Source organism: Salmonella sp. SAL04213, from assembly GCF_046550535.1.
Taxonomy (GTDB): Bacteria; Pseudomonadota; Gammaproteobacteria; order Enterobacterales; family Enterobacteriaceae; genus Salmonella; species Salmonella enterica.
Map to the genome: position 1 here is coordinate 114968 of NZ_JBGDXS010000008.1, position 56385 is coordinate 171352.

The 56385-nt window shown below is 52.8% G+C and carries 58 protein-coding genes, 1 other RNA gene and 1 pseudogene (2 of these 60 only partly in view); 25 read left to right on the plus strand and 35 right to left on the minus strand.

Features of this window, described 5'->3' with window-relative positions; genetic code table 11:
- From pnp to mtr, 5 genes are all read left to right on the plus strand, one after another.
- A protein-coding gene (pnp, locus tag ACLJPQ_RS18285) for a polyribonucleotide nucleotidyltransferase (protein WP_001670767.1) crosses the window boundary here: on the plus strand, window positions 1–296 show its final stretch. 1840 nt of this gene lie to the left of the window's left edge; 296 of the gene's 2136 nt are visible here — the last part of the coding sequence; its start codon lies beyond the left edge, outside the window; the stop codon is at window positions 294–296.
- 109 nt (window positions 297–405) lie between these two features.
- Complete coding sequence (nlpI, locus tag ACLJPQ_RS18290) at window positions 406–1290, plus strand: lipoprotein NlpI (protein WP_000802069.1); 885 nt, start codon at window positions 406–408, stop codon at window positions 1288–1290.
- 105 nt (window positions 1291–1395) lie between these two features.
- The gene (yrbN, locus tag ACLJPQ_RS18295; protein WP_010723222.1) at window positions 1396–1476 is read left to right on the plus strand and encodes a protein YrbN; all 81 of its coding nucleotides are present in this window, start codon (window positions 1396–1398) and stop codon (window positions 1474–1476) included.
- Window positions 1469–3358, plus strand: a complete 1890-nt coding sequence (deaD, locus tag ACLJPQ_RS18300) for an ATP-dependent RNA helicase DeaD (RefSeq protein ID WP_000807244.1) — start codon at window positions 1469–1471, stop codon at window positions 3356–3358. The genes yrbN and deaD overlap by 8 nt, the downstream gene beginning before the upstream one ends.
- Before the next feature lie 153 nt (window positions 3359–3511).
- On the plus strand, window positions 3512–4756 hold the full coding sequence (mtr, locus tag ACLJPQ_RS18305) for a tryptophan permease (RefSeq protein WP_080185125.1): 1245 nt from the start codon (window positions 3512–3514) through the stop codon (window positions 4754–4756).
- A gap of 61 nt (window positions 4757–4817) precedes the next feature.
- On the opposite strand, the pseudogene ACLJPQ_RS18310 reads toward mtr, so the two are convergent.
- A pseudogene (locus ACLJPQ_RS18310) lies at window positions 4818–5348 on the minus strand (cytoplasmic protein).
- Window positions 5349–5506: 158 nt separating this feature from the next.
- Between ACLJPQ_RS18310 and ACLJPQ_RS18315 the strand changes: the two are divergent.
- Window positions 5507–6226, plus strand: a complete 720-nt coding sequence (locus tag ACLJPQ_RS18315; RefSeq protein WP_000532745.1) for a murein L,D-transpeptidase family protein — start codon at window positions 5507–5509, stop codon at window positions 6224–6226.
- Here ACLJPQ_RS18315 and ACLJPQ_RS18320 read toward each other — a convergent pair.
- From ACLJPQ_RS18320 to ACLJPQ_RS18330, 3 genes are all read right to left on the minus strand, one after another.
- Window positions 6204–7211, minus strand: a complete 1008-nt coding sequence (locus ACLJPQ_RS18320; RefSeq protein WP_047606029.1) for a luciferase-like monooxygenase — start codon at window positions 7209–7211, stop codon at window positions 6204–6206. The two genes, ACLJPQ_RS18315 and ACLJPQ_RS18320, sit on opposite strands and share 23 nt — an antisense overlap.
- A 177-nt stretch (window positions 7212–7388) precedes the next feature.
- Window positions 7389–8285 carry a U32 family peptidase gene (locus ACLJPQ_RS18325; protein WP_014343907.1) on the minus strand — a complete coding sequence of 299 codons (897 nt, stop codon included), beginning with the start codon at window positions 8283–8285 and terminating at the stop codon, window positions 7389–7391.
- Window positions 8276–9271 (minus strand): peptidase U32 family protein, encoded by a 996-nt coding sequence (locus tag ACLJPQ_RS18330; RefSeq protein WP_000421309.1) that lies wholly within the window; start codon window positions 9269–9271, stop codon window positions 8276–8278. The genes ACLJPQ_RS18325 and ACLJPQ_RS18330 overlap by 10 nt, the downstream gene beginning before the upstream one ends.
- 216 nt (window positions 9272–9487) lie before the next feature.
- On the opposite strand from ACLJPQ_RS18330, the gene ACLJPQ_RS18335 reads away from it, so the two are divergent.
- A complete protein-coding gene (locus tag ACLJPQ_RS18335) occupies window positions 9488–10012 on the plus strand; it encodes an SCP2 domain-containing protein (RefSeq protein ID WP_079898288.1) in 525 nt (174 codons plus the stop codon).
- On the plus strand, window positions 10006–10509 hold the full coding sequence (locus tag ACLJPQ_RS18340) for a GNAT family N-acetyltransferase (RefSeq protein ID WP_000908562.1): 504 nt from the start codon (window positions 10006–10008) through the stop codon (window positions 10507–10509). The genes ACLJPQ_RS18335 and ACLJPQ_RS18340 overlap by 7 nt, the downstream gene beginning before the upstream one ends.
- On the opposite strand, the gene ACLJPQ_RS18345 is transcribed toward ACLJPQ_RS18340, so the two are convergent.
- Window positions 10496–10813, minus strand: a complete 318-nt coding sequence (locus tag ACLJPQ_RS18345) for a GIY-YIG nuclease family protein (protein ID WP_000928379.1) — start codon at window positions 10811–10813, stop codon at window positions 10496–10498. The two genes, ACLJPQ_RS18340 and ACLJPQ_RS18345, sit on opposite strands and share 14 nt — an antisense overlap.
- A 37-nt stretch (window positions 10814–10850) precedes the next feature.
- Here ACLJPQ_RS18345 and ACLJPQ_RS18350 point away from each other — a divergent pair, with 37 nt between their 5' ends.
- Window positions 10851–11294, plus strand: coding sequence for a YhbP family protein (locus ACLJPQ_RS18350; RefSeq protein ID WP_000380404.1), 444 nt, complete (start codon window positions 10851–10853; stop codon window positions 11292–11294).
- On the opposite strand, the gene yhbO is transcribed toward ACLJPQ_RS18350, so the two are convergent.
- A complete protein-coding gene (yhbO, locus tag ACLJPQ_RS18355; protein WP_000037599.1) occupies window positions 11274–11792 on the minus strand; it encodes a protein/nucleic acid deglycase in 519 nt (172 codons plus the stop codon). The two genes, ACLJPQ_RS18350 and yhbO, sit on opposite strands and share 21 nt — an antisense overlap.
- A 130-nt stretch (window positions 11793–11922) precedes the next feature.
- Between yhbO and ACLJPQ_RS18360 the strand changes: the two genes are divergently transcribed.
- The gene (locus tag ACLJPQ_RS18360) at window positions 11923–12558 is read left to right on the plus strand and encodes an NAD(P)H-binding protein (RefSeq protein ID WP_001537613.1); all 636 of its coding nucleotides are present in this window, start codon (window positions 11923–11925) and stop codon (window positions 12556–12558) included.
- Between the two features lie 66 nt (window positions 12559–12624).
- Here the strand turns inward: ACLJPQ_RS18360 and dolP are convergent, their stop codons facing one another.
- The 4 genes from dolP to ACLJPQ_RS18380 are packed head-to-tail and all read right to left on the minus strand — an operon-like array spanning window position 12625 to window position 16217.
- Window positions 12625–13200: a division/outer membrane stress-associated lipid-binding lipoprotein gene (gene dolP, locus ACLJPQ_RS18365; protein WP_000643280.1), complete on the minus strand. Its 576-nt coding sequence runs from the start codon at window positions 13198–13200 to the stop codon at window positions 12625–12627.
- A 9-nt stretch (window positions 13201–13209) separates the two neighbouring features.
- Window positions 13210–13800: a DnaA initiator-associating protein DiaA gene (gene diaA / locus ACLJPQ_RS18370; RefSeq protein WP_000893481.1), complete on the minus strand. Its 591-nt coding sequence runs from the start codon at window positions 13798–13800 to the stop codon at window positions 13210–13212.
- Between the two features lie 21 nt (window positions 13801–13821).
- Window positions 13822–14217: a YraN family protein gene (locus ACLJPQ_RS18375; RefSeq protein ID WP_000057285.1), complete on the minus strand. Its 396-nt coding sequence runs from the start codon at window positions 14215–14217 to the stop codon at window positions 13822–13824.
- Window positions 14175–16217 (minus strand): penicillin-binding protein activator, encoded by a 2043-nt coding sequence (locus ACLJPQ_RS18380; protein ID WP_080185124.1) that lies wholly within the window; start codon window positions 16215–16217, stop codon window positions 14175–14177. The genes ACLJPQ_RS18375 and ACLJPQ_RS18380 overlap by 43 nt, the downstream gene beginning before the upstream one ends.
- 63 nt (window positions 16218–16280) lie before the next feature.
- On the opposite strand from ACLJPQ_RS18380, the gene rsmI reads away from it, so the two are divergent.
- Window positions 16281–17144 (plus strand): 16S rRNA (cytidine(1402)-2'-O)-methyltransferase, encoded by an 864-nt coding sequence (rsmI, locus tag ACLJPQ_RS18385; RefSeq protein ID WP_000812295.1) that lies wholly within the window; start codon window positions 16281–16283, stop codon window positions 17142–17144.
- A 157-nt stretch (window positions 17145–17301) separates the two neighbouring features.
- Here rsmI and ACLJPQ_RS18390 read toward each other — a convergent pair whose 3' ends face one another.
- The 8 genes from ACLJPQ_RS18390 to garD all read right to left on the minus strand — a co-directional run bounded on the left by ACLJPQ_RS18390 (window position 17302) and on the right by garD (window position 25518).
- A complete protein-coding gene (locus ACLJPQ_RS18390; RefSeq protein ID WP_001083898.1) occupies window positions 17302–18075 on the minus strand; it encodes a DeoR/GlpR family DNA-binding transcription regulator in 774 nt (257 codons plus the stop codon).
- Between the two features lie 110 nt (window positions 18076–18185).
- Window positions 18186–19229, minus strand: coding sequence for a galactitol-1-phosphate 5-dehydrogenase (gene gatD / locus ACLJPQ_RS18395; RefSeq protein WP_000844174.1), 1044 nt, complete (start codon window positions 19227–19229; stop codon window positions 18186–18188).
- Window positions 19230–19272: 43 nt separating this feature from the next.
- On the minus strand, window positions 19273–20646 hold the full coding sequence (locus tag ACLJPQ_RS18400) for a galactitol-specific PTS transporter subunit IIC (RefSeq protein WP_000490604.1): 1374 nt from the start codon (window positions 20644–20646) through the stop codon (window positions 19273–19275).
- Between the two features lie 3 nt (window positions 20647–20649).
- Window positions 20650–20934: a PTS galactitol transporter subunit IIB gene (gene gatB / locus ACLJPQ_RS18405; RefSeq protein WP_000824293.1), complete on the minus strand. Its 285-nt coding sequence runs from the start codon at window positions 20932–20934 to the stop codon at window positions 20650–20652.
- Between the two features lie 30 nt (window positions 20935–20964).
- On the minus strand, window positions 20965–21429 hold the full coding sequence (gene gatA / locus ACLJPQ_RS18410) for a PTS galactitol transporter subunit IIA (protein WP_000080445.1): 465 nt from the start codon (window positions 21427–21429) through the stop codon (window positions 20965–20967).
- Window positions 21430–21443: 14 nt separating this feature from the next.
- On the minus strand, window positions 21444–22715 hold the full coding sequence (gatZ, locus tag ACLJPQ_RS18415; protein WP_001805535.1) for a tagatose-bisphosphate aldolase subunit GatZ: 1272 nt from the start codon (window positions 22713–22715) through the stop codon (window positions 21444–21446).
- Between the two features lie 119 nt (window positions 22716–22834).
- On the minus strand, window positions 22835–23689 hold the full coding sequence (locus ACLJPQ_RS18420; RefSeq protein ID WP_000469979.1) for a tagatose bisphosphate family class II aldolase: 855 nt from the start codon (window positions 23687–23689) through the stop codon (window positions 22835–22837).
- A 257-nt stretch (window positions 23690–23946) separates the two neighbouring features.
- The gene (gene garD, locus ACLJPQ_RS18425; protein ID WP_001273722.1) at window positions 23947–25518 is read right to left on the minus strand and encodes a galactarate dehydratase; all 1572 of its coding nucleotides are present in this window, start codon (window positions 25516–25518) and stop codon (window positions 23947–23949) included.
- Window positions 25519–26047: 529 nt separating this feature from the next.
- On the opposite strand from garD, the gene garL reads away from it, so the two are divergent.
- From garL to ACLJPQ_RS18485, 12 genes are all read left to right on the plus strand, one after another.
- Complete coding sequence (garL, locus tag ACLJPQ_RS18430; protein WP_001057715.1) at window positions 26048–26818, plus strand: 2-dehydro-3-deoxyglucarate aldolase; 771 nt, start codon at window positions 26048–26050, stop codon at window positions 26816–26818.
- Window positions 26819–26843: 25 nt separating this feature from the next.
- Complete coding sequence (gene garR / locus ACLJPQ_RS18435) at window positions 26844–27734, plus strand: 2-hydroxy-3-oxopropionate reductase (protein ID WP_000178106.1); 891 nt, start codon at window positions 26844–26846, stop codon at window positions 27732–27734.
- A gap of 97 nt (window positions 27735–27831) precedes the next feature.
- Window positions 27832–28977 (plus strand): glycerate 2-kinase, encoded by a 1146-nt coding sequence (gene garK / locus ACLJPQ_RS18440; RefSeq protein ID WP_000706458.1) that lies wholly within the window; start codon window positions 27832–27834, stop codon window positions 28975–28977.
- A gap of 32 nt (window positions 28978–29009) precedes the next feature.
- Window positions 29010–29384: RNase P RNA component class A (gene rnpB / locus ACLJPQ_RS18445), an RNA gene on the plus strand.
- Between the two features lie 1383 nt (window positions 29385–30767).
- The gene (gene tdcA, locus ACLJPQ_RS18450) at window positions 30768–31706 is read left to right on the plus strand and encodes a transcriptional regulator TdcA (protein ID WP_001094907.1); all 939 of its coding nucleotides are present in this window, start codon (window positions 30768–30770) and stop codon (window positions 31704–31706) included.
- A 97-nt stretch (window positions 31707–31803) separates the two neighbouring features.
- Window positions 31804–32793 (plus strand): bifunctional threonine ammonia-lyase/L-serine ammonia-lyase TdcB, encoded by a 990-nt coding sequence (tdcB, locus tag ACLJPQ_RS18455; RefSeq protein WP_080185021.1) that lies wholly within the window; start codon window positions 31804–31806, stop codon window positions 32791–32793.
- A 20-nt stretch (window positions 32794–32813) separates the two neighbouring features.
- On the plus strand, window positions 32814–34145 hold the full coding sequence (gene tdcC / locus ACLJPQ_RS18460) for a threonine/serine transporter TdcC (protein ID WP_000108129.1): 1332 nt from the start codon (window positions 32814–32816) through the stop codon (window positions 34143–34145).
- A gap of 66 nt (window positions 34146–34211) precedes the next feature.
- Entirely contained in the window at window positions 34212–35420 is a 1209-nt protein-coding gene (gene tdcD / locus ACLJPQ_RS18465) for a propionate kinase (RefSeq protein WP_001001856.1), read from the plus strand.
- A gap of 33 nt (window positions 35421–35453) precedes the next feature.
- On the plus strand, window positions 35454–37748 hold the full coding sequence (gene pflB, locus ACLJPQ_RS18470) for a formate C-acetyltransferase (RefSeq protein ID WP_080185020.1): 2295 nt from the start codon (window positions 35454–35456) through the stop codon (window positions 37746–37748).
- 69 nt (window positions 37749–37817) lie between these two features.
- Window positions 37818–39182, plus strand: coding sequence for an L-serine ammonia-lyase (gene tdcG, locus ACLJPQ_RS18475; RefSeq protein ID WP_080185019.1), 1365 nt, complete (start codon window positions 37818–37820; stop codon window positions 39180–39182).
- Between the two features lie 314 nt (window positions 39183–39496).
- Window positions 39497–40828 (plus strand): amino acid permease, encoded by a 1332-nt coding sequence (locus tag ACLJPQ_RS18480; protein WP_080185018.1) that lies wholly within the window; start codon window positions 39497–39499, stop codon window positions 40826–40828.
- A 25-nt stretch (window positions 40829–40853) separates the two neighbouring features.
- On the plus strand, window positions 40854–42164 hold the full coding sequence (locus tag ACLJPQ_RS18485; protein WP_000463071.1) for a serine dehydratase subunit alpha family protein: 1311 nt from the start codon (window positions 40854–40856) through the stop codon (window positions 42162–42164).
- Window positions 42165–42276: 112 nt separating this feature from the next.
- Here ACLJPQ_RS18485 and ACLJPQ_RS18490 read toward each other — a convergent pair whose 3' ends face one another.
- Both ACLJPQ_RS18490 and ACLJPQ_RS18495 read right to left on the minus strand, forming a co-directional pair.
- Window positions 42277–42441 (minus strand): hypothetical protein, encoded by a 165-nt coding sequence (locus tag ACLJPQ_RS18490; RefSeq protein WP_000039324.1) that lies wholly within the window; start codon window positions 42439–42441, stop codon window positions 42277–42279.
- A 23-nt stretch (window positions 42442–42464) separates the two neighbouring features.
- Window positions 42465–43166 (minus strand): pirin family protein, encoded by a 702-nt coding sequence (locus tag ACLJPQ_RS18495; RefSeq protein WP_000633554.1) that lies wholly within the window; start codon window positions 43164–43166, stop codon window positions 42465–42467.
- Window positions 43167–43270: 104 nt separating this feature from the next.
- Here ACLJPQ_RS18495 and yhaJ point away from each other — a divergent pair, with 104 nt between their 5' ends.
- Window positions 43271–44167: a DNA-binding transcriptional regulator YhaJ gene (gene yhaJ, locus ACLJPQ_RS18500; RefSeq protein ID WP_001041026.1), complete on the plus strand. Its 897-nt coding sequence runs from the start codon at window positions 43271–43273 to the stop codon at window positions 44165–44167.
- 38 nt (window positions 44168–44205) lie between these two features.
- Here yhaJ and ACLJPQ_RS18505 read toward each other — a convergent pair whose 3' ends face one another.
- The 14 genes from ACLJPQ_RS18505 to ACLJPQ_RS18570 form a co-directional block, all read right to left on the minus strand.
- Complete coding sequence (locus ACLJPQ_RS18505; RefSeq protein WP_000384139.1) at window positions 44206–44571, minus strand: DUF805 domain-containing protein; 366 nt, start codon at window positions 44569–44571, stop codon at window positions 44206–44208.
- A gap of 123 nt (window positions 44572–44694) precedes the next feature.
- Window positions 44695–45681 (minus strand): glutathione S-transferase family protein, encoded by a 987-nt coding sequence (locus ACLJPQ_RS18510; protein ID WP_000531162.1) that lies wholly within the window; start codon window positions 45679–45681, stop codon window positions 44695–44697.
- Window positions 45682–45748: 67 nt separating this feature from the next.
- Complete coding sequence (locus ACLJPQ_RS18515; protein ID WP_001592732.1) at window positions 45749–46141, minus strand: DoxX family protein; 393 nt, start codon at window positions 46139–46141, stop codon at window positions 45749–45751.
- Window positions 46142–46388: 247 nt separating this feature from the next.
- Window positions 46389–46688 (minus strand): YqjK-like family protein, encoded by a 300-nt coding sequence (locus tag ACLJPQ_RS18520; protein ID WP_000095496.1) that lies wholly within the window; start codon window positions 46686–46688, stop codon window positions 46389–46391.
- Window positions 46685–47083: a phage holin family protein gene (locus ACLJPQ_RS18525; protein ID WP_000785626.1), complete on the minus strand. Its 399-nt coding sequence runs from the start codon at window positions 47081–47083 to the stop codon at window positions 46685–46687. The genes ACLJPQ_RS18520 and ACLJPQ_RS18525 overlap by 4 nt, the downstream gene beginning before the upstream one ends.
- Before the next feature lie 2 nt (window positions 47084–47085).
- Window positions 47086–47391, minus strand: coding sequence for a YqjD family protein (locus tag ACLJPQ_RS18530; RefSeq protein WP_000031219.1), 306 nt, complete (start codon window positions 47389–47391; stop codon window positions 47086–47088).
- Between the two features lie 41 nt (window positions 47392–47432).
- A complete protein-coding gene (locus ACLJPQ_RS18535) occupies window positions 47433–47801 on the minus strand; it encodes a DUF1090 domain-containing protein (protein ID WP_000877300.1) in 369 nt (122 codons plus the stop codon).
- A 144-nt stretch (window positions 47802–47945) separates the two neighbouring features.
- Window positions 47946–48329 carry an EnvZ/OmpR regulon moderator MzrA gene (gene mzrA, locus ACLJPQ_RS18540; RefSeq protein ID WP_000917516.1) on the minus strand — a complete coding sequence of 128 codons (384 nt, stop codon included), beginning with the start codon at window positions 48327–48329 and terminating at the stop codon, window positions 47946–47948.
- 3 nt (window positions 48330–48332) lie between these two features.
- Window positions 48333–48995, minus strand: a complete 663-nt coding sequence (yqjA, locus tag ACLJPQ_RS18545) for a DedA family general envelope maintenance protein YqjA (protein ID WP_000422143.1) — start codon at window positions 48993–48995, stop codon at window positions 48333–48335.
- 449 nt (window positions 48996–49444) lie between these two features.
- Window positions 49445–50689 (minus strand): serine/threonine transporter SstT, encoded by a 1245-nt coding sequence (gene sstT / locus ACLJPQ_RS18550; protein WP_000235363.1) that lies wholly within the window; start codon window positions 50687–50689, stop codon window positions 49445–49447.
- 254 nt (window positions 50690–50943) lie between these two features.
- Window positions 50944–51912, minus strand: coding sequence for a TerC family protein (locus ACLJPQ_RS18555; RefSeq protein ID WP_001098833.1), 969 nt, complete (start codon window positions 51910–51912; stop codon window positions 50944–50946).
- 268 nt (window positions 51913–52180) lie between these two features.
- Entirely contained in the window at window positions 52181–53179 is a 999-nt protein-coding gene (locus tag ACLJPQ_RS18560; RefSeq protein WP_000617687.1) for a Gfo/Idh/MocA family protein, read from the minus strand.
- An 88-nt stretch (window positions 53180–53267) separates the two neighbouring features.
- Complete coding sequence (locus tag ACLJPQ_RS18565; protein WP_000937454.1) at window positions 53268–53960, minus strand: vancomycin high temperature exclusion protein; 693 nt, start codon at window positions 53958–53960, stop codon at window positions 53268–53270.
- Between the two features lie 151 nt (window positions 53961–54111).
- Window positions 54112–54609, minus strand: coding sequence for a M48 family metallopeptidase (locus tag ACLJPQ_RS18570; RefSeq protein WP_000202969.1), 498 nt, complete (start codon window positions 54607–54609; stop codon window positions 54112–54114).
- A gap of 85 nt (window positions 54610–54694) precedes the next feature.
- Here ACLJPQ_RS18570 and rlmG point away from each other — a divergent pair, with 85 nt between their 5' ends.
- Entirely contained in the window at window positions 54695–55831 is a 1137-nt protein-coding gene (gene rlmG / locus ACLJPQ_RS18575) for a 23S rRNA (guanine(1835)-N(2))-methyltransferase RlmG (RefSeq protein WP_000019989.1), read from the plus strand.
- A gap of 80 nt (window positions 55832–55911) precedes the next feature.
- Here the strand turns inward: rlmG and ACLJPQ_RS18580 are convergent, their stop codons facing one another.
- Window positions 55912–56385, minus strand: partial view of an NADPH-dependent 2,4-dienoyl-CoA reductase gene (locus ACLJPQ_RS18580; protein WP_000121525.1) — the final stretch only. 1545 nt of this gene lie beyond the right edge of the window; 474 of the gene's 2019 nt are visible here — the last part of the coding sequence; the start codon falls outside the window, past its right edge; the stop codon is at window positions 55912–55914.

Genomic DNA, 56385 nt, shown 5'->3' on the forward strand with positions numbered 1-56385 from the left:
AGATCACCGCAGAGATCGAAGTCGGCCGTATCTACAATGGTAAAGTGACCCGTATCGTTGACTTTGGCGCGTTTGTTGCCATCGGCGGCGGTAAAGAAGGTCTGGTTCACATCTCTCAAATCGCGGATAAGCGTGTAGAGAAAGTGACCGATTATCTGCAGATGGGTCAGGAAGTCCCGGTTAAGGTTCTGGAAGTTGACCGCCAGGGCCGTGTACGTCTGAGCATTAAAGAAGCAACCGAGCAGTCTCAACCTGCGGCTGCGCCGGAAGCTCCGGCGAGCGAACAGGCCGAGTAAGGTAGCCTTTTGCCCTCCGCAGTGCGGAGGGCTTTAGACCTGGCTGGACGCCTTGTTGAGCCACCGGGGAACAGGACGTTCATTCAATCGTTGTCTTCGGGAGTGGGAAATGAAGCCTTTTTTGCGCTGGTGTTTCGTTGCGACAGCACTTACGCTTGCAGGATGCAGTAATTCCGCCTGGCGTAAAAGTGAAGTCCTCGCAGTACCATTGCAACCGACTTTACAGCAGGAAGTGATTCTGGCGCGTATGGAACAGATTCTTGCCAGTCGGGCTTTAACCGATGACGAACGCGCACAGCTTTTATATGAGCGCGGAGTGTTGTATGATAGTCTTGGTTTGAGGGCATTAGCGCGAAATGATTTTTCACAAGCACTGGCAATCAGACCGGATATGCCTGAAGTATTCAATTACTTAGGCATTTATTTAACGCAGGCAGGCAATTTTGATGCTGCCTATGAAGCGTTTGATTCTGTACTAGAGCTTGATCCAACTTACAACTACGCGCACTTAAACCGCGGTATCGCATTGTATTACGGCGGCCGTGATAAGTTAGCGCAAGATGATCTGCTGGCGTTTTATCAAGACGATCCCAATGATCCTTACCGCAGCCTGTGGCTGTATCTTGTTGAGCAGAAGCTTAATGAGAAGCAGGCGAAAGAAGCGTTAAAAGCACGCTTCGAAAAATCGGATAAAGAGCAATGGGGATGGAACATTGTCGAGTTCTACCTGGGCGACATTAGCGAAGCAACGCTGATGGAAAGGCTCAAGGCGGACGCAACGGATAACACCTCGCTCGCTGAGCATCTCAGTGAAACCAACTTCTATTTAGGTAAGTATTACCTAAGTCTGGGGGATTTGGACAGCGCCACGGCTCTGTTCAAACTGGCGGTGGCCAACAACGTTCATAACTTTGTTGAGCACCGATACGCATTGTTGGAATTATCGCTCCTGGGCCAGGACCAAGATGACCTGGCAGAATCGGACCAGCAATAGCTGACGAACATATCAGCCCGTAATCTTTTTGATTGCCATCACCTTCGCGGGTGAGGGCGTTGTTGTTCGTTAATACACCTACTTTGAGCCGGTTCACACTTTTCAATGAAAATTGCAGATCAATTTCATGATGAGTTATGTAGACTGGCCGCCATTAATTTTGAGGCACACGTACTACATGGCTGAATTCGAAACCACTTTTGCAGATCTGGGGCTGAAGGCTCCTATCCTTGAAGCCCTTACCGATCTGGGTTACGAAAAACCATCTCCAATCCAGGCAGAGTGCATTCCGCATCTGCTGGGCGGTCGCGACGTGCTGGGCATGGCCCAGACGGGGAGCGGCAAAACCGCAGCGTTCTCTTTACCGCTGCTCAACAATCTTGATCCTGAGCTGAAGGCTCCTCAGATTCTGGTGCTGGCGCCAACCCGCGAACTGGCGGTACAGGTTGCCGAAGCCATGACGGATTTCTCTAAACACATGCGCGGCGTAAACGTGGTTGCCCTGTACGGCGGTCAGCGTTATGACGTGCAGTTACGCGCCCTGCGTCAGGGGCCGCAGATCGTTGTCGGTACGCCGGGACGTCTGCTTGATCACTTAAAACGCGGCACCCTCGACCTCTCTAAACTGAGTGGTTTGGTACTGGATGAAGCCGACGAAATGCTGCGTATGGGCTTCATCGAAGACGTTGAAACTATTATGGCGCAGATCCCGGAAGGTCATCAGACCGCTCTGTTCTCCGCCACCATGCCAGAAGCGATTCGTCGCATTACCCGCCGCTTTATGAAAGAGCCGCAGGAAGTGCGCATTCAGTCCAGCGTGACTACCCGTCCTGACATCAGCCAGAGCTACTGGACTGTCTGGGGTATGCGTAAAAACGAAGCGCTGGTGCGTTTCCTGGAAGCGGAAGACTTTGATGCGGCGATTATCTTCGTGCGTACCAAAAACGCGACCCTGGAAGTAGCAGAAGCTCTGGAACGTAGCGGCTACAACAGCGCCGCGTTGAATGGCGATATGAACCAGGCGCTGCGTGAGCAGACTCTGGAACGCCTGAAAGATGGTCGTCTGGACATCCTGATCGCTACCGACGTTGCGGCACGTGGTCTGGACGTTGAACGTATCAGCCTGGTGGTGAACTACGATATTCCGATGGACTCCGAGTCCTACGTTCACCGTATCGGTCGTACCGGCCGTGCGGGTCGCGCCGGTCGCGCGCTGCTGTTCGTTGAGAACCGCGAGCGTCGTCTGCTGCGCAACATCGAACGCACCATGAAGCTGACCATTCCGGAAGTGGAACTGCCGAACGCAGAGCTGCTGGGTAAACGCCGTCTGGAAAAATTCGCCGCGAAAGTTCAGCAGCAACTGGAAAGCAGCGATCTGGATCAGTACCGTGCGCTGCTGGCGAAAATCCAGCCGTCTGCCGAAGGTGAAGAGCTGGATCTCGAAACGCTGGCCGCCGCACTGCTGAAAATGGCGCAGGGCGAGCGTCCGCTGATTCTGCCGCCGGATGCGCCGATGCGTCCTAAGCGTGAATTCCGTGACCGTGACGACCGTGGTCCGCGCGATCGTAATGACCGTGGCCCGCGTGGCGACCGTGAAGATCGTCCGCGTCGTGAACGTCGTGACGTTGGCGATATGCAGTTATACCGCATTGAAGTGGGCCGTGATGACGGCGTTGAAGTTCGTCATATCGTGGGCGCTATCGCTAACGAAGGCGACATCAGCAGCCGTTACATTGGTAACATTAAGCTGTTCGCGTCTCACTCCACCATCGAGCTGCCGAAAGGTATGCCGGGCGAAGTGCTCCAGCACTTCACGCGTACCCGCATTCTGAACAAGCCGATGAATATGCAGCTGTTGGGTGATGCTGTTCCGCACGCGGGCGGCGAACGTCGCGGCGGTGGTCGTAGCTTCAGTGGCGAACGTCGTGAAGGCGGTCGTAATTTCAGCGGCGAACGTCGTGAAGGTGGTCGTGGCGATGGTCGTCGCTTCAGCGGCGAGCGTCGTGAAAGCCGTGGTCCGCGTCGTGATGACTCTACCGGTCGCCGTCGTTTCGGCGGTGATGCGTAACTCTCGCTGACCTGCGCATTCACAGCGTAAAGTAAAATATACAGCCCCGATCGTCACAATCGGGGCTTTTTTTATTTCTTTTGTACTCGTGTACTGGTACAGTGCAGCGTATTGAGAGATAGTCACATTATAAATGACTGGAGAGAGAGCTGAATGGCAACACTTACCACCACCCAAACGTCACCTTCGCTGCTTGGCGGCGTGGTGATTATCGGCGGCACCATCATTGGCGCGGGGATGTTCTCTCTGCCGGTGGTCATGTCCGGGGCGTGGTTCTTCTGGTCGATGGCGGCGCTGGTCTTTACCTGGTTTTGTATGCTGCACTCCGGGCTGATGATCCTCGAAGCCAACCTTAACTACCGCATTGGTTCGAGTTTCGACACCATCACCAAAGATCTGTTGGGGAAAGGCTGGAACATTGTCAACGGCATTTCTATTGCCTTTGTGCTCTACATCCTGACTTATGCCTATATCTCGGCGAGCGGCTCAATTCTGCATCATACCTTTGCTGAGATGTCGCTGAACGTTCCGGCGCGAGCGGCAGGTTTTGCCTTTGCGCTGCTGGTGGCGTTTGTCGTGTGGCTGAGTACGAAGGCGGTCAGCCGGATGACGGCGATTGTACTGGGCGCGAAAGTGATTACTTTCTTCCTGACCTTCGGCAGCCTGTTGGGGCACGTTCAGCCTGCCACGTTGTTTAACGTGACTGAAAGCCACGCGTCATATACGCCGTACCTGCTGATGACGCTGCCATTTTGTCTGGCCTCTTTTGGTTATCACGGTAACGTACCGAGCCTGATGAAATATTACGGCAAAGATCCGCGCACCATCGTCAAATGCCTGATTTATGGGACGTTACTGGCGCTGGCGCTCTATTCCGTCTGGCTGCTGGGGACGATGGGCAACATCCCGCGTCCGGAATTTATCGGCATTGCGCAGAAAGGCGGCAATATTGATGTGCTGGTACAGGCGTTGAGCGGCGTGCTGAACAGCCGCAGCCTGGATCTGCTGCTGGTGGTGTTCTCTAACTTTGCTGTCGCCAGTTCCTTCCTTGGCGTGACGCTGGGGCTGTTTGACTATCTGGCGGATCTGTTTGGTTTTGACGACTCGGCAATGGGGCGTTTTAAAACGGCGCTGCTGACGTTTGTGCCGCCGATTGTCGGTGGCCTGCTGTGGCCGAACGGTTTTCTGTACGCCATTGGCTATGCAGGTTTAGCTGCAACTATCTGGGCGGCCATTGTGCCTGCGCTGTTGGCGCGCAAATCTCGCGAACGTTTCGGCAGCCCAAAATTTCGCGTCTGGGGCGGCACGCCGATGATTGTACTGATTCTGCTATTTGGCGTTGGGAACGCACTGGTGCATATTTTATCGAGCTTTAATTTGCTGCCGGTGTACCAGTAACGTTATTGTGCCGGATGAGCTGTTTTCATCCGGCAATATTTCACAAGTCCGCGAAATGGTATCAAATAAATCCCTGTTTATTATAAAGTTCTTCGGCGAGTGCTTCCCCGTGTTCATCGAAAAAAGCATCGGCGATAGTTAAATTTTCTGCCTTAGGATTTGCCGTTATTCTGCTACCATTGGCGTCAAATTCGAGTGCGATGGCGATCTCCGAACCCCACCAGTAATAATAAATTAGCGCAAAATTATTTTCCCCTGGCGTAATAAATTTCTCGATTCCCCGCACACAGGCCATGAGTGGCATGAACATTTCATAGCTCTCTGAGAGAAATATGTGATCCATCGTGACTATCTGTGTTTCTTTATTAAAGTTGATATGTTCAGCATAAATATTCTTTTCACTTTCACCAGAATTACATGCGGCAAGATTGTTAAGCATTTTTGCAGGCTCGCCGTACAACCTTTACTCCTCAGTAAACCATGGCAACCAGTCGTCATAGTCTTTAATATTTGTTGCCGGTGAATGGAAAAATTTCTTGAGGTTGCTCTCGGTAATATGTGCATGAAGAAAAAAGGAAGCAGGTTCACTCATGATGATTTTCTCTGGTAATAAGTCGATTTATTCATATCCCTGTTCGGTTATGATAAAACGATTACTATTTTATAAAAGTACAGAACTGGACCTTTCCTCTATTCCCTGTCATAGGAAAATATATACTTGAACTGGTTCAGAATAAGCGGAATACGAAAATGGGGCGTAAAGGACTACTCGCTATTGTATTATTGAGCCTGTTTATCGCTTTTATTTTAAAATTTTTCTGGCTCACTCCGTACGATGAAGACGTTTACCTGCCAGTGGAAAAACCTGTCGCATCGTCTTTAAAAATCATTCACCCCGGCGACCAGTTATTTATCCGCATTCTGAAAGCGGAAGATAAGCTGGAACTGTGGGCAAGCGCCAATAACAAGCCTTACAAACTCTACAAAACCTGGACTATATGCGCATGGTCTGGTGGCTTAGGGCCAAAACATAAACAGGGAGACGGTAAAAGCCCGGAAGGCTTTTATGCCACCAACAAAGGGTTGCTTAACCCAAACAGCCGCTATCATCTGGCATTTAATATTGGCTACCCGAATGCTTACGATCGGGCAAATGGCTACACCGGTGATTTCATTATGGTTCACGGGAACTGCGTTTCGGCCGGTTGCTATGCCATGACCGATGCCGGTATTGAAGAGATTTATCAACTGGTGGCGCAGGCGCTAAACAGCGGGCAGAAGAGCGTGCCTGTCCATATCTTCCCATTTACGATGAATGACGAAAATATGCGCCAGGCGCAAGCATGGCCGGAATATAATTTCTGGCGTATGTTGAAGCCCGGCTATGATTACTTCGAAAAAAATCGCCGATTGCCAACCATCACCGTTGAAAATCGGCGTTATAAAATCAGCCCAACAACTCTTCCTTAACATCCATCGCTAAATCAAACGAATGCAGGCGTGCCTGGTGGTCGAAAATCTGCCCGTTTACCATAATTTCATCCGCCTGGGTCTCCCGCAGGATGGATTCCAGCCCGTGGCGGACTTTCGCTTTATCACCGACCAGCGACATACTCAGCGCCTGCTGCACGCCATACTGCTCGGATGGCGACCAGAAGGTCTCCATATTCTCAATCGGCGGCGGCAGTTGGCCGGTTTCCCCACGACGTAGCTTCACAAAAGCCTGCTGCATGGAGGTAAACAGGAATTCGGCGTCGCGGTTGCTGTCGGCGGCGATAATATTGATACACACCATCGCGTACGGTTTTTCCAGCCGCGCTGAAGGTTTGAACTGGGTACGGTACAGATGCAGCGCCTGGAACAACATATCCGGCGCGAAATGCGAAGCAAAGGCGAACGGCAGGCCAAGCTGGGCCGCCAGTTGTGCGCTATACAGGCTGGAGCCCAACAGCCAGACCGGGATCTTCTCGCCGTAGCCGGGCACCGGGCGCACATGCGGATTAGGATCGCGAGCGTCGAACCAGTCCACCAGCTCTGCGACATCGCGTGGAAAGTTATCGATATCGCCGCTCATATGGCGACGCAGCGCGCGCATCGTCGGCTGATCGCTACCCGGCGCGCGTCCCAATCCTAAGTCGATACGTCCCGGGTAGAGCGTATTCAGCGTGCCGAACTGCTCGGCAATCACCAGCGGTGAATGGTTAGGCAGCATCACGCCGCCGGAGCCAAGATGTAATGTTGTGGTATTGGCCGCCAGATAACCAATCAATACCGAGGTCGCCGCGCTGGCGATACCGGTCATGTTGTGATGTTCTGCCAGCCAGTAGCGGTGATAACCGCGCTTTTCAGCCAGCCGTGCGAGATCAAGCGAGTGAGTAAAGGCTTCTTTTGCCGAAGATCCTTCAGGGATCGGCGCCAGATCCAGCACCGAGAACGGAATAGTTTTGTCAGTCATAACGGCTCACTTTGTTACCGGTTAATCTTTTAATACTGCATTAAAGATTAGCGAATGTTGTTAACAAAGTGAGCTTTATGAGACTGACGGCAAAAACAATACCCGATGGCGCTGCGCTTATCGGGCCTACGGGAGCGCTATTTGTAGGCCGGATAAGGTATTTATGCCGCCATCCGGCTAGGCCTGTAGCTCCAGCCCGGCCAGCCGCTTCCAGTAGCCGTTACAGTCGCTATGGGCGGCAAGCGGTAATGGTGCGCCGCCGTTTTCGTTAGCGCGAAAGGCATCAAGCATGGCAAATGTCTCCGTCCCCAACGGCGACAGGCGCACGATATCGACCAATCCCTGCATTGACGTCAGTTCGTTGCCAAGGTTATAGACATAGCCGCTCATGGTCTGAATACCGTTAAGCACAAACACCTGCTGATTCTCTTGCGAGAGCACGTCACGACCGTTTGGATACTTGATACAGCAGGTTTCGCACTCATCTTTCGGACGGTCTTCCGAACGGGCGGTAAAGCAGCGAGCGGAGTAGGCCAGCGGCAGATGGCCGTAGCTCAACACTTCCACTTCAAACTGATTGCGGATGCCCAGTTCATCGCACTGATTAAGCAAATTCACCAGCCAGTCGCGGGACAGCTCCACTGGCATACACCAGCGTACCATGCCTTCTTTCAGCAACCGGCGCAGCGTGACCGCGTTGTAGCAATTCAGCGCATGGCCGGCGACAAACGGCAGTTTGCGCTCGGCGCACAGATTCACCACGCCAAGATCGCTGGCTTCCAGCAGAAAATCGCCGTTGTCCACATAGCGTTTCAGCTCGCTTAATTCAGATGACGCCTGTACCAGCGCCAGGGTGGAGAGCACCACCTGCTTACCGCTGGCGGCGAGGGATTTCGCCATTTCCAGCCAGTCGCCGACTTTAGTCGCGCGACGCTTGCTGCACACCGCTTCGCCCAGATAAATGACGTCAGCGCTGCTTTTTGCGGCCTGCTGATAAAAATCTTCCAGCGTCTCTTTCGGCCAGTAATAAAGCACCGGTCCTAAGGAATATTTCATAGCTCCTCTCACTGCCATTTACGGTGATATGCGCCAAGCGTGGTTTGAGTGCCTTCGGACATCGCGCCGAGCGTCTCCATCCAGTCGCGCTGTGGAACGAAGTTTTGCGGGGCGGCTTTGCAGCGATCGATCGCCTGGCGCCACACTTTCGCCACCTGGCTGACGTAGGCCGGGCTGCGCTGGCGGCCTTCGATCTTCACCGAAGCGATGTTCGCCGCCATGAGCTCCGGCAGCAGTTCCAGCGTGTTCAGGCTGGTTGGCTCCTCCAGCGCGTGATAGCGCTCGCCGTCCACTAAATAGCGGCCTTTACACAGCGTTGGGTAGCCTGCGTTTTCGCCATCCTGGTAACGGTCAATCAGGACATCATTCAGGCGCGATTCCAGCCCCTGCGGCGTTTGCTGCCAACGGACAAAGCGGGCGGGAGAGCAGGCGCCGACGGTATTGGGCGACTCCCCCGTCAGGTAGGAAGAAAGATAGCAGCGACCTTCCGCCATAATGCACAGGCTGCCAAACGCGAATACCTCCAGCGGCACCGGCGTGACGCGGGCCAGTTGTTTTACCTGGTGAATCGACAGTACACGCGGCAGTACTACACGGTGGACATCAAAGTTGCGGTGATAAAAGCGAATCGCCTCTTCGTTGGTTGCCGAGGCCTGAACGGAAACATGGCGCTCAATATGCGGGTAACGCTCTGCGGCATATTCCAGCATAGCGAGGTCGGCAAGAATCAGCGCGTCAGCGCCAAGCTGCGCCGCCATATCCACGGCGCGCTGCCAGCGGGCATAGCCGTCCGGATGCGCAAAAGTATTAATGGCGATGTGTAATTTGCGGCGATGCTGGTGAACAAAACTCACCGCTTCCTGCAATTTTTTTTCGGTAAAGTTAAGGCCGGCAAAATGACGGGCATTGGTATCGTCTTTTAACCCGATATAAACGGCGTCAGCGCCGTTTTCGATGGCCGCCTTCAGCGCCGGGAGATTTCCGGCAGGGCAGAGCAGCTCCATAATTTATCCTGAGGGTTACGTCTGAGACGCAAAATTGTTAACGAACAGGGATTTTAGTTAACCTTGCTGCGACAATTTTTGATTTAAGGCAGTTAAAGGCGTATTGGTAACACCAATAATGGGGTAGAAAATCAGACCCAATTGTTGATTTACGCCGCCATGTGATTTATTGGATATGGCAAAATAACAGGACTATTGAAACAGGGAGTAAAGCTCGTGTTAGATAAACTGCGTTCACGCTTAGTCCATGCTGGCCCGTCTCTGATGAGTGTACCGGTTAAACTGACGCCCTTTGCGCTAAAGCGCCAGGTTCTGGAACAGGTTCTGAGCTGGCAGTTTCGTCAGGCGCTGGCCGATGGAGAGCTGGAATTCCTCGAAGGTCGTTGGTTAAGCATTCATGTTCGTGACATCAACTTAAAATGGTATACCACGGTTGAAAATGAAAAGCTGATCGTTAGCCAGCAGGCGGATGCTGACGTCAGTTTTAGCGCCGACGCCAGCGATCTGCTAATGATCGCCGCCCGTAAACAGGATCCGGATACGCTCTTTTTCCAGCGTCGACTGGTCATTGAAGGCGATACTGAGTTAGGGTTGTATGTGAAGAATCTGATGGACGCCATCGAACTGGAGCAGATGCCGAAAGCGTTACGCGTTATGCTGCTGCAACTGGCGGATTTTGTTGAGGCGGGAATGAAAAACTCGCCGGAAACCAAACAGACCTCGGTAGGTGAACCATGCTAATTCGAGTAGAAATTCCCATTGATGCGCCTGGTATTGATGCGCTGTTACGCCGTTCATTCGAAAGCGATGCGGAAGCGAAGCTGGTTCACGATTTGCGTGAAGATGGTTTTCTGACGCTCGGACTGGTGGCCACGGATGATGAAGGTCAGGTGGTGGGCTATGTCGCCTTTAGCCCGGTTGATGTGCAGGGCGAAGATTTACAGTGGGTCGGCATGGCGCCGCTGGCGGTCGATGAAAAGTATCGCGGGCAAGGGCTGGCGCGCCAGTTAGTGTATGAAGGGCTGGATTCGCTCAACGAGTTCGGCTACGCGGCGGTCGTGACGCTGGGCGATCCGGCGTTATATAGCCGCTTCGGTTTTGAACTGGCCGCGCATTACGATCTTCACTGCCGTTGGCCCGGTACGGAAAGCGCTTTCCAGGTACACCGTTTGGCTGAGGATGCGCTGGAGGGCGTGACGGGGCTGGTGGAGTATCACGACCACTTCAATCGTTTTTAAGCACCGGCGTTTGCAGGCTGGACAGCAGCGCCTCAAACGCTTCGCGTTCCGTCACAAGGCGCTCCTTCTGGCGCTTTGTGAGCTGTTTGATGCGATACTCTATGCGCAGGGCCAGCGAGCGATCGCCGACCTGCGCCGCAAACGCCAGCGTTAACTCGCCTTTTCCCCGTAATGCTTTTGCGCCTTTTCCCGTTTGATGCTGCCTGTAACGACGCGCCACATCGGTGGTTATTCCGGTGTAAAGCGCATTGTCTGCGGTACGAATCAGATACAGATACCAGGGTGTCATTGTCGCCATCAGCATGATAATTTTCAGGTTCCCAGTATAAGCGAGAATAAAGATGGACACACTTACCGCTATTGGCCGTTGGCTGGCGAAACAACACGTGGTGACCTGGTGCGTACACCATGAGGGAGAGCTGTGGTGCGCCAATGCGTTTTATTTGTTCGATGCGCAAAACGTCGCGCTGTATCTGTTAACGGATGATAAAACCCGCCATGCGCAAATGTCCGGCGCGTGCGCGCCAGTTGCGGGAACGGTCAATGGTCAGCCGAAAACGGTGGCGCGCATTCGCGGCGTGCAGTTTAAAGGGGAAATTCGCCGTCTGGAGGGGCAGGAGAGCGACGCCGCGCGTAAAGCTTACCTTCGTCGCTTCCCGGTCGCCAGGGTGCTGCCAGCGCCGGTATGGGAAATCCGGCTGGATGAAATTAAATTCACCGACAACACGCTGGGGTTTGGTAAAAAACTGCACTGGTTACGTGACTCACGCGCCCAGCAGGCGTAGCGCCTCGCGGTTAAATGCCGGCAGGTCGTCAGGCGTGCGGCTGGTCACCAGCTGATCTTTATCGACGACGACTTCCTGATCGTAAAATTCCGCGCCCGCATTCTTCACATCGATAATAATCGGTTTCACCGCCGTGAGTTTGCGGCCACGAATGACATCGGCGCTGATCAACAACTGTGGGCCGTGGCAAATGGCAAAAACCGGTTTACCGCTGTTAACGAAATCGCGGGTAAAATCCACGAAACGGCTGTCGCCGCGCAGGTAGTCCGGCGAATGACCTCCCGGCAATAGCAAGGCGTCGAACTCGTCGGGACGAACGTCATCAATAGCCTTATCAATGGTGACGCTGGCCTCGCCTTTTTTTCCTTTCACCGTTTTACCCGCCTCTTTTTCGATGGTGATGACCTCATGGCCGGCCTGACGGAATTCTGCTGCCGGCGAGGTAAATTCTGAATCTTCAAATTCATCGGTAATCAAAACGGCAATTTTCTTACTCATGCGTTTCCTCCGCAGTGGTGGCGTCGGGTAAGGCAAATTTTCCACAATGATGGATACTTACCTCGTAGACTATTAAGCCTGGTCGATAGGGCCGAGAGTGCAAGGTGGACAAATCTGTAAAGGAGCGAGGATGAGTCAGGTACTGATTACCGGCGCGACCGGACTGGTCGGCGGACATCTGCTGAGAATGTTAATCAACACGCCGCAGGTGAGCGCTATCGCCGCGCCGACGCGTCGCCCGCTGACGGATATTGTCGGCGTTTATAACCCTCACGATCCGCAGCTTACCGACGCGTTAGCTCAGGTGACCGACCCGGTGGATATTGTTTTTTGCTGCCTGGGCACGACCCGGCGTGAAGCGGGAAGTAAAGCGGCGTTTATTCATGCGGATTATACGCTGGTGGTTGATACCGCGCTGACCGGGCGTCGACTGGGCGCGCAGCACATGTTGGTGGTTAGCGCAATGGGAGCAAACGCGCACTCTCCGTTTTTCTACAATCGGGTGAAAGGAGAAATGGAGGAGGCGTTAATCGCGCAAAAATGGCCTCGTTTGACGATTGCCCGGCCTTCTATGCTGCTCGGCGACAGAACAACGCGGCGGGTGAATGAAACGCTTTTCGCTCCGCTATTTCGGCTGTTGCCAGGAAACTGGAAATCGATTGATGCGCGGGATGTGGCGCGGGCCATGCTGGCGGAAGCGCTGGCGCCAGCACAAGAAGGCGTGACGATTCTGACCTCATCGCAACTGCGGGAAAAAGCGGGGTAGCGAAGCCGGATGATTTACCGGATGGCGACGCGGTTTACACATTTTTATCGCCACCCGGCACACCGGTTACTTAATATACGTAAAGGCGGTGGTCACGCGTTTCACGCCGCTCACCCGGCTGGCGATGTCCGCTGCCGCTTTACCTTCACGTTCAGTCACCAGGCCCAGCAGGAACACTTCGCCATTTTCGGTGGTGACTTTCACGTTTGACGATTTTACCTGATCGCTGGTCAGTAGCTGTGAGCGAACTTTCGTGGTGATCCAGGTATCGTTAGAGGCGGTCCCCAGGCCGATAGGCTGACCCTGGCGAATCTCGTTATAGACCTCGGTGGTGCCTTCAACGCCCATCGCTATCTGTTTCGCGCGTGCGGAGAGTTCGCTGTTTGGCGACTGCCCCACTAACAAAACTTTGCCCTGATAAGCCGTGACATTGATGCGCGTCTCTTTTTTGATTTGCTCATCTTTCGACAGCGCGCTGCTGACACGCAGTTCCAGCGTTCCGTCATCCACCTGGGTGCCCACGCTACGCGGGTCGGTTGCGGCTTTGGTGCCGACGGCTGCCGTACCCACTACCGCGGCGGCGACGCAACCTTGCAATAGCAACGCAGAAATAAGGACTGCGAGCGGCGAAAATGCCTTCATGTGTACTCCTTAATCATCCTGGTGAGGAAAAAGCGTGTTATCGATCAAATCGCACAGGCAGTTTACCGTCAGCATATGCATTTCCTGAATGCGCGCGCTGTGGTGTGAAGGGATACGAATTTCGACATCCTGCGGCCCTAATAGTCCGGCCAGCTCACCCCCGTCATACCCGGTTAGCGCCACAATGGTCATGTCACGTGTGACGGCTGCTTCAACGGCTTTTACGATATCGCGACTATTACCACGCGTAGAGATCGCCAATAAAACATCGCCTGCATGTCCCAGCGCCCGGACTTGTTTTGCATAAACTTCATCGTGCAGGCGATCGTTAGCGATCGCAGTTAAGACCACATTATCGGTATTTAGTGCAATGGCGGGTAAACTGGGTCGCTCCGTTTCAAAGCGGTTAATCATGCTGGCAGCAAAATGCTGTGCGTTGGCCGCGGACGTCCCGTTTCCACAACAGAGGATTTTGTTGCCGTTAAGCAGGGAATGAACCAGCGTCATGGCGGCGCGGGAAATGGCATCCGGAAGCGCTTCCGCCGCAGCAATTTGAGTTTGAATGCTTTCTGTAAAGCAAACTTTGATTCTTTCGAGCACGCTAATCCTTAAAATCTTCAATTATGAGTGGTCGTTAAACGCATCCCGAAACCACTCAATCTCATTTCCGGTGAAGGCTAACACATCGAACCGACAATCCACAGTATCAAAACTCCCATTCTGGCGGGCGAGCCACAAGCGGGCAGTATGTAATAATTTGTGTTGCTTGCTGCGGGTCACACTGGCCGCCGCGCCGCCATAAAGCCCGGAGCGCCGATAGCGGACCTCAACAAAAACCGTCGTTTTTCCGTCGCGCATGATCAGATCGATTTCGCCGCCGCGCTCGCGCACGTTGGCGGCGATAAACCGCAGTCCTTTGCTTTCCAGCCAGCGACGCGCGGCAGCTTCCCACGCGTCGCCAGCCTGTTTACGCGTTAGCTGGCGGGAACAATCTCCCCTTGCTGGTATTTGAGCCATGATAACTTCCTGTTAATCACACAATCCGGGCTGGCGGTTAATGCGCCGGTATTGCCATTGATCTCAAATCCCTGCACCTGACGCATCTGCGAAAAGTGGTTCGCCAGCGTCCAGGCATCCACGCCCATGGCGTACATCCGCGCCAGAGAATAGTCGTTATGTACAGCGCTCAGCGCCTGCTGCATCAACGGCATATTGCCGCCTGCCAGCATAGGAATTTCACTGTATTGTAAACCTTCCATCTCCAGACGGAAGTCGGGGCCGGAGGTGCCTTGCGCGCTGCGGGAGCTGGCATACAGCGTCGCGCCGCTCTGGGTGCCGTTACGCATGGCGATCATCGGTTTGATAAAGCCAATCTCTTCCGGCGTAGCCAGAATATAGACCGCGTCTACGCGTCCGCCGCCGGTGATTTGCGCGTCGGTCGGCGGCGCAGGGATGGTCAGACCGCCAATGGTGACGCCAGGCTGCGCAGGCACGCTGGCGGCGACCGGGCTGCCCGTCAACGCGATACCCGCGCCGCCGTTCACGCCCATTTTCAGCTCGGCTACGGAGCCGAATTTTTGCTGTAACACGATGCCGCCGCCCAGTTTTTGCCACTCCTGGGTGAAGGCGTTCGCCACGCGATCGCCAAGCGTGCTGCGTGGGATCAACAGCAGCGGCGACTGCTTGCCCTGGTCATAAATATGATGCGCCGCATCACGGGCTTCATCTTCTGGAGAGAGCGCGAAATAGCAGATATTAGGGAAGCTACGTACCGTTTCCGGCTGGTTGAGCGCCAGCACGTTGAGCGGCGTGTTGCTTTTCATCAGCGCTTCCACATTGTTTTTCAACAGCGGCCCGACCACGATACTGGCGCCGTCTTGCTGAACCTGAGCAAGCACCTGATCCAACGGCTGGGAAGAGGTATCGTAGATTTTTAATTCAGCGGAGGGATCCGCCGGCGCGCTTGCTGTAGCAGGGGGAGTTTGTGGCGCGCTGACTGGCGTAGCGTACTGGGCTGGAGCGTCATCAGTCAGATCGCTCACCGAGGCCTGCGACGGACTGGCGACGCCGTTGGTCATTTGTGGCTGCGTCTCCTCCACGCCAGGTTCTACTGGCGCATCAGGCGCGGCGGCAGGCTGCATTTCTACCGCCTGGGTGCCGAGGTTTTTCGCGGCTTCGAAACCTTGCTGGATGGTACGGCCAAACACGGCAGCCTGACCGTTCAGCGGCAGCAGCAGAGCGATTTTGCTGGTGGAAGCTGGTTTAAAACGTTGTACATTGACGAGCTGCGTCGGCAGCATTTTCGCCCCCGGATTTTGCGGGTAGCGTTTTTGCCAGTCGGCGATCCCGGCTTTCAGCATGTCTGGATCGTTGCGGTTGTCAAACCAGACGCGTTGCAGATCCAGCCAGCCCTGAAGCACATTTTCATCAGCGTTGATAACTAACGTCCTGGCCTGATCCGGCGTCATGGCGGAGAGCGCCTGCCAGGTGGCGTCGATATTTTTTTGTTTATCTTTCGCCGCCAGTAGCGGTTCCTGGGCGATTAACGCCCGCAACAGGGTAAGCGACGGGCGTCCCTGGCTGGCAACGATCTGCGCCTGCCAGTAACGCGCTTGCTGATGTGGCGCAAAGTCGGCGGGTTTTAGTTTATCCAGCAAGGCCTGCGCGCCTGCGACATCTTTTTGCGCCAGTTTGATTTCTACCGCTAATAAAGACTGTTCGCGACGCTGGGTATCGTTCAGATTTTGCGGGAGTTGATTGAACAACTCGACGGCCTGCTGGCTTTTTCCTTCTTTCAGCAGTGCATGAATGGCGAGTAATTGCCAGTTGGTCTTGCTATCATCTGCGCTTTGCTGCATCTGATGCAGGTAAAAGGCGGAGTCAGCTTGCGCTGAACCCTGCATATAGGCTGCGCTTTGATCTGGCGCCTGGGTGCCGCACCCGGCGAAAAGTAGCGCAGCCAGGACGACAGGCAGCGCGCGTGCGGCGTTCAAACGAGAAAATGTTGAGGGTACCATACTGTATCCAGTGATATTTTTTTACGCAATGCTCAATATTAAATCGGCAATACGGACGACACAATGAAACAAAACGAATCGGCGGATAATTCTCAGGGCCAACTCTTTATTGTACCTACTCCTATCGGTAATCTGGCGGATATTACCCAGCGTGCGTTGGAGGTGTTACAGGCTGTAGATCTGATTGCCGCCGAGGATACTCGTCACACCGGTTTATTGCTGCAACATTTTGGGATTAATGCCCGATTGTTCGCGCTGCACGACCATAACGAACAACAAAAAGCGGAAACGCTGGTCGCGAAGCTAAAAGAAGGGCAGAACATTGCGCTGGTTTCCGACGCCGGTACGCCGCTGATTAACGATCCGGGCTACCACCTGGTGCGTACCTGCCGTGAAGCGGGGATTCGCGTGGTGCCGCTACCGGGGCCGTGTGCGGCGATTACCGCCCTGAGCGCCGCTGGCCTGCCATCCGACCGTTTCTGCTATGAAGGCTTTTTACCGGCGAAATCCAAAGGCCGCCGTGATGCGCTAAAAGCCATTGAAACGGAACCGCGAACGCTGATTTTTTATGAGTCAACCCACCGCCTGTTAGATAGCCTGGAAGATATCGTCGCGGTATTGGGAGAATCCCGTTATGTGGTGCTGGCGCGTGAGCTGACCAAAACCTGGGAAACCATTCACGGCGCGCCGGTCGGCGAGCTGCTGGCGTGGGTCAAAGAAGATGAAAACCGTCGCAAAGGCGAAATGGTGCTGATTGTCGAAGGGCATAAAGCGCAAGAAGACGACCTGCCCGCCGACGCGCTGCGCACGCTGGCGCTGCTACAGGCAGAACTGCCGCTGAAAAAAGCGGCGGCGCTGGCAGCAGAAATTCACGGCGTGAAGAAAAATGCGCTGTATAAGTATGCGCTGGAGCAGCAGGAAGAATAAAAGCGAGCGCCCGGGAACCGCCTTTTATCGCCATCGCGTTAATACTCAATCAGGTGATTGATGTGGGTAAAGTGATGGGGGCATTGGGCGGTGATAGCGGGCCGGACCTTTCCTTCGGGCTTACTCTCGCGATCAGCAACGCATAACCGACTCCTTTTTAGACGATCATTAATTCCACGCCTGTTTTCGCTAATGCCGCTTTATCCTGTTTGCTGATACTGTCATCGGTTATCACACAGTCGATCTTGTCCATCGGCAATACCTGGTTAAAGCCGCGACGGTTAAATTTGGTCGCGTCCAGTACCGCGATAACTTTGTGTGCCGCCGCCGCCATGACGCCGCTAATGGAATAACCTTCGTTAAACGTGGTAATACCGTTTGTCGCATCAATGCCATCCGCCCCGACAAACATGACATCGGCGCTGATGCCGTGTAGCGATCGTTCCGCAATCGTGCCGTGCATTGAGTGGGTTTTATGCCGTACCGTACCGCCGCAGACCACCAGCGTGAGATCTTTATTTTCTGATAGCGTAAAAGCGGCAGGCAAGCTGTTAGTGATCACCGTAATATTGCTTTTTCGCGCGAGCGCTTCCGCAATCAGTAATGTTGTGCTCCCGCTATCCAGAATGATGGTCATTCCTTCTTCAACCATTGCCGCAGCCGCCTGGGCAATCCGCTTTTTCGGATCGCTGGCGAGTTGATACCGATCTTCCAGAATGACTTCCTGATTGTCGCCTTCCGCCAGATGACTTCCCGGTTTTGCCGCGCCGCCATGAAAACGGGTGACAAGGCCTTTCTCTTCCAGCAGACGCAGGTCAGCACGGATAGTCACTTCAGAAATACCAAAGGTATTTGAAAGATCCATCACCAGCACGCTGCCTTGCGTATTAATCAGGTCGACAATTTTATTTCTTCGCTCAAATGAGTTCATATTGATTTGCCTGATAATTAACTGTAACTAGTTTAAACGAAGGATTGCGAAAGGTGAACGCTAAATTTCGAAAGGAAATGTGAGCCAGCGCAGGTTGCTGGCTCGTACCATCAGGAAAGTTGAAGTAAGATTTTGCCCTGCATGGGCGCGCCATTAAGCGCTTTGACTGCTTCTGCAAAGCTTTCCGCATCGCCGCGATGGGCAATGAGAGGGGTCAGTTGAAGACGTTTTTCAGCCAACAGGCGCGCTGCGGTTTCCCATTCTTCTCCTGGCCATGGCGCGGAGTAGTTCATCCAACTGCCGAGGAGCGTGAGCTCTTTACGCAAAATTAACCCGAATGTGCGCGTTGTCAGGGTGAGATCGTGATGTAACGTCCCCACCAGCGCCAGTTGCGCGCGCGGCCCGGCGATATCGATAGCCAGCGAGACGGTCTGGGGAGTTCCTGCCGTTTCGAGAACCAGTTGATCAAACTGAATGTCGGACAACGCTGTCTGGATGTCGTCGGCGGTCATTTCCCGGCTATTACACGTATGCGTTGCGCCGAGCGCTTTCGCCAGTTCCAGTTTCTGCGGATTGATATCAATCGCCGTTACGCTTCGCGCGCCCAGTTCCCGCGCGCACTGTAAGGCCAGCAGGCCAATTGTCCCGGCCCCGACGATAATTACGTTTTTCCCCTCGCAGCCCTGCGCCAGATGAAAGGCGTGTAAGCCCACGGTAATCGGTTCGATAAACGCGCCATCTTCAATTGGCATATCAGACGGCAAGCGGAAAAGATTGGCCCGTTTGACCACCACATATTCCGCATTACCGCCTTCGCTGCGCGATCCTACAAACTGATACTGTTTGCATAAAGAAAAGTAACCGCGTTCGCATTGCGGGCAGTGAAAGCAGGGAAGAAGCGGGACACAAGCGACGGCATCGCCGGGCTGCATATCCGTTACGCCTGTGCCGTAGGATTCAACGTAGCCGCTGAATTCATGACCTAACGTAATAGGATAATAATGGGCGCCCTGCGCGAAAATACGCGGGATATCCGACCCGCAAAGCCCTGAGCTAACGACTTTGACCAACACATCGTCCTCGGCTTGCAGTTGTGGTAAGGGACGTTCTTCAACGCGCACGTCTCCCTCAGCGTGAATAACCACTGATTTCATAACATTCTCCAGGAAGGTGAGGGGAGCGATTGCTCCCCTAAAATTAAGAGGCGATTTGACTTTGCTGTAGCGCCGTGGCTTTCTCAGCCGCGACAAATTGTCGGGCGCGACGCCAGGTCAGCAGTACGCCGGCCAGATAGATAATGGCAATGACGGCGAAGCCGACGATATTCTGCCAGGTAAAAAGTTGAATCAGCAGCCAGGTGATGGGGGAACCGCCCTGATCCAGCGAGGCGACTTGTCCGCCAGCTTTTAGCGCTCCGGCATTGGCAGCCAGTTGGGTATGCAGGCCAATCGTCTGGGTGGCTATCCACAGGGTGATACCCATAATAATGACACCTGAAATCAGCGTGCGGAACAGGTTGCCCTGGTGTACCGCAACCGCCATCGCAATAAAGAAACCGATGGTGGCGAGGTCGCCGAACGGCAGCACCTGGTTCCCCGGTACTAAGACGGCAATCAGGATGGTCAGCGGAATGAATATCAGGCTCGCGGAGACAACAGAGGTATGACCGAGCAGTAGCGCTGGATCAAGGCCTATCAGGAACTCCTGCCCGCCAAATTTGGCCTGTAGACGTTTACGCGCATGTTTGGCGATAGGCGTTAGGCCATCCATAATAGGTTTAATGACGCGTGGCATAAGCAGCATCACCGCTGCGGTTTTGACCGCCAGTTGCAGAACGGCTTTGGTGTCGTAGCCTGCCAGTACACCAATCACCAGCCCCATCACGAAGCCGACAGTCACCGGCTCGCCAAACGGTCCGAAGCGTTTCTGGACATCGTCTGCGCTAAAGTGAATACGATTGAGACCCGGAATTTTTTCGATAATGGTATCAACGAGCACCGCCACGGGGCCCAGGTACGCGGATGAGCCGTGTGGGATTGCAATCCCCTCGAGGCCAAAATAGTCGCGGGTATCTTTGGCAAACCAGTCCCCCAGTTTGTAGACAAAGGCGGCATGAACCACAACGCCCAGAATCCCCAGCCAGTATGAACCGGTCGCCAGATGCAGCATGGCGCCCGTGAAGGTCATGTGCCAGATATTCCAGATATCGACATTCACCACGCGGGTCATGCGGGTCACCAGCATCAGGACGTTAACCCCGATGGCGACAGGGATCGCGACCAGCGCGATTTGTGACGCCCAGGTCATGGGCGATGAACCCGGCCAGCCGACGTCAATAACGTGGAGATTGATTTGGAAATGTTCCGCCATGGCTTTCGCCGCGGGGCCGATAGAATCCAGCATCAGGCCGATGACCAGACCAATACCCACGAAGCCGATACCAATATGCAAACCCGATTTAAAACAATCCCCAAGCTTCATTCCCAGCAGTTTAGAGAACACGATGATCACCAGAGGCAGCATCACCGTTGGGCCTAAGTCGAGGATATAACGCATTATTTCGCTAAACATACGTTACCCCATGAGAATGGACAGAATTTTTTGCTGTAATGCTTCAATACCCACGCCGGAAACAAAAGGCATACCGTGAACGACGGGAATATCGCCAAAGGCGCGATCGACCCTGGCAGTGGTACAGATAAGATCGGCGCCGTCCATATAGGTTTCGATTTCGGTGACCCGGCATTGCACTAAGTCGAGCTCAATATGGTTGGCATCACATAGCTCTTTAATTTCTTCCGCAGCCATCGTTGAGGTTGCAACCGCACCGCCACAGGCCACAATTACTTTACGTTTCATAGGGTATTCCTCATTATTATCAATTTATTATCAAACCTGGACGCACTGCTCAGGCTCAAGGATGGTTTCCTGAAAGCGTATCGCCAGTTCGGCATCCGGCGCGCTTAACAGGGCATCGAGGGTGCTCGGGTTCTGTAGCTCACTAAACAGGCGGCGCAGAAGTTTTAGCTGTGCCGCCGGGTTTTCAACGATTAAGGCGATGATTAACGAAACGGCAATCTCTTCGTCATCATCCGCCTGTTGAAACATGACCGGCTTATCTGGACGAATCAGATAGATAGCGGGTGATTTCGCATGAACCGCCTCGCAATGAGGGATAGCGACGGCGTGACGCTCCAGCGCAATGCCGGTAGGAAAAGACGCTTCACGTTCCACCAGCGCCTGCGGATAACTATCATGTACCACGCCTTTCGCCAGCATCTCTTTGCCAATGTGCGCCAGCGCCTGTTGGCTCGAGTCGAATGTGATTCCGGTTCGGACAAATAGTTGGCTCATAAATTCTCCATTATTCAGGCGACATCCGGCGTGCAACCGAAGCGATAAGCGCGCAGAACATCCTGAATTTTGTCAATAATCAGGTTATGCGGCGTGGGGGTGAGCACGCCCTCAGACAGGCGTTCAAACTGTACGGGCATAAACTGGCTAATTAATCCCAGCGGCAATGTGACGTTGTTCAGATTGGCGATTAACTTTTCTACGCTTTGACGAATACGCGGGTGCGGCCAGTAATAGCGAATACGGTCAGACAAACTAAAGTGGATGTCGACCATCGCCTGGCTCCAGGTGGGACGGTAGTATTTTTTCCAGTAGCCCGGTTCGTTTAGCATAACTTCATCAATGACCTCCAGTACCCGACTACGTTGTTCCGGGGAGATCAGCTCGTTTTCCATTTGCGCAAGTGCGAAAATGGCTTCGCGCAGCGCGAAAGTGAGCGCCGGGCCGACCTTCAGAATGGCGTAATGATCGCGTACCAGCGCACGGTAGGCCTGTCGCGTCTGATAATCAGTCGAATGCGCTTCATAGACCATCGGCGTTTCTTTTATCCAGTCGGAAAGCGCTTTAGCGGCCTGCGGTTGATAGTGGATAATCTGGGTATGGTCGAATTCTACGCCCGGCTGTACGACAATCGCGATAACCCGGTTCAATGCCTCCTCCAGCCCCAGGGCGCGAAAAGCAGCCTGATGCGTTTGCAGCGTGCGGGCCGCATCCTGTTCGCGGGTAACATGCACGGCGTTAATGGCGCTGGCTTCCCCGCCAGGAACCGGAACTTCAGTGCCGATAACATAGGTTAAATGGCGTTTTTGTTCGTCGGTCGCCGTCGTTTCCGCTGCCTGGCAAAGCAGGGCGGCGCGTTTAGCGACAACCATTGGGTCCAGCGGCGTCGGGTCGTCAGCGCAGGACATAGAGGCATCAAGATGGATTTTGCTAAACCCGGCAGCGACGTAAGCCTTAATGAGTTCGACGGATTTTTCCATCGCCGTATCTGCAGGTTCGTTTTGCCAGCAGTTAGGTCCCAGGTGATCGCCGCCTAAAATAAGCCGTTCTCGTGGAAAACCCACTTCCTGGGCGATGCCATAGACAAAATCACGAAAGTCAGCCGGTTTCATGCCGGTATAACCGCCAAACTGATTAACCTGGTTAGAGGTCGCTTCGATCAGAACTTTGTTCCCGCTATTCAGATCAAAACGTAATGCGGATTCAATCACCAGCGGGTGTGCTGAACATACGGAACAGATCCCTATCTGTTCTCCTGCTTTGTGACGAGAAATTATTTCTTTCACTTCTGGCTCCGATATCTTTTGTTTATCTTCATAATATTTTTGGTTTGAAGGCAAAGGATAATAATGGCTTTCGTGATCCAGCTATGAAAACGCCCTTTGCCGTGCTAAATCCGGGGGCTTTAGAGCTTCCCTTCACAACCGCAGTCGGCAATCACTTTACGTACAACCTCTTTCATGGCCGCTTTCGCCGGGATCATGTAATGGCGGGGATCGCTGGCCTCTGCGTGTTGCGTTAAATAGTTTTTAAGCGCGCCGGAAAAGGCGATTTTAAGCTCGGTCGCGACGTTAACTTTGCAGATGCCCAGCGAAATAGCGCGGGTAATATCGCGGGTCGGCAGGCCAGAGGCGCCGTGAAGGACTAAGGGGACATCAACCCGCTGACGAATTTCCGTCAGTCGTTCAAAATCAAGTTTTGGTTCAGCGGTGTAGAGGCCGTGAGCGGTGCCGATAGCAATGGCTAACGAGTCAATACCCGTTTTTTCTACAAATTCCCGGGCCTGTTCCGGATGGGTATAAAGCGCATCTTTGCCGTCAACGATAAGATCGTCTTCCTGCCCGCCGAGACGCCCAAGTTCAGCTTCAACGCTGACATCGTAGCGATGACAGTAATCAACCACGCTTTTCACCAGCGCAATATTGTCGGCAAAGGGGAAATGCGACCCGTCGATCATGACCGAGCGTACCCCGGCGGCGACTTTCATTTTGATGTCGGCCAGTTTTTCATGATGATCGAGATGTACCGCGAGAGGATGGTTCCAGCTTTTCGCCAGTTCTGCGGCGATGGCCACGATATTACCGACGCCTGCGTAGCTAAAGGTGCCTGGCGTACCGGCGACAATCAGCGGAGAGCGCAATTCTGCGGCGGTTTCCACCACCACTTGCAATGTCTCCAGGTTGTGGATGTTAAACGCCGGCACAGCATAACCTTCCTGCTGCGCCTTCTTTAGCATTGTTCTGCCTGAAATGATAAACATCCTTCCTCCGAAATCTTTCGTTTGTTTTCTTTGAAAGAATTTATAGGCTTTCGGAATGTTTTTTTGTGATTTTGATCTGATAAATGAAAGTTTCGAAATAAAATGGAAGTTATCGAAAGTCAGGCATAAAAAAAGCATGTCGGGCAGACATACTTCAGGCTACAGACTAAGGGCGAAAAAATACCGGGTAGCGCTGGCGCTTACCCGGTCTACAGATTATGCGGTTATACCCTGGTCGGAGAAGGGTACTGACTGGATCAGGTCACTGGCGCCGGGTTAAATATCGCCAGTTGGTTATGTAGGCCCCACTGGTCCGAGAAAGTCTTTTTCCGGCCGCTGGCGACATCGAGAATAAAGTGAAACAGCTTCCAGCCCACATCTTCGATTGTCTCTTCACCCGTGGCGATGGTGCCTGCATTGATATCCATTAAGTCATACCAGCGGTTCGCCAGCTCGGTACGCGTCGCCATTTTAATGACCGGCACCGCCATCAGCCCGTACGGCGTGCCGCGTCCGGTGGTAAAGACCTGTACGGTAATGCCGGAAGCGACCTGCTGCGTGCCGCAGACGAAATCGCTGGCGGGCGTCGCGGCGTAAATCAGGCCGCGTTTGGTGGGGCGCTGGCCCGGTGACAATACTTCGACAATGGCGCTCTTACCCGATTTAGCGATAGAGCCCAACGCTTTTTCCACGACGTTCGCCAGTCCGCCTTTTTTGTTGCCAGGGGAGGGGTTAGCGCTGCGATCGGTTTTCCCCATATCAAGGTAGTTATCGTACCAGGCCATTTCATCCAGCAGGCGTTTACCCACGGCTTCGTTGATGGCGCGCGGCGTCAGAAGATGAATGGCATCGCGCACTTCGGTGACCTCCGAGAACATGACGGTCGCGCCGCAGCGTACCAGCAGATCGGAAGCATAACCCACCGCCGGGTTTGCCGTGACGCCGGAAAACGCATCGCTGCCGCCACACTGCATCCCGACGACCAGCTCGGAGGCCGGGCAGGTTTCGCGCTGGCGTTGGTTCAGTTTCGTCAGATGGCGTTCGGCGACCCGTAAAATATCGTCGACCATTGATTTAAAGCCGACATGCTGCTCGTCCTGTAAACGCACAATACTGGCGCTTTCAACGGCGATGGCGGGAACATCCTCGGTGCCTTCCAGCAGTCGTTCCGGCTGCAGTTTTTCGCAACCGAGGCCAATCACCATCACTTCGCCGCCAAAATTGGGGTTGAGCGCGATATTATGAATTGTGCGAATCGGCACGACCGCCGCCGGCGCGTTGATTGCCACGCCGCAGCCGTACAGATGGTTTAGCCCTACAACGCCATCGACATTCGGGTATTTGGGCAGGAGATCGCGCTCAATCACTTTCACCACATAATCGACCACGCCCGCCACACAGTGCACGCTGGTGGTAATGCCAAGCAGATTTTTGGTGCCGACGCTGCCATCGGCGTTACGATAGCCCTCAAACGTATAGCCTTCCAGCGGCGGCAGCGGTTCCGGTACTTTGGTCGCCAGCGGTAGCGTATTCAGCGGCGGCGCTTTTGGCAGTTCAACCAGCGACTCGTCGATCCAGCTTCCGCGCGGGATGTCGCGTACCGCATAACCGATGACTTCGCCATAACGGATGATTTCGCCGTGAGCGGGGATATCCGTCAGAGCGACTTTATGGCCTTGCGGAATATGTTCAGTTAGTTCCAGGCCATCCGGAAAACGTGTTCCGGCTTTAAGACCGTGATCATTAACAATAATTGCGACATTATCGGTTTCATGTACTTTTATATAAAACGCCGATGGCGATTCCTGGCGAATTTCGATATTGGCCATTGTTCAACATTCTCCAGCCTGGATGATAGAAATAGGATTATCTATTTTGGTTATGGTTAAATCGTTAAATCTCAATATAAGAAATAAAGTTCATGCATAATGAAATAAGAATGACAGGAGTATAAATATAAGAATGTGATCCAGATCACCGCAAATTATGAAATTTTTTATGTAGGCCGGGTAAAGCGTAAATGTGTGCATTAGCGCCCAGTATCATGGGCGTATGCTCAAAAATAAGCGTTAAATAATCCCTTTTTAATGAGCGTTTGCACAATGATTATCCGACATAGGCTGTTTATACTGAATGGCGAATTCAGTGTATCTGACGAGTTATTTGAAAATACCATGATAATAATAAAAGACGATAAAGATATCAGAACGGTATATTGTGCTACAGGATGTGTACCACATTAGAAATAGAATGCGGAGACCCATTCTGATTTCAGATAAGCATTTTATTGTCGTTGCTATAAGTTATGGTGGCGGCATCACATGTAGAGAATTAAAGAAATAAGCGAAGGTATAAGCGATGAATAACGCTATTTTCCCGAATAAGTTTAAAGCGGCGCTGGCGGCGCAACAGGTGCAGATTGGCTGCTGGTCTGCACTGGCAAGCCCAATCACCACCGAAGTTCTCGGTCTGGCGGGATTTGACTGGCTGGTGCTGGATGGCGAACATGCGCCGAACGATGTGACCACCTTAATTCCGCAGTTAATGGCATTGAAAGGCAGCGCCAGCGCGCCTGTGGTACGTGTGCCAACCAATGAACCGGTCATTATCAAACGGATGCTGGATATTGGGTTTTATAACTTCCTGATCCCCTTTGTTGAAACGCAAGAGGAAGCGGCTCGCGCCGTCGCCTCGACGCGTTACCCGCCGGAAGGCATTCGCGGCGTCTCCGTTTCTCACCGCGCGAATATGTTCGGTACGGTGCCTGATTACTTTGCGCAGTCGAACAAAAACATCACCATTATTGTTCAAATCGAAAGCCAGTTGGGTGTCGACAATGTTGATGCCATCGCCGCAACGGAAGGCGTTGATGGCATTTTTGTCGGCCCAAGCGATCTGGCCGCCGCGCTGGGTCATCTCGGCAATGCTTCTCACCCTGACGTGCAGCAGACGATTCAACATATTTTCGCCCGCGCTAAAGCGCACGGTAAACCGTGCGGCATTCTGGCGCCGGTAGAGGCGGATGCCCGCCGTTATCTGGAATGGGGCGCGACCTTTGTCGCCGTTGGCAGCGATTTAGGCGCCTTCCGCGCCAGCACGCAGAAGCTTGCCGACACCTTTAAAAAATAATCCTGGTATGGAAAGAGAGAACGCTATGACGATGAAAGTTGGCTTTATTGGCTTAGGCATCATGGGTAAGCCCATGAGCAAAAACTTACTGAAAGCAGGGTATTCGCTGGTGGTGTCCGATCGTAATCCTGAAGCGATTGCCGACGTCATTGCCGCAGGCGCGGAAACGGCCTCTACGGCGAAGGCGATCGCTGAACAGTGTGACGTCATCATCACGATGCTGCCTAACTCTCCGCATGTGAAAGAGGTTGCGCTGGGCGAGAACGGTATCATCGAAGGCGCGAAGCCGGGAACCGTATTGATTGATATGAGTTCTATCGCGCCGCTGGCAAGCCGTGAAATCAGCGATGCGCTGAAGGCGAAGGGCGTTGAGATGTTGGATGCGCCGGTCAGCGGCGGCGAGCCGAAGGCGATTGATGGCACGCTGTCGGTGATGGTGGGGGGCGATAAAGCCATTTTCGACAAGTACTACGACCTGATGAAAGCGATGGCGGGTTCCGTGGTGCATACCGGCGATATCGGCGCAGGCAACGTCACAAAACTGGCTAACCAGGTGATCGTGGCGTTGAATATCGCCGCCATGTCTGAAGCGCTGACGCTGGCGACTAAAGCGGGCGTCAACCCGGATCTGGTCTATCAGGCGATTCGCGGCGGTCTGGCTGGCAGCACGGTACTGGATGCGAAAGCGCCGATGGTCATGGACCGAAACTTTAAACCAGGTTTCCGTATCGATCTGCACATTAAAGATCTGGCGAATGCGCTGGATACCTCCCACGGCGTTGGCGCGCAGCTCCCGCTGACCGCCGCCGTTATGGAAATGATGCAGGCGTTACGCGCGGATGGACACGGTAATGACGACCATAGCGCGCTGGCGTGCTACTACGAAAAACTGGCGAAAGTGGAAGTCACTCGCTAACGACGTTGTGCCCGGATGGCGTGTAGCGATCCGGGCCTGAATTTCAGGCTGGATAAGTGAAACGCCATCCGGCGTTGTGCAGTAACAGGCTACCACTATGAAAATCGTAATTGCCCCCGACTCCTACAAAGAAAGCCTTTCTGCCGCCGAGGTAGCGCAGGCGATAGAAAAAGGATTTCGGGAAATTTTCCCCGATGCGCAATATGTCTCTGTTCCGGTTGCCGATGGCGGCGAAGGAACGGTCGAAGCTATGATTGCCGCGACGCAGGGCGTTGAACGCGCCGCATGGGTGACCGGGCCGTTGGGTGAAAAAGTGAAAGCCTGCTGGGGAATGTCCGGGGATGGTAAAACCGCGTTTATTGAAATGGCGGCGGCCAGCGGACTGGCGCTGGTTCCGCCAGAAAAACGCAACCCTTTGATTACAACCTCGCGGGGAACGGGGGAGCTGATATTGCAGGCGCTGGAAAGCGGCGCAAGCAATATCATTATCGGCATTGGCGGCAGCGCGACAAATGACGGCGGCGCAGGGATGATGCAGGCGTTAGGCGCAAAACTGCGCGATGCAAACGGCGCGGATATCGGTTACGGTGGCGGAAGCCTTCATTGTCTAAGCGACATTGATATTTCAGAGCTCGATCCCCGTTTAAAACTCTGCGCGATTCGTGTCGCTTGCGATGTCTCTAATCCTCTGATCGGCGACAACGGCGCATCACGAATTTTTGGGCCGCAGAAAGGCGCGACCGAAGAGAACATTGTTGAGCTGGACAGAAATCTTGCTCACTATGCCGACATCATAAAAAAATCGCTGAATGTCGACGTAAAGGCTGCGCCCGGCGCAGGCGCGGCAGGCGGTATGGGGGCGGCGTTAATGGCTTTTCTCGGTGCGGAATTACGCAGCGGGATCGAAATTGTCACGGCGGCACTGAACCTGGAGGAGCATATCCACGACTGTACGCTGGTGGTGACGGGAGAAGGGCGGATTGATAGCCAAAGTATTCGCGGTAAAGTGCCGATTGGCGTCGCGAATGTGGCGAAAAAATATCATAAGCCAGTGATTGGCATTGCCGGCAGCCTGACGCACGATGTAGGGATAGTGCATCATTATGGCATCGACGCTGTCTTTAGCGTACTCACGCGCATCGTGACGCTGGAGGAGGCTTTTCGGGGCGCTTTTGACAATATTTATCGGGCATCCAGAAATGTTGCTGCCGCTCTGGCGATAGGAATGCGCAGCGCAGGGTGACAAAGTCGCGCGAACCCTCTATACTGCGCGCCGAAGCTGACCAGACAGTCGCCGCTTCGTCGTCGTCCTTTCGGGGAGACGGGCGGAGGGGAGGAAAGTCCGGGCTCCATAGGGCAGGGTGCCAGGTAACGCCTGGGGGGGAAACCCACGACCAGTGCAACAGAGAGCAAACCGCCGATGGCCCACGCAAGTGGGATCAGGTAAGGGTGAAAGGGTGCGGTAAGAGCGCACCGCGCGGCTGGTAACAGTCCGTGGCACGGTAAACTCCACCCGGAGCAAGGCCAAATAGGGGTTCATAAGGTACGGCCCGTACTGAACCCGGGTAGGCTGCTTGAGCCAGTGAGCGATTGCTGGCCTAGATGAATGACTGTCCACGACAGAACCCGGCTTATCGGTCAGTTTCACTTCTTCATAAAACCCGCTTCGGCGGGTTTTTGCTTTTACAGGGCGACAGGATGAATGACTGTCCACGACGCTATACCCAAAAGAAAGCGGCTTATCGGTCAGTTTCACCTCTTCATAAAAACCGTCAGTGTAAGCTGGCGGGTTTATGCTTTTACCGGGCGGCAGGATGAATGGCTGTCCACGACGCTATACCCGAAAGAAAGCGGCTTATCGGTCAGTTTCACCTCTTCATAAAAACCGTCATTGTAAGCTGGCGGGTTTATGCTTTTACCGGGCGGCAGGATGAATGGCTGTCCACGACGCTATACCCGAAAGAAAGCAGCTTATCGGTCAGTTTCACTTCTTCATAAAACCCGCTTCGGCGGGTTTTTGCTTTTACAGGGCGACAGGATGAATGACTGTCCACGACACTATACCCAAAAGAAAGCGGCTTATCGGTCAGTTTCACCTCTTCATAAAACCCGCTTCGGCGGGTTTATGCTTTTACCGGGCGGCAGGATGAATGGCTGTCCACGACGCTATGTCCAAAAGAAAGCGGCTTATCGGTCAGTTTCACCTCTTCATAAAACCCGTCAGTGTAAGCTGGCGGGGTTTTGCTTTTACAGGGCGGCAGGATGAATGACTGTCCACGACGCTATACCCAAAAGAAAGCGGCTTATCGGTCAGTTTCATCTCTTCATAAAACCCGCTTCGGCGGGTTTTTGCTTATCAGGCCGGTGAAGGGTATAGAGGTTGCAGAAGACGCCAGCGTCACTATCCGGCAATTAATTGACAGCCGTGGTGACATAATATTATTCGTTTTTGTGATGAGAAACACAAAACGCTATGGATTGCGCTCTTTTTAGTTGAAGTGAAAAGCAATCGATTTCTTTCGCAAAATTACATTCTGAAAAACAGCAAGAAAGCGGTGTAAATTATTTGTTGTAAATGAAAATTAAATGTATGAAATATTTTGGTTAAAATTTTATTAAATGTTTCTTTACAAACAAATAAGGTAAAAAAATGTGACGCGTAACGGTTTTTAAGCGCATTTACCTTCGGTTTATACTTAAATTTGAGAAATTACGCTTTAAATTTAACGCTGGAATTGCCGATAAAATGTCCCGTAATTGATTGAAATATCGTCTTCATGGGATGTCGAAAATAGGAGATAAAATAGGCTGGTTATCGCCATAATATATCGTTATCCCGACCCTATTTTTTGATTGAAATCAGGCTAAGTTGCTGTTTTGTTTTTGTAACTCATTGAATTAATTGGTTTTCTTTATTTAATAAAGACCATGTAAAAATTGTGGTAAGTTAATTTGTGAGTGGTCGCACATAACCTTTAAGATTTAATTTGCTACACTTCCTGCCGTTCACAATGTTATTTCAGAGCGGTAGATATGAATACTCTTGTTCTCCCTAAAACACAGCATTTGGTGGTCTTTCAGGAAGTCATTAGAAGTGGTTCTATCGGTTCTGCCGCAAAATCGTTAGGGTTAACCCAACCCGCCGTCAGTAAAATCATTAGCGATGTTGAGGCCTATTTTGGCGTTGAGCTAATTGTACGCAAAAATACCGGCGTTACGTTGACCGAAGCGGGACAGGTACTGCTTTCCTGGTCTGAATCTATCACCCGCGAAATGAAAAACATGATCAACGAGATGAACAGTATGACGTGCAATACCGTTGTCGACGTCTCGTTTGGCTTTCCTTCGCTGATTGGCTTTACCTTCATGTCCGATATGATTCATAAGTTCAAAGAGGTCTTTCCAAAAGCGCAGGTATCCATGTACGAAGCCCAGCTCTCTTCATTCCTGCCGGCCCTGCGCGACGGGCGGCTGGACTTTGCTATCGGTACGCTCAGTAATGAAATGCAACTACAGGATCTGCATGTCGAGCCGCTGTTTGAATCAGAGTTTGTCCTGGTAGCCAGCAAGTCCCGAACATGCACCGGCACCATCACACTGGAATCGTTAAAAGACGAACAGTGGGTGTTGCCGCAAACGAATATGGGCTACTACAGCGAATTACTCACCACTCTACAACGAAATGGCATCAGCATCGAAAACATTGTTAAAACAGATTCCGTTGTCACAATATATAATCTTGTTCTCAATGCTGATTTCTTAACTGTTATTCCCTGCGATATGACCACGCCTTTTGGCTCTAATCAATTTATCACGATACCAATCAAAGACACATTACCCGTCGCACGTTATGCGGCGGTATGGTCTAAAAATTATCGTATCAAAAAAGCCGCTTCAGTATTAGTAGAATTGGCTAAACAATATTCATCATATAATGGATGCAGACGCAGGCAGTTAATAGAAATTGAATGATATGGAATAAACATATTTAGCGAAATTGACGTCACCTGTTTCTTTTGAACAGTGGGCAACGGTAACTTATTTTTAATACCCAGGTTAAGAGGTTATAATGCATATTATATACGATCTCCCGGTTGCAATTGAAGATATCCTCGAAGCGAAAAAAAGACTGGCGGGGAAGATATATAAAACGGGAATGCCTCGCTCTAACTATTTTAGTGAACGTTGCAAAGGCGAAATATTTCTCAAGTTTGAAAATATGCAGCGTACGGGTTCATTTAAAATTCGTGGCGCTTTTAACAAACTTAGCTCGTTAACGGAGGCGGAAAAACGTAAAGGCGTCGTGGCCTGTTCCGCAGGTAATCATGCACAGGGCGTTTCTCTTTCTTGCGCAATGCTGGGTATTGACGGCAAAGTCGTGATGCCGAAGGGCGCGCCAAAGTCAAAAGTGGCGGCCACCTGTGATTATTCGGCGGAAGTGGTGCTCCACGGTGACAACTTCAATGACACCATTGCTAAGGTGAGTGAAATTGTCGAAATCGAAGGCCGCATTTTTATTCCGCCTTACGACGATCCAAAAGTTATTGCCGGACAGGGTACTATTGGTCTGGAAATTATGGAAGATCTGTACGATGTCGATAATGTCATCGTGCCTATTGGCGGCGGCGGTTTAATTGCAGGTATTGCCATTGCGATTAAATCGATTAACCCGACTATTAAAGTTATCGGCGTACAGGCCGAAAATGTTCACGGTATGGCGGCGTCTTATTACGCTGGCGAAATAACCACGCACCGAACGACCGGCACCCTGGCGGATGGTTGTGATGTCTCCCGCCCGGGTAATTTAACCTATGAAATTGTTCGTGAATTAGTCGATGACATTGTTCTGGTTAGCGAAGATGAAATTCGTAACAGCATGATCGCTTTAATTCAGCGCAATAAGGTTATTACTGAAGGCGCTGGCGCTCTGGCCTGCGCCGCACTATTAAGCGGGAAATTAGATAGCCATATTCAGAACAGAAAAACGGTCAGTATTATTTCTGGCGGCAATATCGATCTTTCTCGTGTATCACAAATTACGGGTTTAGTTGACGCTTAATCTTTTCGTGAGGATAGGATATGAGTACTACTGATAGCATTGTATCCAGCCAGGCAAAACAGTCGTCATGGCGTAAATCGGACACGACGTGGACGCTGGGTTTATTTGGTACCGCCATCGGCGCCGGGGTGCTGTTTTTCCCTATCCGCGCCGGGTTTGGCGGGCTTATCCCCATTCTGCTGATGCTGGTTTTAGCTTATCCCATTGCGTTCTATTGTCACCGGGCGCTGGCGCGTCTGTGTTTATCCGGGTCTAATCCGTCCGGCAATATTACGGAAACGGTCGAAGAGCACTTTGGTAAAACGGGCGGGGTAGTTATCACGTTCCTTTACTTCTTTGCGATTTGTCCGCTGCTGTGGATTTATGGCGTCACCATCACTAACACGTTCATGACGTTTTGGGAAAACCAGTTGCAGATGCCAGCGTTGAATCGCGGTTTCGTGGCGCTGTTCTTGCTGCTGCTGATGGCCTTTGTGATCTGGTTTGGTAAAGATCTGATGGTTAAGGTGATGAGTTACCTGGTATGGCCATTTATCGCCAGCCTGGTGCTAATCTCATTATCACTGATTCCTTACTGGAACTCGGCGGTTATCGATCAGGTTGATCTCAGTAATATCGCGCTGACCGGGCACGATGGCATACTGGTTACGGTGTGGCTGGGCATCTCTATCATGGTGTTCTCCTTTAACTTTTCGCCCATCGTCTCTTCCTTCGTGGTGTCTAAGCGTGAAGAGTATGAGAAAGAGTTTGGCCGCGAATTTACCGAGCGTAAATGTTCACAGATCATCTCGCGCGCCAGTATGCTGATGGTCGCCGTGGTGATGTTCTTCGCCTTTAGCTGCCTGTTTACGCTCTCCCCGCAGAACATGGCGGATGCGAAAGCGCAGAATATTCCGGTACTTTCCTACCTGGCCAACCATTTCGCCTCTTTGTCGGGGACAAAATCCACTTTTGCAACGGTGCTGGAGTATGGCGCGTCTATCATCGCGCTGGTTGCTATTTTCAAATCTTTCTTCGGCCACTACCTGGGGACGCTGGAAGGGCTGAACGGCCTGGTGCTGAAATTTGGTTATAAAGGCGATAAAACCAAAGTCTCTATGGGCAAGCTTAATACCATCAGCATGATCTTCATTATGGGGTCTACCTGGGTCGTAGCTTACGCAAACCCCAACATTCTGGACCTGATTGAAGCGATGGGCGCGCCGATTATCGCCTCGCTGTTATGCCTGCTGCCGATGTACGCCATTCGTAAAGCGCCGTCGCTGGCGAAGTACCGTGGTCGTCTGGATAACGTGTTCGTCACCCTGATTGGTCTGCTGACCATCCTGAATATTGTCTACAAATTGTTCTAATCCTCACGTTTAGCCTGCGTTCCGCCCCAGGGCGTGGACGCAGGCTGACATCGACGGAGGCACTACATGAATGAATTTCCGGTCGTTCTGGTCATTAATTGCGGATCATCTTCTATCAAATTCTCTGTACTGGATGTCGCTACCTGTGATGTTTTAATGGCGGGAATAGCAGATGGAATGAATACTGAAAACGCCTTTTTATCTATTAATGGCGATAAGCCGATAAACCTCGCGCACTCTAATTATGAGGACGCGTTAAAAGCCATTGCCTTTGAGCTGGAAAAACGTGATTTAACGGATAGCGTGGCATTAATTGGTCACCGTATCGCGCACGGTGGAGAGCTATTTACGCAGTCCGTCATTATTACCGATGAGATTATCGATAATATTCGTCGGGTATCACCTTTAGCGCCGCTGCATAATTACGCTAATTTAAGCGGCATTGACGCGGCGCGGCACCTTTTCCCGGCCGTGCGTCAGGTGGCGGTATTTGATACCAGTTTCCACCAGACGCTGGCGCCGGAAGCCTATTTGTACGGATTGCCGTGGGAGTATTTTTCCAGTCTGGGTGTGCGTCGCTACGGCTTTCACGGTACGTCGCATCGCTATGTTTCGCGGCGCGCGTATGAACTACTCGATCTTGATGAAAAAAACTCGGGTCTGATTGTCGCGCATCTGGGCAATGGGGCGTCTATCTGCGCGGTACGCAATGGTCAGAGCGTGGATACCTCAATGGGGATGACGCCGCTTGAGGGGCTGATGATGGGTACTCGCAGCGGCGACGTTGATTTCGGCGCGATGGCGTGGATAGCCAAAGAAACCGGGCAGACGTTGAGCGATCTGGAGCGAGTGGTGAATAAAGAGTCCGGTTTGCTCGGCATCTCCGGGTTGTCATCCGACCTTAGAGTCCTGGAAAAAGCCTGGCACGAAGGACATGAGCGCGCCCGGTTAGCGATAAAAACATTTGTCCACCGTATCGCCCGTCATATTGCCGGACACGCGGCATCGTTACATCGGCTGGATGGCATTCTTTTTACCGGCGGTATTGGTGAAAATTCAGTATTAATTCGCCAGTTGGTAATTGAACATTTGGGCGTACTGGGGCTTACGTTAGACGTTGAAATGAATAAGCAGCCGAATTCTCACGGCGAGCGCATTATTTCTGCTAACCCTTCTCAGGTTATTTGCGCTGTTATTCCCACGAATGAAGAGAAAATGATTGCCCTTGATGCCATTCATTTAGGCAACGTGAAAGCACCAGTGGAATTTGCATAACTTAACGGCTGTTCTGTAGAGAGATTATTTTTCATGAAGGTACATATCGATACCAGCGATATGCTGTATGCCGAAGCATGGCGTGATTTTAAAGGTACGGACTGGAAAGAAGAAATTAATGTCCGTGATTTTATTCAGCATAACTATACGCCCTATGAGGGGGATGAATCTTTTCTCGCCGACGCGACGCCAGCGACCACGGCGTTGTGGGAAAAGGTGATGGCGGGAATACGTATCGAGAACGCGACCCATGCGCCGGTGGATTTCGATACCAACATCGCGACGACGATTACCGCGCACGATGCGGGGTATATTGAAAAAGATCTGGAAAAAATCGTCGGTTTACAAACGGATAAGCCGCTTAAACGCGCTTTGCATCCGTTTGGCGGCGTTAACATGATTAAAAGTTCATTCCACGCTTATGGCCGCGAAATGGACGCCGATTTTGAATATACCTTTACCGACCTGCGGAAAACCCATAATCAGGGCGTATTCGATGTTTACTCGCCGGATATGCTGCGCTGCCGTAAATCCGGCGTATTAACCGGTTTGCCGGATGGTTATGGTCGCGGGCGCATTATTGGCGATTATCGCCGCGTCGCGCTGTATGGCATCCGTTATCTGGTGCGCGAACGCGAGCTGCAATTCGCCGACCTGCAGTCGAATCTGGAGCGGGGACAGAATCTTGAGGCGACGATTCGCCTGCGTGAGGAGTTGGCGGAGCACCGTCGCGCGCTGCTGCAAATGCAAGAGATGGCGGCGAAATACGGCTATGATATCTCCCGCCCGGCGCGGAACGCGCAGGAAGCGGTACAGTGGCTCTACTTCGCTTATCTGGCGGCGGTAAAATCGCAAAATGGCGGTGCAATGTCGCTGGGAAGAACCGCCTCGTTCCTTGATATCTACATTGAGCGCGATTTCAACGCGGGCCTTCTGACAGAGCAGCAGGCGCAGGAACTGATCGACCATTTCATCATGAAGATCCGCATGGTGCGCTTCCTGCGCACGCCGGAATTTGATTCGCTCTTTTCCGGCGATCCGATCTGGGCCACCGAAGTTATTGGCGGGATGGGGCTCGATGGCCGCACGCTGGTGACGAAGAACTCCTTCCGTTATCTGCATACCCTGCACACGATGGGGCCAGCGCCGGAGCCGAACCTGACCATACTGTGGTCAGAAGCGTTGCCGGTGGCATTCAAGAAATATGCTGCGCAGGTCTCCATCGTGACCTCATCTTTGCAGTATGAAAACGACGATTTAATGCGTACCGACTTTAACAGCGACGATTATGCTATCGCTTGTTGCGTCAGCCCGATGGTCATCGGTAAGCAGATGCAGTTCTTCGGCGCGCGCGCCAACCTTGCCAAAACGTTGCTGTACGCTATCAATGGCGGCGTTGATGAGAAACTGAAAATCCAGGTTGGGCCGAAAACCGCGCCGTTAACGGATGAGGTGCTGGATTACGACACGGTAATGGAGAGCCTCGACCATTTTATGGACTGGCTGGCGGTGCAGTACATTAGCGCGCTGAACATCATTCACTACATGCACGATAAGTACAGCTATGAAGCTTCGCTGATGGCGCTGCACGACCGTGATGTGTATCGGACGATGGCGTGCGGCATCGCCGGACTGTCGGTGGCGGCGGATTCCCTGTCCGCCATCAGGTACGCTCAGGTGAAGCCGATCCGCGACGAAAACGGCCTTGCCATCGACTTTGCTATTGAAGGCGAGTATCCGCAGTACGGCAACAACGATGAGCGCGTGGACAGCATCGCCTGCGACCTGGTGAAACGCTTTATGCAAAAAATTAGCGTGTTGCCGACGTATCGCAATGCGGTGCCGACGCAGTCCATTTTGACCATCACCTCGAACGTCGTGTACGGGCAGAAGACCGGCAATACGCCGGATGGACGCCGCGCCGGAACGCCGTTCGCGCCGGGGGCGAACCCGATGCACGGTCGTGACCGCAAAGGAGCGGTAGCCTCGCTGACGTCGGTGGCGAAACTGCCGTTTACCTACGCCAAAGACGGTATTTCGTACACCTTCTCGATTGTGCCTGCGGCGCTCGGGAAAGAAGATGCGGTGCGGAAAACCAATCTTGTCGGCCTGCTGGACGGCTATTTCCATCATGAAGCACAAGTAGAAGGCGGGCAGCATCTGAACGTCAATGTCATGAACCGTGAAATGTTGCTGGATGCGATTGAACATCCGGAAAACTACCCGAACCTGACGATCCGCGTTTCCGGCTATGCCGTGCGCTTCAATGCGCTGACTCGTGAGCAGCAACAGGACGTTATTTCGCGCACCTTTACTCAGGCGATGTAACGTGAACGGGGCGATCGTGTGGATCGCCCAGCGACGGATCTTCACTGAACGGTAATCTTAGGGGGAGATATGATTAGCGCATTTGATATTTTTAAGATTGGCATTGGACCTTCAAGCTCCCATACCGTAGGGCCAATGAATGCAGGAAAATGTTTTATCGATCGGCTGATCGGCAGCGGCGACCTGCCGCGAACGACGCGCATCACGGTTGATCTTTACGGATCGCTATCGCTGACGGGCAAAGGCCACGCGACCGATACCGCCATCATTATGGGCCTGGCAGGCAATACGCCGCAGGATGTCAATATTGATAGCATTCCGGCGTTTATCCAGGACGTTGCCCGCAGCAGCCGTTTATCGGTGGCGGGTGGCGCGCATGTGGTGGATTTTCCCGTCGCCGACAGTATTCTCTTTCACGCTGAAACCCTGGCGCGCCATGAAAACGGTATGCGAATTACCGCCTGGCACGGGCAAACGCCGCTTTTACACAAAACGTATTACTCTATTGGCGGCGGCTTTATTGTCGAAGAGGAGCGTTTTGGTCAGTCGCACGACGTAGAAAAGTCGGTGCCGTATGATTTTCATTCCGCCAGCGAACTGTTGACGCTGTGTGAAAGACAGGGGCTCTCGGTTTCCGGCCTGATGATGCAAAATGAACTGGCGTTGCGGAGCAAAGAGCAGATTGACGCTGGCTTTGCCCGCATTTGGCAGGTGATGGCGACCGGAATTGAACGTGGCATGAATACTGAGGGCGTGCTGCCGGGGCCGCTGAACGTCCCACGCCGCGCGGTAGCGTTACGGCGTCTGCTGGTCTCCAGCGATAATCTCTCCCGCGATCCGATGAACGTCATCGACTGGATTAACATGTTCGCCCTGGCCGTGAGCGAAGAGAACGCGGCGGGCGGGCGAGTGGTCACCGCGCCGACCAACGGCGCGTGCGGCATTATTCCTGCGGTGCTGGCCTATTACGACAAATTCCGTCGTCCGGTCAATGCCAACTCTATCGCCCGTTATCTGTTGTCGGCAGGGGCGATTGGCATGCTGTACAAGATGAACGCCTCGATATCCGGCGCGGAAGTAGGGTGTCAGGGCGAGGTTGGCGTCGCGTGTTCGATGGCGGCGGCGGGGCTGACAGAACTGCTGGGCGGCAGCCCGGCGCAGGTCTGTATTGCGGCGGAAATTGCGATGGAGCATAACCTTGGCCTCACCTGTGACCCGGTGGCGGGTCAGGTACAAATCCCTTGTATTGAACGTAATGCGATTAACGCCGTTAAAGCGGTAAATGCGGCGCGAATGGCGCTACGCCGTACCTCTGAACCGCGGGTTTCGCTCGATAAAGTGATCGAAACCATGTACGAAACGGGTAAAGACATGAACGACAAATATCGCGAGACGTCGCGCGGCGGTCTGGCGATTAAAGTCGTTTGTGGATAGGCCCGACAGGCGCAGAGTGAGCAGGCTATGGGATAACGCAGAAGACAGAAGCTGAGAAAAGGGCGCACCAAAGTGCGCCCTTTTTTGTTGTGATACGCGTCAAATAGAGAAAATAACAATATTAAATAAATAGTAAATAGAAAATAATTCTTAACCCACAAGAAATGCAGGCGTTTTATTGGTAAGTTTTTCTCTTATCGTGCGCGTATGATTTTCTTATTACAAGAAAGTACCTGCACCTCACGTTCTGCATATCGCCTTGCTGCGGCACGAAAAATAAAAAAACCTCTACCTACACATTGAGCGAGAATTTTATGGAATCGGCAAGTAATACCAGCGTAATCCTCAACGCATCAGCCCCGGCGCGTCGGGCAGGGATGACAGAAAGCGAATGGCGTGAAGCCATCAAATTTGATAGTACCGACACCGGTTGGGTCATTATGAGTATCGGGATGGCGATTGGCGCAGGGATCGTTTTTCTTCCTGTCCAGGTTGGCCTGATGGGACTTTGGGTCTTTTTACTCTCTTCTATTATTGGCTATCCGGCCATGTACCTGTTCCAGCGGCTGTTTATTAATACGCTGGCGGAATCCCCGGAATGTAAAGACTACCCCAGCGTGATCAGCGGCTATCTGGGCAAAAACTGGGGTATTTTATTAGGCGCGCTGTACTTTGTGATGCTCGTCATCTGGATGTTCGTCTATTCTACGGCGATTACTAACGACAGCGCCTCTTATCTGCATACTTTCGGCGTAACGGAAGGATTACTTTCCGATAGTCCGTTTTATGGTCTGGTGCTGATCTGCATCCTGGTGGCGATTTCCTCACGCGGTGAAAAATTACTGTTCAAAATCTCCACCGGCATGGTGCTGACCAAGCTACTGGTAGTGGCGGCGCTGGGCGTCTCTATGGTGGGTATGTGGCATCTGTATAACATTGGCGCGCTGCCGCCGATGGCCCTGCTGATTAAAAACGCCATTATTACCCTGCCATTTACGCTGACCTCGATTTTATTTATCCAGACGTTAAGCCCAATGGTGATCTCTTACCGTTCACGCGAAAAATCTATTGAGGTCGCACGCCATAAAGCGCTGCGTGCCATGAATATCGCGTTTGGCATCCTGTTCGTTACCGTATTTTTCTATGCGGTTTCCTTCACCCTGGCGATGGGGCATGACGAAGCGGTGAAAGCCTATGAGCAGAATATTTCCGCCCTGGCGATCGCCGCGCAATTTATTAGCGGCGATGGCGCTGGCTGGGTCAAAGTGGTTAGCGTAATTCTGAACATCTTTGCCGTCATGACCGCCTTCTTTGGCGTTTATTTAGGATTCCGCGAAGCGACGCAAGGCATTGTGATGAATATCCTGCGCCGCAAAATGCCCGCCGAGAAGATTAAGGAAAATCTGGTACAGCGCGGCATTATGATTTTCGCTATTTTGCTGGCCTGGAGCGCCATTGTGCTCAACGCGCCGGTACTGAGCTTCACCTCTATTTGTAGCCCTATCTTCGGTATGGTGGGCTGTTTAATTCCGGCATGGTTGGTCTACAAGGTTCCCGCATTGCACAAATATAAAGGCGCTTCGTTGTACCTGATTATTATTACCGGTCTGCTGCTATGCGTTTCTCCGTTCCTGGCATTCTCTTGATATACCTGAGATTAAGGTTGTTGTTATGTTTGAATCTAAAATAAATCCATTGTGGCAAAGTTTTATCCTGGCCGTACAGGAAGAAGTAAAACCGGCGCTGGGGTGTACTGAGCCAATTTCACTGGCGCTGGCGGCAGCGGCGGCGGCGGCTGAACTTGACGGCACAGTTGAACGCATTGACGCGTGGGTTTCGCCTAATCTGATGAAAAATGGTATGGGCGTTACCGTTCCAGGAACGGGAATGGTAGGGCTACCGATCGCCGCGGCGCTTGGCGCGTTGGGCGGTGATGCGAAAGCCGGGTTGGAGGTGTTAAAAGACGCTTCCGCTAAAGCCGTTGCCGATGCAAAAGCGATGCTGGCCGCCGGACATGTCGCAGTGATGTTGCAGGAGCCATGTAACGATATCCTGTTTTCACGGGCGAAAGTGTATAGCGGCGATAGCTGGGCATGTGTCACGATCGTCGGCGATCATACAAACATTGTGCGGATAGAAACCGACAAGGGCGTGGTATTTACCCAGGCCGATAATGCGCAGGAAGAAGAAAAAACCTCGCCGCTGGGAGTGCTGTCTCATACCTCGCTGGAAGAGATCCTGGCGTTTGTGAATGCGGTGCCCTTTGACGCTATTCGCTTTATTCTCGATGCGGCCAGGCTAAACGGCGCGTTGTCGCAGGAGGGACTGCGTGGTTCCTGGGGGCTGCATATCGGTTCGACGCTGGCCAAACAGTGCGATCGCGGTCTGCTGGCGAAAGATCTCTCCACGGCGATTTTGATCCGTACCAGCGCGGCGTCAGACGCCAGAATGGGCGGCGCCACGTTGCCCGCGATGAGCAACTCCGGCTCCGGCAACCAGGGGATTACCGCCACGGTGCCAGTCATGGTGGTTGCTGAACATGTCGGCGCCGATGACGAGCGTCTGGCGCGCGCGCTAATGTTATCGCATTTGAGCGCTATCTATATTCACCATCAGCTTCCGCGTTTGTCGGCTCTGTGCGCGGCAACCACGGCGGCGATGGGCGCGGCGGCGGGTATGGCGTGGCTGATAGATGGTCGTTATGACACTATCGCAATGGCTATCAGCAGTATGATCGGCGATGTCAGCGGGATGATTTGCGATGGCGCGTCGAATAGCTGCGCGATGAAAGTCTCTACCAGCGCGTCGGCGGCGTGGAAAGCCGTACTGATGGCGTTGGATGATACGGCGGTGACCGGAAACGAAGGGATTGTGGCGCACAATGTCGAACAATCTATTTCGAATTTGTGTTCGCTGGCGTGTCGCTCAATGCAGCAGACAGACAAGCAGATCATCGAGATTATGGCCAGTAAAGCGCATTAATAATAACGCCCCGGCATGTCGTCGGGGCAGCGTGTTGCCCGATGGCGCTGCGCTTATCGGGTCTACCTGTTATCAGCCGGATCGGGCGCTTGCGTCGCCATCCGGCATGATTTCAGGCTGCGGCCTCTTCTTCTGCCAGCCGGGCTTCGGCGTCCGCCACGATGGCTTCCAGTTCGGTTAGCATCTCTTCATAGCCCAGCGGCACAGCGGCGCTCATCGCCTCCTGTACGGCAGGTTTTACCACGGGCTGACGTTTCTTCGCCGATTTTTTGCTCATCTTGCGACTCCTTTTCTGGCTGGCTACACCGGTAAATCTACCAGTAATGCGCGCAGCGGCGTATCGGCAACCAGCGTAATGTTAGGTTCATCACGAATAAATGCGCCATCTCCGCAGGTTAACGCCTCGCGTTCTTCGTTGTGCGTCATCGCGTGGAACGTACCGTGAATCGATTGCAAATAGGCGCGCGGCCCGTGAAGCTGGAAATTAAGCGATTCGCCTTTCTCCAGCGTAATATGATGTACCCAGACCTGTTGGCGCAGTTGTAAGCTGTTTTGCTCACCGTCGGGCGAGGCAAGAAGCTGTTGTTGCGCCGCCAGGAGTGGGATTTTTTGTACCAGCGTGTTTTCCCGTTCAGGACAGGCGTCAAGCCACAGTTGCATTCGGGTTAACGGCTTAACTTTGCTGAGATTATGTTCGCTGTAGCTAATGCCCGGCTGCGCGGCGAGCAGTAACGCTTCGCCCGCTTTAGCCTGTACATGGTTGCCGTCGCTGTCGCGGTATTCCGCTTCGCCGTCCAGAATCAGGTTTAAAATATCCACCTTTGGATAAGTTCGAGGCTGAAAAGAGGCGCCCGGCGCCAGCACTTCCTGGTTCAGTACGCGTAACGACGCGTAGCCCAGCAGTGTAGGGTCGAAATAGTGTCCAAAGGAGAAGGTATAGCGGGCCTGTAGCCATCCGTAGTCTGCCTGTCCACATTGTTTGGCGGTTCGGGTCGTAATCATCGTTATTAACCTCTCTTTACTTCCTTTTATGTTAAGGGGCTGGACGCTGCATTGTTAGCCAGATATTCTGCCCGGTATGTTCAAATTTCCTGAATGAGAACGTTATGGCTAAAGAGAGAGCGCTGACGCTTGAAGCATTGCGTGTGATGGACGCCATTGACCGCCGGGGCAGTTTTGCCGCAGCGGCTGATGAGTTGGGGCGGGTGCCCTCCGCGCTGAGTTACACCATGCAGAAGCTGGAAGAAGAGTTGGACGTTGTACTGTTCGATCGCTCCGGCCATCGTACAAAATTCACCAACGTCGGACGTATGCTGCTGGAACGCGGGCGGGTATTGCTGGAAGCGGCAGACAAGTTAACGACGGATGCTGAAGCGTTGGCCCGCGGTTGGGAAACGCATCTGACGCTGGTCACTGAAGCTCTGGTACCGACGCCTGCTTTTTTTCCGCTGATCGACCGGCTGGCCGCTAAAGCCAATACGCAGCTTTCATTGATTACCGAAGTACTGGCTGGCGCATGGGAGCGGCTTGAGCAGGGACGGGCGGATATCGTTATCGCCCCGGATATGCATTTTCGATCGTCGTCGGAAATTAACTCCCGTAAGTTGTATACGTTAATGAATGTGTATGTCGCCGCGCCTGACCACCCTATTCATCAGGAGCCGGAGCCGCTTTCGGAAGTGACGCGGGTTAAATACCGCGGCGTAGCGGTAGCGGATACCGCGCGCGAGCGGCCGGTATTAACGGTGCAACTGCTGGATAAGCAGCCACGTCTGACGGTAAGCACGATTGAAGATAAACGTCAGGCGCTGCTGGCCGGGCTTGGCGTCGCGACCATGCCATATTCGATGGTGGAACAGGATATTGCCGAAGGGCGGCTACGCGTGGTCAGCCCGGAATCGACCAGCGAAATCGATATTATTATGGCCTGGCGGCGCGACAGTATGGGGGAGGCAAAAGCCTGGTGCCTGCGGGAAATACCTAAGCTATTCGCCGGAAAATAAATAGCGCGCGGCGCTTTAAAAGCGGCGCCGCGCCGCCATCAGGAAAAGCGTTTCGGATCGGGGCCGAAGCGGTTGTCGCCCGGCGTACCATTCTGGCAGTTGAACGCGATGATGATAAGCCAGCCGATAATGGGGATAAGTAGCAACAGTAGCCACCATGCGGAGCGGTCAGTGTCATGCAGACGACGGAACTGCACGGCCCACCACGGTAAAAAGATCAGAACGCCGTAAATGGTGGTCAGAACGCCTTCACCCCCGGCGCGTTGCCAGCCAAGCATGGCGTCCAGCAGGCCCAACACAAAGGTAAAGATGATATTGACCAGAATAAACATCCAGTACTCTTTGCGTCGCGCGCGGCCGCCAAATCCCAGATAATTTTTTAAAACCTTTAAATACCAATCCATTTTCGCCTCAATAATGGTTCAATCACTTGTTTTTAAAGTAATCAAACTAAGAATAGCCGCGAATGAAATGCTGGTAAATATTTGTGGTATTTATTAATAAGGCGTCCCGGAGGACGCCTGAAATTAGCCAAAGCGCACGTCGCGCCCGTGAGGTTCGAGCAGATCCTGCCACGGTCCGATGGAAATGATACCCGTGGGGTTAATCGTTTTATGGCTACGGAAATAGTGGTGACGAATATGGTCAAGATTAACGGTTTCAGCAATGCCCGGTATTTGATAGATATCGCGCAGGAAACCGTACAGATTCAGGTAGTCGCTGATTCGGTATTTGTCGCATTTGAAATGAGTCACGTAAACCGGATCAAAGCGTACCAGGGTCGTCCATAAGCGGATATCCGCCTCGGTCAACTGGTCGCCCGTCAGATAGCGGTGCTGTCCGAGAATCTGTTCCAGGCGCGCCAGCGCAGTAAATACCTTTTCTACCGCTTCATCATACGCTTGCTGGCTGGTGGCGAAGCCTGCTTTATAAACGCCGTTATTAACGTTGTCATAAATCCAGCCGTTTAACTCGTCAATTTTGCTTTGCAGCGCGGGGGGATAGTAATCCCCGGCTTTAGCGCCTAGCCCATCGAAGGCGGAGTTAAACATACGAATGATTTCGGCGGACTCGTTGCTGACGATAGTATGATTTTTTTTATCCCATAAGACCGGTACGGTGACGCGGCCGCTGTAGTGTGGATCGGCGTGCAGATACAACTGGTAGAGAAATTCATGCTGATAGAGGGTATCGCCGGTGGCCGCCGGAAAAGTATCATCAAACGTCCAGCCGTTTTCCAGCATCAATGGATTCACGACGGAAACCGGAATAAACGGCTCCAGACCTTTCAGTTTACGGAAAATGAGCGTGCGATGCGCCCAGGGGCAGGCAAGGGAAACGTACAGATGGTAACGATCTTTTTCTGCGGCGAATCCGCCTTCGCCGGAAGGTCCGGGCGCGCCGTCAGCGGTAAGCCAGTTGCGGAAAGCCGACGCTGAACGCTGAAATTTCCCCCCGGAAGATTTGGTGTCATACCAGGTGTCGTGCCAGACGCCATCGATCAGTTGTCCCATGTCTCTCTCCTTCAGATGACAAAAGCGAGGCGCTATTCCCTCGCTTTTTTAATTGAGTATAGATTGCTTACCACTTTTTATTCAGCAGACGGTCAAGGCTGAACGCGCCAGGCCCGGTTAACGCCAGTAATAAGAATCCGCCGGCAATGGTCAGGTTTTTCATAAACATCAGCGAGTTTACACCTTCTGCAAAATTGCTATGGAAGATCAATGCCGTCAGCAGCGTAAAACCAGCGGTAAAAAGCGCAGTGGTGCGGGTGAGGAACCCCAGCAGAATCGCCAGACCGCCGCCGAACTCAAGCAGTATGGTGAGCGGCAGCAGGAATCCTGGTACGCCCATCGCTTCCATATACTGTTGTGTGCCCGCATAGCCGCTAATTTTTCCCCATCCTGCGGTAATAAACAGAACTGGCATTAAAATACGCGCTATCAGTACACCAACATCTTCTAATTTTTTCATTTTATTCTCCAGGAGGCCGATTCGGCGGCTGCTGCTATTTTCATGAGCAATGGCGCGGTTTAGCGCGTCATTGTTATCGCTGGAGAGAATCATAAACGTGGCGTACAGGAATTGTTAGCAAGGAAAATTGCCAAATTTTTTCAAAAAATTTGAGTGATTGATAAAGAGACGATATGCATAAAAGTATCGCGCCACCAGGTGTAATCGGGCGATAACCTGATGGCGCGATGCTATAAAAGAAAAGATATTAACCGCGGAGCTGTTGTTGACGGAGGGTAGTTTTTACCAGGCGCCAGGCGCTCCAGATACCCAGGCCGCGTTTCGCCCAGCGTACCAACATATTAGGATGACGGATGGTCCAGATGGCCATTACGCTGCTACCGACCAGCGCCCAGGAGCGCAGGCTTAACACCGTATTCCAGCCGCGATCGTACGCGCCGGTGGTCTCCAGCCAGTCGCGACGGCTGGCGGACAGATCCAGCCGTTGCTGCTGGATCTGACTGAGAAGCAGCGCTTTACGTTTTTCGCGTTCGCCTTTGCTGCTCACGACTGATCGTCCTCCAGAATTTGCCGATCGTTAGCCAGTTCGTGCCGCGTATGGCGCAATAGCGTGGACTGACGCGCTTTGCGCAAAGTCCAGATGCCGCCGATTAGCGCAAGCACTAACAGCACAACAGTGGTAGCGATCATCGCGTTCAAACGGTACTGAGGATCGATAGCCCAGATGACCAGAACCATCAGGCTCATTAAGCCAAACGCCGCGAAGAGCATGGTAAGACCTACCATCAGCAAAAGCTGAAAGAGGTTCGCTTTCTCTTCTTCCAGTTCTACTACTGCCAGTCGCAGCCGGGTTTCCACCATCTCAACGATAATGGTGACAATCCGCTGCCCGATACCCAGTACGCTTTTGCCTGGTCCTTGTGCCTGTCGAGAGTCCGCCATAATTAACGACGCGTCAGCAGTACGCCCAACACCAGACCGACAGCGGCGCCAATGCCTACGCCTGTCCAGGGATTTTCGCGCACATAATCATCGGCGCGGGCGGCGGCGACGCGAGTCTGTTTGGCAATCACATCACCCGTTTCGCCCAGGCGGTAACGGCTCTCTTTCAGCGCGCGCTCGGCTTTGCTACGAATCTTACTCAACTCTTCTTTCGACTTTTCGCCCGAAGAGCTCAGCACTTCTTCAAGCGTATCGGTCAGGGATTTCAACTCAGCGCGCAGATGTTCCGTAGTGTTATCTTTCGACATAGTTTTCTCCAGGTGAGTGAGTATTTACATTCGGCGTTAATTTAGTAGTCTCTGGCCTCAAGTTTTTTTAGCTCATCCTGAGCCTCGGCCAGCTTACGTTCACGTTTGTCTATTTTATCCGCATCGCCTTTTGCTTTTGCCTCGGCTAAATCACGTTGGCGTTCGGCTACCTCTTCTTTTTGCTCAGCGACCTTTTTCTGATGCTCGGCGCGCAGCTTGCTGTCAGTACAATTGGCGCGTACTTCGCTGAGCGCCTTGTTCAGACCCTCAATACGGCGCTGATTGTTGTGCTTTTCAGCGTAGCTAATTTCCTTTTGTATATCCTGCTCTTTTTCCTGACAAAGCGAATTAGCGTAGCTACCGGCGCTAAGTGTAAAAAGCGTGATAGCCAAAGCGATGCGGTATTTCATTCCTGAACTTTCCCTTATGTTCGGACCCGTTGTCCGGGGCGGTGATCCCGATAATAACGCGGTGGGTTAAACACCGCTTTATTAATCATAGTCATTAAACAATGAAATCACCAAAGTGAGTGATATGATTCGGATTCCTGGAGGTTAGCCAAAGCGGTGTGAGCTTTCCCGTAAGCGGGACAGCCACTGTACCGTTTCGTTGTCATCGTCCTGCTGAGCGACGACATAACCGTGTGGTAACGTTTGATCCAGTACCGTTTTTGCTGCGGCGCTTTGCGCAGGGGAATCGAAGGTAATGAGCAACATGTCATTTTTAGGCGTAATGCTTTTAAAATGAATGCCGTTCGCATCCAGATGATGCAGAACTGAGAAGCCGTCTGGCATACTGGCGCCCTGGTTAACCGCGCGAATGGCCAGCGTCGACTCTTGCTGACGCAGCGTTGACCACGTCATCATGAGTATGGTCAGCATCAGTAGAAAAGCGCTGATCCAAATGAGTTGTCGGGCAGTTATGCGTGGTTTAAGCATAAGTTATCCCCGGCTCCCATACTTCTTTTTCCACAGCATGACCAGTGAACCCGCCAGGCCAAAAAAGAGCAGCACCACGGGCAGCAGCATCAGGCATGACATTAACTGATCTTCATACTTCATAAAGACGGGCGTTTTGCCCAGCAGATAGCCCAGCGACGTCAGGATAAGCACCCACAACAAGCCGCTCATCCAGTTGAAGAACTGAAAGCGCGCGTTATTCAGGCCGGATATGCCGGCAATGGTGGGTAGCAGCGTTCTGACAAACGCGATAAAACGGCCTATCAGTAATGCCGACAGGCCGTGTTTATGGAAAAGGTGATGGGCGCGTTGATGATAATGTGCGGGGAGATGAGAGAGCCAGTTTTGCACGGTGCGGGTATTCCCCAGCCAGCGGCCCTGAATATAGCTCACCCAGCAACCCAGGCTGGCCGCGACGGTAAGCAGCAAAATGGTTTGTGGATAACCCATCGCGCCTTTGGCGATCAGCACGCCGACCAGGATCAACAGGCTGTCGCCAGGCAAAAAGGCGGCAGGGAGCAGCCCATTTTCCAGAAACAAAATCATAAATAACACAAAATATAACATGCCAATCATGGAAGGATTGGCCAGTGTTTCAAAGTCCTGAGCCCACAGGGCATTCAGCAATTGAGTCAGTAGTTCCATTCAGTATTCCTGGAGAATCGGTTAACGTCACGCCGGTGATCTGAGGTTTGCACTGCCGCAACAGAGTTGGAGTTTTTATCAGCGTTGCGGAAACGGCAAATTCGCGGCCTGAACTATTCCTTGTTAAGTTGTGAAGTAAGCAAGCACTAACACACAAAAATTCAAAATGCATCTAATTGTAACAAAGGTCAACGAAGTCCGTTATAGAAATTACGCGTCGTTGAGCTTTGATTTTGCTTATCGCAAGGGGGGGTGGCGAGAGGATTTACACAGGCTGACACTTTATACTTTACGCTGACCGAGCGCCGCGGCAGACGCCATCTACATATAACGTTACGCGAGGATGTTGCGTGTGGATATAAATTCGCTTTCCGTCACAGCCTACGGATTGGGAGATTCAGATCTATCGTTACGCCGGATGGCATACGCCATCCGGCATCGATAATCACTTAGCTACGCAAGGCGTTATTCGCCAGACGTTCGTCCTCTGCCTGGCAGGCTGCCGCAGTGAACAGAACATCGGTAGATGAGTTCAGCGCCGTTTCACACGAATCCTGCAATACGCCGATAATAAAGCCGACCGCTACTACCTGCATCGCGATATCGTTCGGGATGCCAAACATGTTGCACGCCAGCGGGATCAGCAGCAATGAACCGCCTGCCACGCCGGAGGCGCCGCAAGCACACAGCGAGGCCACCACGCTCAGCAGCAGCGCTGTAGGCAGATCCACCGGGACGCCTAACGTATGGACTGCCGCCAACGTCAGAACCGTAATGGTAATTGCCGCGCCGGCCATATTGATAGTGGCGCCCAGCGGAATGGAAACGGAGTAAGTATCCCTGTCCAGATTCAGCTTTTCGCACAGCGCCATATTCACTGGAATATTGGCGGCAGAGCTGCGGGTAAAGAAGGCATAAACGCCGCTTTCACGCAGGCAGGCGAACACCAGCGGATAAGGGTTGCGACGAATTTTCCAGAATACCAACAGCGGGTTGACCACCAGCGCGACCAGCAGCATACAGCCAATCAAGACGACCAGCAGGTGCGCATAGCCCCACAGGGTGGAGAAGCCGGTGGTTGCAAGCGTTGATGAAACCAGACCAAAAATACCGACTGGCGCGAAACGGATCACCAGTTTCACCATAAAGGTCACGGCGTTAGACATATCGTTCACGAGGTTTTTGGTGGTTTCATTGCCATGACGCAGGGCAAATCCCAGACCGACGGCCCACACCAGAATCCCGATATAGTTAGCGTTCAGCAGCGCGTCGATGGGGTTCGACACCATGCTCATCAACAGACCGCGCAAGACTTCTACAATGCCGGACGGCGGCACGATATCCTGGGCGCTACTGGACAGATGCAGCGTTGAAGGGAAGGCGAAGCTGAACACAACGGCCGCCAGCGCGGCTGAAAAGGTGCCTAGCAGGTAAAGAAAGAGAATAGGGCGAATATTGGTTTTTTGACCGTGCTGGTGGTTGGCGATCGAGGCCATTACCAGCATCAGCACCAGAACGGGGGCGACCGCTTTTAAGGCGCCGACGAACAGGGTGCCAAGCAAGCCAACCGCTTCTGCCGCAGGCTTAGAAATCCATGCCAGTAAAATCCCCAGTACCAGACCCACTAAAATTTGTTTAACCAGACTGCCTTGCGCTAAACGCTGCAGTAGCCCTGATGCTCGTTGCGTAGCCATTTCATATTCCTTGTATTGTGTTGCTGGTCATCCCCTGTACGCTCTTACGGCGCATCTTTCAGGATGTAACAAAGTGTTTGCCTGGTTGAGTATAAGGAAAGTTGAAGGTTCGGGAAGCGAAATATCCTGGATTTTTTGCTGTGATCATGTTTTATAACTTTATATTAACAGTATTGTGACATGTTAAACAAAAACGCCCGACAGGTGTGCGCTGCCGGGCGTTTTTGACGGGGCAGATTTACCCCGATAAAAGATTATTGCGCTCGTAGTTTCTTATCGCGCTGATGGTTAACCCAGGCGTTAATCACCAGCGTAATGGTCAGAATACCAAACACTACGCCCAGCGAAATCGCGATAGGAATATGGTAGAAGTCGACGATCAGCATCTTAATGCCGATAAAGACCAGAATGACCGCCAGACCATATTTCAGCATCGAGAAGCGTTCCGCCACGCCGGACAGCAGGAAGTACATCGCGCGCAGTCCTAAGATGGCAAACAGGTTAGAGGTCAGTACGATGAACGGGTCGGTGGTGACCGCAAAGATCGCCGGAATACTGTCAACGGCGAAGATCACATCGCTGAACTCAACCATAATCAGCACCAGCAGCAGCGGCGTGGCATACAGCAGGCCGTTTTTACGTACGAAAAAGTGCTCGTTCTCGATCGTATCAGTCATGCGCAGATGCCCGCGCAGCCAACGCACCATCGGTTTTTCGCCAATGCCGGATTCGTCTTCCTTCGCCAGCGCCATTTTTACGCCGGTAAACAGCAGGAAGGCGCCGAACACATACAGCAGCCATTCGAACTGAGTGATAAGCCAGGTACCGGCGAAAATCATGATAGTACGCAACACGATCGCGCCAAGAACCCCATACACCAGCACCCGGCGTTGCAGAGCCGGAGGGACGGAGAAATAGCTAAACAGCATCAGCCAGACAAAGACGTTATCTACGGCCAGCGACTTTTCAATCAGATAGCCGGTAAGGAACGCTAATGCCTGCGGGTCAGCAACTTCGCGCCCTTGCGTTTCAGCCAGATACCACCAGAAAGCGGCGTTAAACAGTAGTGAGAGCGTTACCCACAGGATTGACCATCCTGCCGCTTGTTTCATCGACATAGCATGTGCGCCACGGCGTCCCTGCAACAACAGGTCGATGGATAGCATTATCACCACAACAACCGCGAATCCACCCCATAATAATGGCGTACCAACAGTATTCATTATTTCTCCCCATGCAAAAAAAACGGCTAACGCCGAATGGCATTAGCCGCTGCTTTTATGCATAGACCTTGCCATTCGGCAAGGTCTCACTTACAACAATAAAGGAATACGCTGACGCATTCCTTTATGGCTGCCCGGTGACCGGATGTGGTTTTGCACACATCGTAATGACGATCGACCGGCAATGAAGTTACTCCCCTTTGCGCGTAACAAAGTATGACAGGCCACGCGTAGAGTCAATGACCTGTAACATATGATTTACATAATTTTACGCAGTAAGGGGATGGGTCAGATCGTCCGCCGGGAAGATGACCCCGGTTTGACGGCGTATTTCTGTCAGCCATTTTGCCGTGGCGCGACTTAGCGACAACCCCGGATGTTCCACGGCGTGGTTTTCAATAAGCTGGGCAAACGCCCCGGCTTCATACAGCATGGTATTAATATGCTGAGGCTGGGTCAGATCCTGCATCAGCGCGCCGCGCGGCGCAAAACACACTTTCTGGCATTCCGACAGCTTTTCAATGACCAGCGATCCCCTCTCGCCCTGAATTTCACTGGCCAGTACCGAGTCGCTGACTTTGGAATGCTGTAGCGTGACGCTAAAATCGCCGTAATCCATAACCACGACGCCGTGCGCATCTACTCCGCTTTCCAATAAATTCGCCGACGCCTGCACGCTGCGCGGCTCGCCCCATAGCGCGATCGCCGACGCCAGACAGTAATACCCGATATCCATAATCGAACCATTGGAGAAGGCCGGATTAAACGTATTCGGATTTTCACCGTTCAGATAGCGCTGATAACGTGAAGAGTACTGGCAGTAATTTAGTAATGCTTTGTGCATTCTGCCGATTTTCGGCAACGATTCCCGCAGCAGCAGGAAATTGGGCAGGCAGGCGGTTTTAAAGGCTTCAAACAGTACCCGCTGATTATCGCGCGCGCAGGCGATAGCGGCATCAACCTCCGCCAGGTTAGAAGCCAGCGGCTTTTCGCACATGACATGTTTTTTATGCTGCAAAAAGCGCTGCGTCTGGGAGAAATGCAGGGAATTCGGGCTGGCGATATAAACCGCCTCAATCGCGTCGCTTTGCGCCATCGCTTCCAGCGAGGTAAACAGATGCTCGACGGGATAATCATTTGCGAAAGACTGCGCCTGTTCAAGACTACGGGAGTAAACGGCGGCGAGCCTGAATTTGCCGGTTTCATGGGCGGCGTCGACAAACTGGCGCGTGATCCAGTTAGTCCCAATTACAGCGAAACGTATCATAAACGTCAGCGGACTCCAGAAAGGGATTTTTCGTCAATGTAGCACGCCTTTCCGCCCTTGCCAGTGCGCTGCGACGCACTCTGGCATTTTACTGGCGAGAAGGGCACCCGTGTGCGCTATCAGCCCCAATAGTGACGCCAGCGCCCAGATATTTAGGCTGACGGTGCAAAATTTTGGCATCCAGCACTGCGCTAACCCGCGCCAGCTTTTCCCGAAGTCGTGTGTAGGTTCCGTGCCTTTTATTCAGATCCGGCGCGTTAACGCCGATAGCGTCAATGCCATATTGTTGCGCCAGCCAGATCGCCCGTTGATTATGGAATGCTTGCGAGATAATCGTAATGCGGCTTTCGCCAAACACTTTCCGGGCGCGAACTACGGAGTCCAGCGTGGAGAATCCGGCATAATCACAAAAAATGGCCGCTTCCGGCACACCTTTCGCTATCAGCGCCTGCTGCATCGCCGAAGGTTCATCGTACTCTTTTTTGCCATTATCGCCGCTGACTAACAGCCACTTCACTTTACCGGCGTGATACAACGCGGCGGCAGTATTAATCCGCCGGGTAAAATACCGATTGCCGGGTTTAGCGCCTAACACCAGCCCGACGTTGCGGGCGGGAACGGTCTGAATGTCATTCCATGTCAGATGCTGTGAGGCGTTGACGATAAGCCAGTTAGAATAGAAAAGCGCGACGCCTGCCGCGACAAGCAGAAAACACGCCACTGTTAACGCCCGGCGTGTAAAACAGAGGCGGCGGATAAAACGGGCACATTGTGGGAGCATGGTCGTTGCGCGGTTCCGTTGGCGGTGGATAAAAAATACCCTCTACAGATCGTCATCCTTGACGTGGCGGCAGGCAATGAGCGAAATGTGAACGCGCCGATTTTATGCCCACGCCGTTAAAAAGATACGGGGGAAGGGGCATTTTCAGAATTTATTGTGCCGACAGCGCCTGATGCGTCAGCCACAGTCGCGTATCAAACTCCAGTTGATGGTACTGCGGTTCCATATGGCAGCAGAGCTGATAAAACGCTTTGTTATGATCTTTCTCTTTCAGGTGCGCCAGCTCGTGAACCACAATCATCCGTAAGAATGGCTCCGGGGCGTTGCGAAACACGGTGGCGACGCGGATCTCCGCCTTTGCCTTGAGCTTGCCGCCCTGAACGCGCGAGACAGCGGTATGCAGTCCCAGCGCATTTTTCAGCACATGAATCTTGCTGTCATACATCACTTTATTGATGGGCGGCGCATTGCGCAGAAACTGACTTTTCAGTTCCTGAGTATAGTGATATAGCGCTTTGTCAGTGGCGTAATCATGCGCGCCGGGATAACGTTTTTCCAGCACCGCTCCCAGGCGCTGCTCGGCGATTAAGGTGCGCACCTGGGCAAGGAGATGTTCCGGATACCCCTGAAGGTAAGTTAGTGAGGTCATCAAAGCTCCATGTTGCTGATAAAAAGTGTATACTCACGCACCCTTTTCAGGGATAACGCCGCAATTTTACCATTCAGGAGGCCTAATGAGCCACGTAGACGACGGTTTCCGTTCACTGACGCTGAAACGTTTTCCGCAAACGGATGATGTTAACCCGCTTCTGGCGTGGGAGGCGGCCGATGAGTATCTGCTGCAACAGTTGGATGAGACGGAAATTCGCGGCCCGGTGCTGATCCTGAATGATACGTTTGGCGCGCTAAGCTGTGCGCTGGCGGAGCATTCGCCATACAGTATTGGCGATTCGTATTTAAGCGAACTGGGTACGCGAGAGAATTTACGCCATAACGGCATCGCGGAGTCCAGCGTAACGTTTCTCGACAGTACCGCTGACTACCCGCAGGCGCCGGGCGTGGTATTGATTAAGGTACCGAAAACGCTGGCGTTGCTGGAACAGCAGTTACGCGCTTTGCGTAAGGTCGTTACGGCGCAAACGCGTATTATCGCCGGCGCGAAAGCGCGAGATATTCATACCTCTACGCTGGAACTGTTTGAAAAAGTGCTGGGCCCAACCACGACGACGCTGGCGTGGAAGAAAGCGCGCCTGATTAACTGTACCTTCAGTCATCCGCAACTGGCCGACGCGCCGCAAACGCTAAGCTGGAAACTGGAAGATACAGGCTGGACGATTCACAACCACGCGAATGTGTTTTCTCGTACCGGATTGGATATCGGCGCGCGCTTCTTTATGCAGCATTTGCCGGAAAACCTCGACGGGGAGATTGTCGATCTCGGCTGCGGCAATGGGGTGATTGGCCTGAGCTTACTGGCGAAAAATCCGCAGGCGAACGTGGTATTTGTCGATGAATCGCCGATGGCGGTAGATTCCAGCCGTTTGAATGTAGAAACGAACCTGCCGGAAGCGTTCGAGCGCTGCGAATTTATGATCAACAACGCGCTCTCCGGCGTGGAGCCGTTCCGTTTTAACGCTGTGTTCTGCAACCCGCCGTTCCACCAGAAACATGCGCTGACGGATAATATCGCCTGGGAGATGTTCCATCATGCCCGCCGCTGCCTGAAAATCAACGGCGAACTGTATATTGTGGCGAACCGCCATCTGGACTATTTCCACAAGCTGAAGAAGATTTTCGGTAATTGCGCGACGATAGCAACCAACAATAAGTTTGTTATTTTGAAAGCGGTGAAGCAGGGACGCCGTCGATAAGGCGCTCAAGCGTCATACCGGCCTATAAAACCGGTATGACGGCGTAAGCCCGATAAGCGCTGCGCCATCAGGCAAAGTCGTTAAATCTCCAGCGCCAGTCGGGTGCCCTGGGCAATCGCCCGTCGGGCATCCAGCTCCATCGCGACATCGCATCCGCCGATAAGATGTACCGTTTTACCTGCGGCGCGTAACGGGTCCGCCAGCTCGCGGCGGGGTTCTTGTCCGGCGCAGATCACCACATGATCCACTTCCAGCAACTGCGGTTCGCCGCCGATCAAGAGATGTAATCCGTCGTCGTCGATCTTCTGGTAACTGACCGCCGGGATCATCTTCACGCCGCGCGCCAGTAACGTCGCGCGATGGATCCAGCCGGTGGTTTTACCTAACCCTTCGCCCGGCTTGCTGGCTTTGCGTTGCAGCATGACGATTTGCCGTGGACTACGTGCCAGGCGCGGGCCTTCCGGGCGCAGACCGCCTGCCTGTTGCAGGCTGGTATCAATTCCCCATTCCGTACAAAATTCAGCAATATTTTGGCTGGTGGATTCGCCGTGCTG

Bases quoted from the DNA above. Each gene is read 5' to 3' on its own strand.
- nlpI (WP_000802069.1), top strand. From the start codon at position 406: ATGAAGCCTTTTTTGCGCTGGTGTTTCGTTGCGACAGCACTTACGCTT.
- yrbN (WP_010723222.1), top strand. From the start codon at position 1,396: ATGAAAATTGCAGATCAATTTCATGATGAGTTATGTAGACTGGCCGCC.
- deaD (WP_000807244.1), top strand. From the start codon at position 1,469: ATGGCTGAATTCGAAACCACTTTTGCAGATCTGGGGCTGAAGGCTCCT.
- mtr (WP_080185125.1), top strand. From the start codon at position 3,512: ATGGCAACACTTACCACCACCCAAACGTCACCTTCGCTGCTTGGCGGC.
- ACLJPQ_RS18315 (WP_000532745.1), top strand. From the start codon at position 5,507: ATGGGGCGTAAAGGACTACTCGCTATTGTATTATTGAGCCTGTTTATC.
- ACLJPQ_RS18320 (WP_047606029.1), bottom strand. From the start codon at position 7,211: ATGACTGACAAAACTATTCCGTTCTCGGTGCTGGATCTGGCGCCGATC.
- ACLJPQ_RS18325 (WP_014343907.1), bottom strand. From the start codon at position 8,285: ATGGCAGTGAGAGGAGCTATGAAATATTCCTTAGGACCGGTGCTTTAT.
- ACLJPQ_RS18330 (WP_000421309.1), bottom strand. From the start codon at position 9,271: ATGGAGCTGCTCTGCCCTGCCGGAAATCTCCCGGCGCTGAAGGCGGCC.
- ACLJPQ_RS18340 (WP_000908562.1), top strand. From the start codon at position 10,006: ATGCTAATTCGAGTAGAAATTCCCATTGATGCGCCTGGTATTGATGCG.
- ACLJPQ_RS18345 (WP_000928379.1), bottom strand. From the start codon at position 10,813: ATGCTGATGGCGACAATGACACCCTGGTATCTGTATCTGATTCGTACC.
- ACLJPQ_RS18350 (WP_000380404.1), top strand. From the start codon at position 10,851: ATGGACACACTTACCGCTATTGGCCGTTGGCTGGCGAAACAACACGTG.
- yhbO (WP_000037599.1), bottom strand. From the start codon at position 11,792: ATGAGTAAGAAAATTGCCGTTTTGATTACCGATGAATTTGAAGATTCA.
- ACLJPQ_RS18360 (WP_001537613.1), top strand. From the start codon at position 11,923: ATGAGTCAGGTACTGATTACCGGCGCGACCGGACTGGTCGGCGGACAT.
- dolP (WP_000643280.1), bottom strand. From the start codon at position 13,200: ATGAAGGCATTTTCGCCGCTCGCAGTCCTTATTTCTGCGTTGCTATTG.
- ACLJPQ_RS18375 (WP_000057285.1), bottom strand. From the start codon at position 14,217: ATGGCTCAAATACCAGCAAGGGGAGATTGTTCCCGCCAGCTAACGCGT.
- ACLJPQ_RS18380 (WP_080185124.1), bottom strand. From the start codon at position 16,217: ATGGTACCCTCAACATTTTCTCGTTTGAACGCCGCACGCGCGCTGCCT.
- rsmI (WP_000812295.1), top strand. From the start codon at position 16,281: ATGAAACAAAACGAATCGGCGGATAATTCTCAGGGCCAACTCTTTATT.
- ACLJPQ_RS18390 (WP_001083898.1), bottom strand. From the start codon at position 18,075: ATGAACTCATTTGAGCGAAGAAATAAAATTGTCGACCTGATTAATACG.
- gatD (WP_000844174.1), bottom strand. From the start codon at position 19,229: ATGAAATCAGTGGTTATTCACGCTGAGGGAGACGTGCGCGTTGAAGAA.
- ACLJPQ_RS18400 (WP_000490604.1), bottom strand. From the start codon at position 20,646: ATGTTTAGCGAAATAATGCGTTATATCCTCGACTTAGGCCCAACGGTG.
- gatB (WP_000824293.1), bottom strand. From the start codon at position 20,934: ATGAAACGTAAAGTAATTGTGGCCTGTGGCGGTGCGGTTGCAACCTCA.
- gatA (WP_000080445.1), bottom strand. From the start codon at position 21,429: ATGAGCCAACTATTTGTCCGAACCGGAATCACATTCGACTCGAGCCAA.
- ACLJPQ_RS18420 (WP_000469979.1), bottom strand. From the start codon at position 23,689: ATGTTTATCATTTCAGGCAGAACAATGCTAAAGAAGGCGCAGCAGGAA.
- garD (WP_001273722.1), bottom strand. From the start codon at position 25,518: ATGGCCAATATCGAAATTCGCCAGGAATCGCCATCGGCGTTTTATATA.
- garL (WP_001057715.1), top strand. From the start codon at position 26,048: ATGAATAACGCTATTTTCCCGAATAAGTTTAAAGCGGCGCTGGCGGCG.
- garR (WP_000178106.1), top strand. From the start codon at position 26,844: ATGACGATGAAAGTTGGCTTTATTGGCTTAGGCATCATGGGTAAGCCC.
- garK (WP_000706458.1), top strand. From the start codon at position 27,832: ATGAAAATCGTAATTGCCCCCGACTCCTACAAAGAAAGCCTTTCTGCC.
- tdcA (WP_001094907.1), top strand. From the start codon at position 30,768: ATGAATACTCTTGTTCTCCCTAAAACACAGCATTTGGTGGTCTTTCAG.
- tdcB (WP_080185021.1), top strand. From the start codon at position 31,804: ATGCATATTATATACGATCTCCCGGTTGCAATTGAAGATATCCTCGAA.
- tdcC (WP_000108129.1), top strand. From the start codon at position 32,814: ATGAGTACTACTGATAGCATTGTATCCAGCCAGGCAAAACAGTCGTCA.
- tdcD (WP_001001856.1), top strand. From the start codon at position 34,212: ATGAATGAATTTCCGGTCGTTCTGGTCATTAATTGCGGATCATCTTCT.
- pflB (WP_080185020.1), top strand. From the start codon at position 35,454: ATGAAGGTACATATCGATACCAGCGATATGCTGTATGCCGAAGCATGG.
- tdcG (WP_080185019.1), top strand. From the start codon at position 37,818: ATGATTAGCGCATTTGATATTTTTAAGATTGGCATTGGACCTTCAAGC.
- ACLJPQ_RS18480 (WP_080185018.1), top strand. From the start codon at position 39,497: ATGGAATCGGCAAGTAATACCAGCGTAATCCTCAACGCATCAGCCCCG.
- ACLJPQ_RS18485 (WP_000463071.1), top strand. From the start codon at position 40,854: ATGTTTGAATCTAAAATAAATCCATTGTGGCAAAGTTTTATCCTGGCC.
- ACLJPQ_RS18490 (WP_000039324.1), bottom strand. From the start codon at position 42,441: ATGAGCAAAAAATCGGCGAAGAAACGTCAGCCCGTGGTAAAACCTGCC.
- ACLJPQ_RS18495 (WP_000633554.1), bottom strand. From the start codon at position 43,166: ATGATTACGACCCGAACCGCCAAACAATGTGGACAGGCAGACTACGGA.
- yhaJ (WP_001041026.1), top strand. From the start codon at position 43,271: ATGGCTAAAGAGAGAGCGCTGACGCTTGAAGCATTGCGTGTGATGGAC.
- ACLJPQ_RS18505 (WP_000384139.1), bottom strand. From the start codon at position 44,571: ATGGATTGGTATTTAAAGGTTTTAAAAAATTATCTGGGATTTGGCGGC.
- ACLJPQ_RS18510 (WP_000531162.1), bottom strand. From the start codon at position 45,681: ATGGGACAACTGATCGATGGCGTCTGGCACGACACCTGGTATGACACC.
- ACLJPQ_RS18515 (WP_001592732.1), bottom strand. From the start codon at position 46,141: ATGAAAAAATTAGAAGATGTTGGTGTACTGATAGCGCGTATTTTAATG.
- ACLJPQ_RS18525 (WP_000785626.1), bottom strand. From the start codon at position 47,083: ATGGCGGACTCTCGACAGGCACAAGGACCAGGCAAAAGCGTACTGGGT.
- ACLJPQ_RS18530 (WP_000031219.1), bottom strand. From the start codon at position 47,391: ATGTCGAAAGATAACACTACGGAACATCTGCGCGCTGAGTTGAAATCC.
- ACLJPQ_RS18535 (WP_000877300.1), bottom strand. From the start codon at position 47,801: ATGAAATACCGCATCGCTTTGGCTATCACGCTTTTTACACTTAGCGCC.
- mzrA (WP_000917516.1), bottom strand. From the start codon at position 48,329: ATGCTTAAACCACGCATAACTGCCCGACAACTCATTTGGATCAGCGCT.
- yqjA (WP_000422143.1), bottom strand. From the start codon at position 48,995: ATGGAACTACTGACTCAATTGCTGAATGCCCTGTGGGCTCAGGACTTT.
- sstT (WP_000235363.1), bottom strand. From the start codon at position 50,689: ATGGCTACGCAACGAGCATCAGGGCTACTGCAGCGTTTAGCGCAAGGC.
- ACLJPQ_RS18555 (WP_001098833.1), bottom strand. From the start codon at position 51,912: ATGAATACTGTTGGTACGCCATTATTATGGGGTGGATTCGCGGTTGTT.
- ACLJPQ_RS18560 (WP_000617687.1), bottom strand. From the start codon at position 53,179: ATGATACGTTTCGCTGTAATTGGGACTAACTGGATCACGCGCCAGTTT.
- ACLJPQ_RS18565 (WP_000937454.1), bottom strand. From the start codon at position 53,960: ATGCTCCCACAATGTGCCCGTTTTATCCGCCGCCTCTGTTTTACACGC.
- ACLJPQ_RS18570 (WP_000202969.1), bottom strand. From the start codon at position 54,609: ATGACCTCACTAACTTACCTTCAGGGGTATCCGGAACATCTCCTTGCC.
- rlmG (WP_000019989.1), top strand. From the start codon at position 54,695: ATGAGCCACGTAGACGACGGTTTCCGTTCACTGACGCTGAAACGTTTT.